48 protein-coding genes are annotated in these 50412 nt (G+C 59.4%); 30 read left to right on the top strand and 18 right to left on the bottom strand.

Translation table 11 applies throughout. From position 1 onward, the window contains the following. Positions 1–122 precede the first annotated feature (122 nt). The 6 genes from msrQ to ACP7BN_RS26495 all read right to left on the bottom strand — a co-directional run bounded on the left by msrQ (position 123) and on the right by ACP7BN_RS26495 (position 6110). A complete protein-coding gene (gene msrQ / locus ACP7BN_RS26520; RefSeq protein ID WP_426206745.1) occupies positions 123–746 on the bottom strand; it encodes a protein-methionine-sulfoxide reductase heme-binding subunit MsrQ in 624 nt (207 codons plus the stop codon). Next, positions 746–1759: a protein-methionine-sulfoxide reductase catalytic subunit MsrP gene (gene msrP, locus ACP7BN_RS26515; protein WP_426206744.1), complete on the bottom strand. Its 1014-nt coding sequence runs from the start codon at positions 1757–1759 to the stop codon at positions 746–748. The genes msrQ and msrP overlap by 1 nt, the downstream gene beginning before the upstream one ends. Positions 1760–1821: 62 nt before the next feature. Beyond that, positions 1822–2679, bottom strand: coding sequence for a CDP-diacylglycerol--serine O-phosphatidyltransferase (gene pssA, locus ACP7BN_RS26510; RefSeq protein WP_186546929.1), 858 nt, complete (start codon positions 2677–2679; stop codon positions 1822–1824). 147 nt (positions 2680–2826) lie between these two features. Continuing rightward, positions 2827–3843: a ketol-acid reductoisomerase gene (gene ilvC / locus ACP7BN_RS26505; RefSeq protein ID WP_007948647.1), complete on the bottom strand. Its 1017-nt coding sequence runs from the start codon at positions 3841–3843 to the stop codon at positions 2827–2829. A gap of 48 nt (positions 3844–3891) precedes the next feature. Beyond that, entirely contained in the window at positions 3892–4383 is a 492-nt protein-coding gene (gene ilvN / locus ACP7BN_RS26500) for an acetolactate synthase small subunit (protein WP_003176102.1), read from the bottom strand. 2 nt (positions 4384–4385) lie between these two features. Then, entirely contained in the window at positions 4386–6110 is a 1725-nt protein-coding gene (locus ACP7BN_RS26495) for an acetolactate synthase 3 large subunit (protein WP_426206742.1), read from the bottom strand. Between the two features lie 400 nt (positions 6111–6510). Between ACP7BN_RS26495 and ACP7BN_RS26490 the strand changes: the two genes are divergently transcribed. After that, entirely contained in the window at positions 6511–6927 is a 417-nt protein-coding gene (locus ACP7BN_RS26490; RefSeq protein WP_426206741.1) for a DUF4124 domain-containing protein, read from the top strand. Positions 6928–6945: 18 nt separating this feature from the next. On the opposite strand, the gene ACP7BN_RS26485 is transcribed toward ACP7BN_RS26490, so the two are convergent. The 3 genes from ACP7BN_RS26485 to mrcB are packed head-to-tail and all read right to left on the bottom strand — an operon-like array spanning position 6946 to position 10371. Next, on the bottom strand, positions 6946–7281 hold the full coding sequence (locus ACP7BN_RS26485) for a YqcC family protein (RefSeq protein WP_426206740.1): 336 nt from the start codon (positions 7279–7281) through the stop codon (positions 6946–6948). Next, positions 7281–8030, bottom strand: coding sequence for a hypothetical protein (locus ACP7BN_RS26480; RefSeq protein WP_426206738.1), 750 nt, complete (start codon positions 8028–8030; stop codon positions 7281–7283). The genes ACP7BN_RS26485 and ACP7BN_RS26480 overlap by 1 nt, the downstream gene beginning before the upstream one ends. A gap of 16 nt (positions 8031–8046) precedes the next feature. Further along, complete coding sequence (mrcB, locus tag ACP7BN_RS26475; protein WP_426206737.1) at positions 8047–10371, bottom strand: penicillin-binding protein 1B; 2325 nt, start codon at positions 10369–10371, stop codon at positions 8047–8049. Positions 10372–10489: 118 nt separating this feature from the next. On the opposite strand from mrcB, the gene ACP7BN_RS26470 reads away from it, so the two are divergent. The 4 genes from ACP7BN_RS26470 (at position 10490) to ACP7BN_RS26455 (ending at position 13769) form a co-directional block, all read left to right on the top strand. After that, entirely contained in the window at positions 10490–12046 is a 1557-nt protein-coding gene (locus ACP7BN_RS26470; protein ID WP_426206736.1) for an AAA family ATPase, read from the top strand. Positions 12047–12137: 91 nt separating this feature from the next. Further along, positions 12138–12482 carry a pentapeptide repeat-containing protein gene (locus ACP7BN_RS26465; protein WP_420648395.1) on the top strand — a complete coding sequence of 115 codons (345 nt, stop codon included), beginning with the start codon at positions 12138–12140 and terminating at the stop codon, positions 12480–12482. A gap of 222 nt (positions 12483–12704) precedes the next feature. Next, complete coding sequence (locus ACP7BN_RS26460; protein ID WP_053123870.1) at positions 12705–12977, top strand: TfoX/Sxy family protein; 273 nt, start codon at positions 12705–12707, stop codon at positions 12975–12977. A 15-nt stretch (positions 12978–12992) separates the two neighbouring features. Then, the gene (locus ACP7BN_RS26455) at positions 12993–13769 is read left to right on the top strand and encodes a Crp/Fnr family transcriptional regulator (RefSeq protein ID WP_426206735.1); all 777 of its coding nucleotides are present in this window, start codon (positions 12993–12995) and stop codon (positions 13767–13769) included. A gap of 227 nt (positions 13770–13996) precedes the next feature. On the opposite strand, the gene ACP7BN_RS26450 is transcribed toward ACP7BN_RS26455, so the two are convergent. From ACP7BN_RS26450 to ACP7BN_RS26435, 4 genes are read right to left on the bottom strand one after another with little or no spacing between them, the layout of a single operon-like run. Then, on the bottom strand, positions 13997–14845 hold the full coding sequence (locus ACP7BN_RS26450; RefSeq protein WP_426206734.1) for a ChaN family lipoprotein: 849 nt from the start codon (positions 14843–14845) through the stop codon (positions 13997–13999). Positions 14846–14866: 21 nt separating this feature from the next. Further along, a complete protein-coding gene (locus ACP7BN_RS26445) occupies positions 14867–15634 on the bottom strand; it encodes a heme ABC transporter ATP-binding protein (protein WP_426206733.1) in 768 nt (255 codons plus the stop codon). Next, a complete protein-coding gene (locus ACP7BN_RS26440) occupies positions 15634–16617 on the bottom strand; it encodes a FecCD family ABC transporter permease (RefSeq protein WP_426206747.1) in 984 nt (327 codons plus the stop codon). Before ACP7BN_RS26440 ends, ACP7BN_RS26445 begins: the two co-directional genes overlap by 1 nt. A 50-nt stretch (positions 16618–16667) precedes the next feature. After that, positions 16668–17540 carry a heme/hemin ABC transporter substrate-binding protein gene (locus ACP7BN_RS26435; protein ID WP_426206731.1) on the bottom strand — a complete coding sequence of 291 codons (873 nt, stop codon included), beginning with the start codon at positions 17538–17540 and terminating at the stop codon, positions 16668–16670. A 156-nt stretch (positions 17541–17696) separates the two neighbouring features. Between ACP7BN_RS26435 and ACP7BN_RS26430 the strand changes: the two genes are divergently transcribed. Beyond that, the gene (locus ACP7BN_RS26430) at positions 17697–18014 is read left to right on the top strand and encodes a Rieske (2Fe-2S) protein (RefSeq protein WP_426206730.1); all 318 of its coding nucleotides are present in this window, start codon (positions 17697–17699) and stop codon (positions 18012–18014) included. Here ACP7BN_RS26430 and sfsA read toward each other — a convergent pair. Further along, positions 18011–18724, bottom strand: a complete 714-nt coding sequence (gene sfsA, locus ACP7BN_RS26425; RefSeq protein ID WP_420648401.1) for a DNA/RNA nuclease SfsA — start codon at positions 18722–18724, stop codon at positions 18011–18013. The two genes, ACP7BN_RS26430 and sfsA, sit on opposite strands and share 4 nt — an antisense overlap. Further along, a complete protein-coding gene (locus ACP7BN_RS26420) occupies positions 18724–19896 on the bottom strand; it encodes a pyridoxal phosphate-dependent aminotransferase (protein WP_426206729.1) in 1173 nt (390 codons plus the stop codon). Before ACP7BN_RS26420 ends, sfsA begins: the two co-directional genes overlap by 1 nt. Before the next feature lie 335 nt (positions 19897–20231). Between ACP7BN_RS26420 and dksA the strand changes: the two genes are divergently transcribed. The 15 genes from dksA (at position 20232) to ACP7BN_RS26345 (ending at position 40488) form a co-directional block, all read left to right on the top strand. Continuing rightward, positions 20232–20675, top strand: a complete 444-nt coding sequence (gene dksA, locus ACP7BN_RS26415) for an RNA polymerase-binding protein DksA (protein ID WP_426206728.1) — start codon at positions 20232–20234, stop codon at positions 20673–20675. Between the two features lie 84 nt (positions 20676–20759). Then, the gene (gene gluQRS / locus ACP7BN_RS26410; RefSeq protein WP_426206727.1) at positions 20760–21656 is read left to right on the top strand and encodes a tRNA glutamyl-Q(34) synthetase GluQRS; all 897 of its coding nucleotides are present in this window, start codon (positions 20760–20762) and stop codon (positions 21654–21656) included. Between the two features lie 77 nt (positions 21657–21733). Then, positions 21734–21910, top strand: coding sequence for a hypothetical protein (locus ACP7BN_RS26405; protein ID WP_003176118.1), 177 nt, complete (start codon positions 21734–21736; stop codon positions 21908–21910). Next, a complete protein-coding gene (locus ACP7BN_RS26400; RefSeq protein ID WP_426206726.1) occupies positions 21894–24848 on the top strand; it encodes a sensor histidine kinase in 2955 nt (984 codons plus the stop codon). Before ACP7BN_RS26405 ends, ACP7BN_RS26400 begins: the two co-directional genes overlap by 17 nt. Before the next feature lie 22 nt (positions 24849–24870). Next, a complete protein-coding gene (locus tag ACP7BN_RS26395; protein WP_426206725.1) occupies positions 24871–26307 on the top strand; it encodes a sigma-54-dependent transcriptional regulator in 1437 nt (478 codons plus the stop codon). Between the two features lie 733 nt (positions 26308–27040). Then, positions 27041–28441, top strand: a complete 1401-nt coding sequence (locus ACP7BN_RS26390; RefSeq protein WP_420648407.1) for a polynucleotide adenylyltransferase PcnB — start codon at positions 27041–27043, stop codon at positions 28439–28441. 2 nt (positions 28442–28443) lie between these two features. Further along, positions 28444–28929 carry a 2-amino-4-hydroxy-6-hydroxymethyldihydropteridine diphosphokinase gene (gene folK, locus ACP7BN_RS26385; RefSeq protein WP_426206723.1) on the top strand — a complete coding sequence of 162 codons (486 nt, stop codon included), beginning with the start codon at positions 28444–28446 and terminating at the stop codon, positions 28927–28929. Positions 28930–29310: 381 nt separating this feature from the next. After that, positions 29311–30111, top strand: a complete 801-nt coding sequence (gene panB / locus ACP7BN_RS26380; RefSeq protein ID WP_426206721.1) for a 3-methyl-2-oxobutanoate hydroxymethyltransferase — start codon at positions 29311–29313, stop codon at positions 30109–30111. Beyond that, positions 30108–30968, top strand: a complete 861-nt coding sequence (panC, locus tag ACP7BN_RS26375; RefSeq protein ID WP_426206720.1) for a pantoate--beta-alanine ligase — start codon at positions 30108–30110, stop codon at positions 30966–30968. The genes panB and panC overlap by 4 nt, the downstream gene beginning before the upstream one ends. Before the next feature lie 205 nt (positions 30969–31173). Beyond that, positions 31174–32838, top strand: coding sequence for a glucose-6-phosphate isomerase (gene pgi / locus ACP7BN_RS26370; RefSeq protein ID WP_426206718.1), 1665 nt, complete (start codon positions 31174–31176; stop codon positions 32836–32838). A 363-nt stretch (positions 32839–33201) separates the two neighbouring features. Further along, positions 33202–35139 carry an acetate--CoA ligase gene (acs, locus tag ACP7BN_RS26365; protein ID WP_426206717.1) on the top strand — a complete coding sequence of 646 codons (1938 nt, stop codon included), beginning with the start codon at positions 33202–33204 and terminating at the stop codon, positions 35137–35139. A gap of 51 nt (positions 35140–35190) precedes the next feature. Then, entirely contained in the window at positions 35191–36060 is an 870-nt protein-coding gene (locus tag ACP7BN_RS26360; protein WP_426206715.1) for an oxygenase MpaB family protein, read from the top strand. 54 nt (positions 36061–36114) lie between these two features. After that, positions 36115–37131, top strand: coding sequence for a class I SAM-dependent rRNA methyltransferase (locus tag ACP7BN_RS26355; protein WP_426206714.1), 1017 nt, complete (start codon positions 36115–36117; stop codon positions 37129–37131). Positions 37132–37240: 109 nt separating this feature from the next. Next, positions 37241–40192: a DUF748 domain-containing protein gene (locus ACP7BN_RS26350; protein WP_426206713.1), complete on the top strand. Its 2952-nt coding sequence runs from the start codon at positions 37241–37243 to the stop codon at positions 40190–40192. Beyond that, the gene (locus ACP7BN_RS26345) at positions 40192–40488 is read left to right on the top strand and encodes a DUF2845 domain-containing protein (RefSeq protein WP_426206711.1); all 297 of its coding nucleotides are present in this window, start codon (positions 40192–40194) and stop codon (positions 40486–40488) included. The genes ACP7BN_RS26350 and ACP7BN_RS26345 overlap by 1 nt, the downstream gene beginning before the upstream one ends. A gap of 179 nt (positions 40489–40667) precedes the next feature. Here the strand turns inward: ACP7BN_RS26345 and ACP7BN_RS26340 are convergent, their stop codons facing one another. Beyond that, entirely contained in the window at positions 40668–41021 is a 354-nt protein-coding gene (locus ACP7BN_RS26340; RefSeq protein WP_420648417.1) for a BON domain-containing protein, read from the bottom strand. Between the two features lie 298 nt (positions 41022–41319). Further along, positions 41320–41760, bottom strand: coding sequence for a pilin (locus tag ACP7BN_RS26335; RefSeq protein WP_420648418.1), 441 nt, complete (start codon positions 41758–41760; stop codon positions 41320–41322). A 228-nt stretch (positions 41761–41988) separates the two neighbouring features. Between ACP7BN_RS26335 and pilB the strand changes: the two genes are divergently transcribed. The 5 genes from pilB to yacG are packed head-to-tail and all read left to right on the top strand — an operon-like array spanning position 41989 to position 46600. Next, positions 41989–43689: a type IV-A pilus assembly ATPase PilB gene (pilB, locus tag ACP7BN_RS26330; protein WP_426206710.1), complete on the top strand. Its 1701-nt coding sequence runs from the start codon at positions 41989–41991 to the stop codon at positions 43687–43689. A 2-nt stretch (positions 43690–43691) separates the two neighbouring features. Continuing rightward, the gene (locus tag ACP7BN_RS26325) at positions 43692–44909 is read left to right on the top strand and encodes a type II secretion system F family protein (protein WP_426206708.1); all 1218 of its coding nucleotides are present in this window, start codon (positions 43692–43694) and stop codon (positions 44907–44909) included. 1 nt (position 44910) lies between these two features. Beyond that, the gene (locus tag ACP7BN_RS26320; RefSeq protein ID WP_426206707.1) at positions 44911–45783 is read left to right on the top strand and encodes a prepilin peptidase; all 873 of its coding nucleotides are present in this window, start codon (positions 44911–44913) and stop codon (positions 45781–45783) included. Then, the gene (gene coaE / locus ACP7BN_RS26315) at positions 45780–46403 is read left to right on the top strand and encodes a dephospho-CoA kinase (RefSeq protein ID WP_426206706.1); all 624 of its coding nucleotides are present in this window, start codon (positions 45780–45782) and stop codon (positions 46401–46403) included. The genes ACP7BN_RS26320 and coaE overlap by 4 nt, the downstream gene beginning before the upstream one ends. Continuing rightward, positions 46400–46600 carry a DNA gyrase inhibitor YacG gene (gene yacG / locus ACP7BN_RS26310; protein WP_420648423.1) on the top strand — a complete coding sequence of 67 codons (201 nt, stop codon included), beginning with the start codon at positions 46400–46402 and terminating at the stop codon, positions 46598–46600. The genes coaE and yacG overlap by 4 nt, the downstream gene beginning before the upstream one ends. 7 nt (positions 46601–46607) lie before the next feature. On the opposite strand, the gene ACP7BN_RS26305 is transcribed toward yacG, so the two are convergent. Continuing rightward, complete coding sequence (locus tag ACP7BN_RS26305; protein WP_426206705.1) at positions 46608–47297, bottom strand: energy-coupling factor ABC transporter permease; 690 nt, start codon at positions 47295–47297, stop codon at positions 46608–46610. A 193-nt stretch (positions 47298–47490) separates the two neighbouring features. Here ACP7BN_RS26305 and ACP7BN_RS26300 point away from each other — a divergent pair, with 193 nt between their 5' ends. The 4 genes from ACP7BN_RS26300 to ACP7BN_RS26285 all read left to right on the top strand — a co-directional run bounded on the left by ACP7BN_RS26300 (position 47491) and on the right by ACP7BN_RS26285 (position 50228). Continuing rightward, a complete protein-coding gene (locus ACP7BN_RS26300) occupies positions 47491–48117 on the top strand; it encodes a DUF1780 domain-containing protein (protein ID WP_008078503.1) in 627 nt (208 codons plus the stop codon). Further along, positions 48114–48641 carry an MOSC domain-containing protein gene (locus ACP7BN_RS26295; protein ID WP_426206703.1) on the top strand — a complete coding sequence of 176 codons (528 nt, stop codon included), beginning with the start codon at positions 48114–48116 and terminating at the stop codon, positions 48639–48641. The genes ACP7BN_RS26300 and ACP7BN_RS26295 overlap by 4 nt, the downstream gene beginning before the upstream one ends. Positions 48642–48692: 51 nt before the next feature. Next, a complete protein-coding gene (locus tag ACP7BN_RS26290; protein ID WP_060543358.1) occupies positions 48693–48866 on the top strand; it encodes a DUF3094 domain-containing protein in 174 nt (57 codons plus the stop codon). Between the two features lie 63 nt (positions 48867–48929). Next, positions 48930–50228: an NAD(P)/FAD-dependent oxidoreductase gene (locus tag ACP7BN_RS26285; protein ID WP_426206702.1), complete on the top strand. Its 1299-nt coding sequence runs from the start codon at positions 48930–48932 to the stop codon at positions 50226–50228. Positions 50229–50412: the final 184 nt, after the last annotated feature.

The following is a 50412-nucleotide window of genomic DNA, read 5'->3' as shown; positions in this document are numbered from 1 at the left end:
TCGATAAACTGAAGCCCTGCACTGCCGAAACCTACATAACTCATTGAATCTCAAGGAGTTTTCCGTTTCGACTGCGCCGGAAGTGGGGCGAATTATAGACTTCCAGAATCTGCCGTCAATCACTAATTTCGCTTTTCTTGCAAAACAGGCTTTTTACCCAGCAAACGCGGGATTCGCCGAGTTACTGGAGGAATCCGCAGCACCAGAAGGACGACACCTATAAAGGCATAGACCGCCCACTCTTTAAGATCGGCACGCACGATCCACAACATATGCAGCAAACCCAACCCTAGAATCACGTAAACCAGCCGGTGCAGCTTCTTCCAGCGAACACCCAGCCGACGCTGACTGTAGCGGTTCGACGTCACGGCCAAAGCCAACAACCCAAGAAAACCCAGTGCCCCGACAATAATGTAGGGACGCTTGCGCAACTCGACACCCAGCTGCGACCAGTCAAATCCCAGAATGAACGCCATATAGCTGGATAGATGCACCACCACATAGGCAAAACACCACAAGCCCAATTGCCGACGCACAGCAACCCACCCTGCCCACCCAGTGAGTTTCTGCAAAGGCGTCATGCTCAAGGTGATCAGCAGTAGCACCAAAGTGCCCAGCCCAAGCCGATCAACCAGGACCTTGCCGGGATCAGGCCCAAGCAAATCCGCAAAGGCTTGATAGAACCACAACAGCGGCCAGATCGCCGCCGCAATGAAAACGCCTACACGCCAGAACGGATATCGCATCAGTAATTCTTCCGCAGATCGAGGCCTGTATATAAAGAAGCGACCTCCTCCGAGTAGCCGTTGAACATCTGCGTATCGCGCACATTCGGCTTGAACAGACTGTTCGGCAGACGCCGCTCGCGTGCCTGGGTCCAGCGCGGGTGATCAACTGTCGGATTCACGTTCGCATAAAAACCGTACTCGTCCGCTGCAATGCTCTGCCAGGTTGTCTTCGGCTGCTCACTGACCAGACTGATGCGCACAATCGACTTCACGCTCTTGAAGCCGTACTTCCACGGGACAACCAGACGCAACGGCGCACCATTCTGATTCGGCAGCTCACGGCCATACATGCCCACGGCGAGAATCGCCAAAGGATTCATCGCTTCGTCCAGCCGCAAGCCTTCAACATACGGCCACTCGATCAGGGCAAACCCGGAACGCTGGCCCGGCATGCTCTTCGGGTCTTGCAGGGTTTCGAAGCGAATGTATTTAGCCTTCGAGGTCGGCTCTACCTGCTTCAACAGCGCAGAGATGGGAAAGCCGATCCATGGAATCACCATCGACCATGCTTCTACACAACGCAGGCGATAGATGCGCTCCTCCAACTGATAAGGCTTCATGAAGTCTTCCAGCGCATATCGCCCGGGCTTACCCACCTCCCCGTCTACCACCACACTCCACGGTTCGGTTTTCAGCGACGCAGCATTGGCCGCCGGATCGCCCTTGTCGGTACCGAACTCGTAGAAGTTGTTGTAATGGGTCGCGTCCTTGAAAGGCGTGATCGCCTCATCCTTGACGTTCACTGCCCCCCATTTGGTAGAAGGCAGCTTTTCGTTGAACCAGGCAGGAGGTTTTCCAGGATCGACATCGGCATAGCGCGCAGCATCTTCGGCGCTGGCCCAACGCGGCAGGCCAGTCATTGCAAGACCGGCAGCAGTAGCCCCAAGCAATTGGCGACGAGACAGATAAATGGATTCAGACGTGACGTCCGACTCATGGCAGTCGGACGCTTTAGGGACTTTGATCAGCATGGCAACTCCGCAGTTTTGGAGGACAGATGCACCATTGACTGCGGAGTATGGAGGAAATTACATCACTCGGCGTTTTTGTGACGACGAAGACGCAACAAATACTGCACCGGGCCAGACGCTGCATAGGCAAGAAACACCAGCAACAGAATACGTGGCGGATCGCTGAATACAACGGCGAACACCAGCACCACAGCAAGGATGGCTACGAATGGCACACGCCCCTTCAGGTCCAGCTCCTTGAAGCTGTTGTACTTGATGTTGCTGACCATCAGCATGCCGGCAGCAGCCACCATCAACGCGACCAGGAACGACATTTTCGAACCCTGAATCCCGTAATCACTGAACGCCCAGACGATCCCCGCCACCACACCCGCGGCAGCCGGGCTGGCCAGTCCGATGAAGTAACGCTTGTCAGCGGTACCGACCTGCGTGTTGAAGCGTGCCAGACGCAATGCCGCGCCAGCCACATAGATGAAGGCGACCATCCAGCCGACCTTGCCCATGTCGCCCAATGCCCACCCGAATGCAAGCAGCGCGGGCGCGACACCGAAGGCGACCATGTCCGACAACGAGTCGTACTCGGCGCCGAACGCACTTTGGGTGTTGGTCATGCGCGCCACACGGCCATCGAGGCCGTCGAGCACCATGGCGACAAAAATCGCGATGGCGGCGAAGGCGAAATACTTGCTCGCGTTCGCACTATCCCCGGCGCTCAACGCAGCCTGGGCACTCATCGAGTTGATGATCGAATAGAACCCCGCGAACAGGTTCGCAGTGGTGAACAGATTCGGCAGCAGATAGATACCACGATGCCGGACTTTACGACCTTCTGCGTCATGCCCCTCTTCGATATGTTCATCGATGGGCAGCAGGCTTTCGGCGTCAGAAGCCTTGTTCGGCTCTTCGGGACGTTCGCTCATGGACATTACCTTGCAACGGGTTGGACAGTTTCGACAGGTGTCTGGGACGACGGTTCGGCCACAAACGCTGCTGCTTTATACCAGAACCATCGGCCCATACGAAAAAACGCGGCCGAGGCCGCGTTTTTTCATACAAGGGACGACGACTTAGTTTTTGGCTTTGTCGACGATCTTGTTGGCACCGATCCACGGCATCATGGAGCGCAGTTGCTCGCCGATGATTTCGATACCGTGAGCGGCGTTGTTACGACGCTTGGCGGTCATCGAAGGGTAGCCGGTTGCGCCTTCGCTGATGAACATTTTGGCGTATTCGCCGTCCTGAATACGTTTCAGGGCGTTGCGCATGGCCTGACGGGACTCGGCGTTGATCACTTCCGGGCCAGTCACGTACTCGCCGTATTCGGCGTTGTTGGAGATCGAGTAGTTCATGTTGGCGATACCGCCTTCGTACATGAGGTCAACGATCAGCTTCAGTTCGTGCAGGCACTCGAAGTAGGCCATTTCCGGCGCGTAGCCAGCTTCAACCAGCGTTTCGAAGCCGGCTTTAACCAGTTCAACGGTACCGCCGCACAGAACGGCTTGCTCGCCGAACAGGTCGGTTTCGGTCTCGTCCTTGAAGGTGGTTTCGATGATGCCGGTACGACCGCCACCAACGCCTGCAGCGTAGGACAGTGCAACGTTTTTGGCGTTGCCCGAAGCATCCTGGTAGATCGCGATCAGGTCAGGAATGCCGCCGCCCTTGACGAACTCGGAACGCACGGTGTGGCCTGGAGCTTTCGGCGCGATCATGATCACGTCGAGGTCGGCACGCGGCACAACCTGGTTGTAGTGGATCGCGAAGCCGTGGGAGAAGGCCAGGGTGGCGCCTTTCTTGATGTTCGGCTCGATTTCGTTCTTGTACAGAGCAGACTGGAACTCGTCCGGGGTCAGGATCATGACCAGATCGGCAGCAGCAACAGCGGAAGCAACGTCAGTCACTTTCAGGCCGTGAGCCTCGGCTTTGGCAACAGTGGCCGAACCTTTACGCAGACCAACAGTAACGTCAACGCCGGAGTCTTTCAGGTTGCACGCTTGAGCGTGGCCCTGGGAACCGTAACCGATGATGGCAACTTTCTTGCCCTGGATGATCGACAGGTCGCAGTCTTTTTCGTAATAAACTTTCATGAAATTCCCCTATATATCCAGGCCGTTCAGGCCATTCACTAAATTGGTTTAGATGCTGAGTACTTTGTCGCCGCGGGCAATACCGGTCACGCCGCTGCGGACGGTTTCCAGAATCGATGCGGTGCCGATGGACTGAATGAAGCTGTCGAGCTTGTCGCTGGTACCGGTCAGTTGAACGGTATACACGCTGGCGCTGACATCGACGATCTGTCCACGGTAAATATCGGTGGTGCGTTTGATCTCGGCGCGCTGGGCGCCAGTGGCCTTGACCTTGACCAGCATCAGTTCGCGCTCGATGTGAGCACTTTCCGACAGGTCGACCAGCTTGACCACTTCGATCAGCTTGTTGAGGTTTTTGGTGATCTGCTCGATGACTTCATCGTGGCCGACTGTGGTCAGCGTCAGACGCGACAGAGTCGGGTCTTCGGTTGGCGCCACGGTCAGGCTTTCGATGTTGTAGTTGCGCTGCGAGAACAGGCCGACAACGCGAGACAAAGCACCGGGTTCGTTTTCCAGAAGCAAGGAAATAATGTGCCGCATGATTAAGTACGCTCCGTCTTGCTCAGCCACATATCGCGCATGGAGCCGTCTTTGATCTGCATCGGGTAGACGTGCTCGCTGGTGTCGACCGAAATATCGATCACCACCAGGCGGTCCTTCATGGCGAACGCCTCTGCCATCTTCGACTTCAAATCTTTCGATTCGGTGATGCGTACGCCGACGTGACCATAGGCTTCAGCCAGTTTGACGAAGTCCGGCAACGATTCCATGTAGGAGTGCGAGTGACGGCTGCCGTAGCTCATGTCCTGCCACTGACGAACCATGCCCAGAACACCGTTGTTCAGAATGACGATCTTCACCGGCAAACCGTATTGCAGGCAGGTCGACAGTTCCTGGATGTTCATCTGGATGCTGCCTTCGCCGGTAACGCAGGCAACATCGGCGTCCGGGAAGCTCAACTTGATGCCCATGGCCGCCGGAAAACCGAAGCCCATGGTGCCCAGACCGCCAGAGTTGATCCAGCGGTTCGGCTTGTTGAACTTGTAGTACTGCGCCGCGAACATCTGGTGCTGGCCGACGTCGGAGGTCACAAAGGCGTCGCCCTTGGTCACTTCGCACAGGGTTTCGATCACGGTCTGCGGTTTGATGACGCTGCCGTCACCCTTGTCGTAAGGGAACAGGCCGCGATCACCGCGCCATTCATCAACCTGCTTCCACCAGCTGGCGACGGCTTCCTTGTTCGGGGTTTCGCCGATTTCCTTGAGGATCGCGACCATTTCGGTCAGGACGCTCTCCACCGGACCAACGATTGGCACGTCGGCCTTGATGGTCTTGGAAATCGAAGCCGGGTCGATGTCGATGTGAATAATCTTGGCGTTCGGGCAGAACTTCGCCGGGCCGTTGATCACACGGTCATCGAAACGCGCGCCGACCGCGAGGATCACGTCAGCATGGTGCATCGCCAGGTTGGCGGTGTAGCTGCCGTGCATGCCAAGCATGCCGATGAACTGCCGGTCGGTGCCAGGGTAAGCACCGAGGCCCATCAGAGTATTGGTCACTGGCAGGTTGAGCATCTGCGCGAGTTCGGTCAAAGGCTCCGAACCGTGGCCCAGAATCACACCGCCACCGGCGTACATAACCGGACGCTTGGCCGCCAGGAGCATTTCTGCGGCCTTGCGGATTTGCCCCGAGTGACCGCGCACGGCCGGGCTGTAGGAACGCAGCTTGGCTTTCTTCGGGAAGATGTATTCGAACTTCTCGGCCGGGTTGGTCATGTCTTTCGGGATATCGACCACGACCGGGCCCGGACGACCGGATTGCGCCAGGTAGAACGCTTTCTTCATGACTTCCGGGATTTCCGAGGCGTGCTTGATCATGAAGCTGTGCTTCACGATCGGCCGGGAGATACCGATCATGTCGGTTTCCTGGAACGCGTCGGTGCCGACCATGGTGCTTGGCACCTGACCGGATATGATCACCATCGGAATCGAGTCCATATAGGCGGTGGCAATACCGGTGATGGCGTTTGTGGCGCCAGGACCGGAAGTCACCAATACCACGCCGGCTTTACCGGTGGCACGGGCGTAGCCGTCAGCCATATGGGTTGCCGCTTGTTCGTGACGAACCAGGATGTGAGTCACTTCCGGTTCTTTGAACAGGGCATCGTAAACATGCAGGAGAGCACCACCCGGGTACCCGTAGATATATTTGACGCCTTCGTCACGCAAGAAGCGGACGAGCATCTCACCGCCAGATAAAAGCTCCACGTTGTTCACCTCTAAAACGCCAGAATACCGTCCACAAAAAAGCGAACGGGTCTTAATAGGTTTACTTCTCGGCAGAGCATGAGCGACGGTGGTCGCCGACTACGTCAGCACTGACTGAGCAAGTATTGGGATCGTCCCAAGTGTTGCGGGCCTTTCCCACCCAGCGCGAGGTAACGCGTTGCGGGTGTAACAGGTCGGCGCGGGTATGCGCCTCATGATCTACCGAGTGGGTCTGCTTCTGGCAGTCCCTCTACAGCGGACTTTGGATTCTTCTGTTTCGCCCTCTGCAAGTCAAGCCGTCAATGTGCTTAATTGTGGGTAAGCACATGAGAACGCAAGAAAAAACCCGGAAAGCGCTACTCTGTTAGCTTCAATTGCGCAGTTTTGCCAAGGAATCAGCATGCGAACGTTCCTCCTGACTCTGTTGATCGGCCTCAGCCCATGGTGCATGGCTGGTCAAATCTACAAATGGGTCGATGCTCAAGGCGTCACACATTTCGATGCGCAGCCGCCACAAGGCCAGCCGTCTACCTCCATGCAGACGCCCTCCCCGCCTGCAATCAAACCGCCGCCAATGCCAGGCAGCAGCACGATCGGCGATCAAAAAGCCATCGACAGCACTGTGAAGAAGCAGGTTGCCGAGCAGCAGGCGCAGCTGAAGACGTTTTGCGATCAGGCACGGACGAATCTCGCGCAATTGCAGAACAACCCGCGCTTGAGAGAAGAAGTCGGTGGAGAATTACGCCGATTGAGCGATACACAACGCCAGGAACGCGTGACGGAAGCGCAGAAGCAGATCGCGGAGAACTGCCAGTAGTGACTGGCAGTTTCCGATTCAGCGGGACGCGGTGATCAGCAGGTCGAACTCTTTGAGCAAGACCTGCAACTGGCGATCCTTGCCCTGCACATTGCGTGCGGCGAAGACCATTTCTGCCATTTCCTGAATGCCCGAGGCGTTCGGCAATGGCAGATCCTGCTCGAGAATCATCTTCATCCGTGGCAGGAAAATCCATTGCAGCCACTGTTCGAAATCCAGCGTATCGACCGAGAACGGTTCGACACTGCTCAAGGCTTCGGCAGATGGCTGCACTTCGTCCCACCAGCCCTGCGTGCGCAATTCACGCTCGATCAGCAACAGCTGATCGGCGATCTTCGGGAAGCGTGCATCCATTACAACGCTACCTTGGCCTTCTGACGGGCCAGTGTGGCGCCGGCGGAATCGCCTTGTTTCTCACGGGACTGCGCGATCAATTCCCACAGATTGGCCTGCAAGTCCGGACGACCGTTGGCCATGGTCAGCGCACGACGAGCGAATTGCTCGGCTTGCGGCGCATCGCCTTGGGCCATGCGTACTTGCGCCAGACGGTAAAGCACTTGCGGCTCACGCGGCGCGACACGCTGGGCGCGCTCCAGGCTGGAAGAGGCGCCGTTGAGGTCGCCACCGGCCTGTTGCTGTTGCGCGGTGGTCAGCAGTGCAAGCACCGGGCCGTCCAGTTGCTCATCGGCCGACAGACCGCCGCCGCTGCTCGCCGACGGAATGCCGCTCGGCGACGCAGGCATGCTGTAGCTACCGGAGTTGATCGGTGCCGACTCGACTGGCGACGGATTGTACGGCCCGGAAGTAATCCCGCCGGACGATGGGCCCGGCACGATTGGCGCAGAGCTGATCGGCGCCGATGTTGTCGCGCCGCCACCCGGCACCATCACCACAACGCCGGTATCGCCTTGCGGGATAGCTTGAGGCTGGGCCTGCGCAGGACGCTTGACGGTGGTCTGACGGAAACCGCCATTGGCCGAAATGCGTTCGCTGTTGGACACGGCGGTGCCGGAATCGACAACCGGAATCGAACCACGCTGTACGGTGGAGCAGCCACTGAGCAAAGCCACGGCAGTCACCGCTGGAATCAACCACTTGTTCACTTGAAACCCTCTTTGCTTAATTCATCCAGCCCTTGACCCAATCCATCACCGACTCGCCGGAAGCAGGCGTTTCGCTTGCACAGGCGGCGCCGGGAGGCGGTTCACTGCCGCGAATATACGGCATCTGCACCGCGCCCGGGCAGTTGGCATCGGAACCTTGTCCGGTACGCGAATCAACCCAGGCCTGCACCACGTTGTCCGGCTGCGGCATGTCCAGCGGCAACGGATCGGCCTTGCGCATGAAACTGGTCCACACCTGCAACGCACCGGTGGCACCGGTGAACGGCGTCTTGCCGTTGTCGTCGCGACCGAGCCAGACCACTGCCAGCAGATCCTGGCTGAAACCAGCAAACCAACTGTCGCGTGAATCGTTACTGGTACCGGTCTTGCCCGCCAGCGTCAGGGTTTTCGGCAATACGTTGTAGACCGAACTGCCAGTGCCTTCGCGCATCACGCGTTGCATGGCGTTCTGAATCAGATAGATCGAGGCCGGGTCGAAACGCTGTTCGATCTGGAACGGATAACGCTTGAGCGGCTCGCCCTCAGCGGTCAGTACGCTGCGAATCCCGCGCATCGGTGTGTTGAAACCACCGTTGGCCAAGGTCTGGTACATGGTCGCCACTTCAATCGGCGTCATGCCACCGGCACCCAGCAGCATTGACGGATATGCCGGAAACTCGCGAGTTACGCCCAGACGCGCCAAGGTCTTGAGAACATTCGGCACGCCGACTGCGAGCCCGAGACGCGAGGTCGACAGGTTGTAGGAATGCGCCAGCCCTTGATAAAGGAACACCGTGCCGTGGGAACGCCGGTCATAGTTCTGCGGTTTCCACACTTGGCCGTCCGCGCCTTTGACCGACAGCGGATCATCCGACAGCCAACTGGTCAGCGTGTACTGGCTTGGTTTCTCCAGCGCCGTCAGATACACCGCCGGTTTGATCAACGAGCCGATCGGCCGCACCGCATCCAGCGCGCGGTTGAAGCCGGCGAAACTCGCCTGACGGCTACCGATCATGGCCTGGACTTCGCCGGTTTCCGGGTTGGTCACGACCATCGCCGCTTCCACATCGTCGGAACCCTTGCGCCCGGACAGACGTTTAAAGGTGTCGTTGACCGAAGCCTCGGCCTTCATCTGCAGAATCGGATCAAAACTGGTGAAGATCCGCAGACCCTCTTCGGTCAAGTCTTCATCACGATAGTCTTCACGCAACTGGCGTTTGACCAGATCGATGAAGCCCGGGAACGAACTATCAGCCAGCTTGCCGCGAGTGGTCACACCCAGTGGCATTTGTTTCGCCGCAGCGACTTGTTCGGCAGTCGCAACGCCTTGCTGCTCGAGCACGTCGAGCACCAGATTGCGACGCTCCAGCGCGCGCTCAGGATTGCGCCGCGGGTTGTAATAGGACGGTCCCTTGACCATGCCTACAAGCAACGCGACCTGATGCAGCTTCAACTCGGACAATGGCTGAGCGAAGAAGAACTGGCTGGCCAGACCGAAACCGTGCACCGCACGCTGACCGTCCTGGCCGACAAACACTTCATTAAGGTAGGCCTCAAGAATGTCTTTCTTGTCGTAATGCACTTCCAGCAGCAACGCCATCATCGCTTCAGTAAGTTTGCGGGTCAGGCTGCGCTCGTTGGTCAGATAGAAGTTTTTGACCAACTGTTGCGTCAGGGTACTGCCGCCCTGGGTCATCTTGCCGCCAGAGGTGTTGACCCAGATAGCGCGGACAATCGACTTCGGCGACACGCCCCAGTGACTGTAGAAATCCCGGTCTTCAACGGCAACCAGGGTTTCCAGCAGATAGGGCGGCACCTGATCGAGTTTGATCAGAATCCGGTCTTCGAGGTTTTTCGGGTAGATCCCGCCGATCATCAGCGGCTCAAGGCGCACCACCGACAGTTTCGAACCGTTGCTCGCCGACAGCTCAGCTACGTAATCGCCGGAGAAGCGCACGCGTACCGGCTGGGGTTTTTCCAGGCCTTCATAGAACTGGAAGCCACGGGTATTCAGATCGACCGTGTTGCCACTGACAGCCGCAGCGCCAGGGCCATTGCTCACAGCTTCACGGCGATAGCCCAAGGCATCGAGTTCGGTGAGGAAATCGTCCTTGCTGAGCTTTTGTCCGACGAACAGCTCAAGCGGGCGCGCGTATACCTTGGCCGGGATGGTCCAGCGCTTGCCGGAGAACTTCTCCTGCACCACGGCATCGAGGTAAACGGCGAAGCCGGCCAGCACCACAAGGCCGACCAGACTGAGTTTAATAGCCCAGCTCAGCCAAGGGTTCATGCCCTTGGATGGTGGTTTTTTCTTGGTACGGGGAGATCGAGTTCGAGTCATGGCGGCGGATTATACGCACTTTATTCAGACTCGATAGAAGCGCTCCGAGGTTTGCGTCAGGCTGGCGAGCGGCCATAATGGCCGCCTCGAATTCCCCCCAGTCTCTGAAGGATCGCCCGTGAGCCAGTCTCTGATCGCTGCCCTGCAAAACCCGGCCCTCTACCCGCATCCCGTCGACGGGTTCCAGGTCATCGAAACCCACATCTCGTGGGTGCTGCTCACCGGTCCGTTCGCTTATAAAGTGAAGAAACCGGTTAATTTCGGTTTTCTCGACTTCACCGGCCTCGAAGCCCGCGCGCATTTTTGCGCTGAAGAGCTGCGTCTGAACCAGCGCCTGACCGATGATTTGTATCTTGAAGTGCTCCCAGTAACCGGCACTGCCGAGGCTCCGCAACTCGGCGGCGACGGTCCGGCCATCGAATACGTGCTGAAAATGCGCCAGTTCCCGCAATCCGGTCTGCTCAGCACCCTGCAAGCCAACGGCGAGCTGACCACCACGCATATCGACGAGATGGCTGAGCAGATTGCCAAGTTTCACCTCAGCGCGCCAAAAGTCCCGGCCGAACACGACGCCGGCACCCCGGACAGCGTGATGGCACCAGTGCGGCAGAACTTCGAACAGATCCTGCCGTTCCTCAGCGACAAGAACGATCTGCTGCAACTCGAAGCGCTGCAAGCCTGGGCTGAAAGCAGCTTCGAACGCCTCAAGCCGCTGTTCGCCCAGCGCAAGGCCGACGGTTTCACCCGCGAATGCCACGGTGACATCCACTTGGGCAACGCCACGCTGATCGACGGCAAAGTGGTGATCTTCGACTGCATCGAATTCAACGAGCCGTTCCGCTTCACCGACGTCTACGCCGACACCGGCTTCCTCGCGATGGACCTCGAAGACCGCGGCCTGAAATCCCTCGCCCGTCGCTTCATCAGCCAATACCTGGAACTGACCGGTGACTATCAAGGCCTGGAAGTGCTGAACTTCTATAAAGCCTACCGCGCGCTGGTTCGCGCCAAAGTCGCACTGTTCAGCATGCCGGCGGACGCCACCCCGGTGCAGCGCGCCACGACCCTGCGCCAGTACCGCAACTACGCCAACCTGGCGGAAAGCTACAGCACCATTCCTTCGCGTTTCATGGCGATCACCCACGGCGTTTCCGCTGTCGGCAAAAGCCACGTTGCCATGCGTCTGGTCGAAGCGCTGGGCGCGATTCGTCTGCGTTCCGATGTCGAGCGCAAGCGTCTGTTCGGTGAGCAAACTGTCGCCAATGATGTGCAGGCCGGGATCTACAGCGCCGATGCCAGCGCTGCCACCTATGCTCGCTTGCACGAGATTGCCGACGTCATCCTGCACGCCGGTTTCCCGGTGGTAATCGACGCCACTTACCTCAAGCGTGAGCAGCGCGACAACGCCGCCAAGGTTGCCGAAGCCACTGGCACGCCGTTCCTGATCCTCGACTGCAACGCACCGCAAGCAGTCGTCGAGAGCTGGCTGGCGACGCGTCAGGCAGATAAAAAAGATCCGTCCGACGCAACGCTGGCCGTGATCGAAGCGCAGCAAGCCAATCGCGAAGCGCTGAGCCCGGAAGAAATTCTGCGCAGCAAACGTGTACAGACCAACGAATCCGGGACTCTGGACACCGTTGTCGCGCAGATCCGTCAGCGCCTGCCAGGTCTGTAAGAAACTATTTCGGCCGTGACGCCCTCGCTGGCTTCACGGCCGCCAAATAGTGGCACTATACTGGCGTCATAAAACCAACAGGTGATGTGACATGAGCCAGCCGAAACTTCTCGACACCCCGCTGTATGCCTTGCTGCACAAAGACGACATAACCGGTTTCAACAACGAGCGCCCGCAAGACGGCCCGATCGATATGGTCGGTGGCGATTTTCGGGGGCTCGACCTGCGTGAACTGAACGCCGATGGCGTGGATTTCCGGGACGCCTACTTCCGTTCCGCCGATCTGCGTGGCATCGATTTCCGTCAAGCGGCGCTGGAAGGCGCGAGCCTGGCCCATGCGCAAATCTCCGGCGCCTACTTTCCGCCCGAGCTGAGTGCCGACGAGATTCTGATGTCGATGAATTTCGGCACCCGCCTGCGCTACCGCACGCGCTAACCCGCGAAACACCCTGAACCTGTCCAGCGCCCCCGCTTTGCGCTGGACTGCGTGACTTTAGAATTCCCCCTACACCCTTCCCGACTTCTATCCCACTGAAATATCAGACCGGGCTTAGAAGCGTTTGCGTCGAATCCGACCAAAGAACCACGCTTTTCCTACTGATGACTACACTCCTGAGAAGCTCGCCCACGCACCGTTCGGCCAACGCAAGGAGGCTTGATGAATGATGAACTGCAACACCTGAAGAATCTTGGCAAGACGTCGGCGCAATGGCTGCATGCCGTGGGCATCCACAGCGCCTCGGACTTGCGTCGCCTGGGGGCGGTGGACGCCTACCGAGCCGTGCGCACTCGCGGCTTCCGGGCGTCGAAGGTGTTGCTGTATGCAATCGAGGGCGCGTTGATGGATGTGCACTGGAACGACATTCCCGCCGAACGCAAAGATGCACTGAACAAACAGCTCGATGCCATTTCTGCTCGCCACAAGAACTGAATGGGTGCCTGAACCATGTACCTGCTCGGGGAGCAATCGGCGCAGACCGACACATTGATCAACCATTTGCAGAAACTGCCGGCGCAATGGCTTGAGGCAGTTGAGCCGTGCGGGCCGCTGCTGGAACTGGCAGGCGCCGAGGACCTGCTGACGGAGTTGCCTGAGGATCAACTGTTCCTGCTGGTCGAAGGGGTGATCACCGGCTATTTCGCCGGGCGGCCGCTGTTCTACTGGCAGGAAGGTGACCTGATCGGCTTGCAGCGCGGTACGCAATGGGCAGATTGCCGCTTGAGCGCGCAGAGCCCGCTGCGGTTACTGCCCTATCGCCGCAGCGATCTGTTTGCGCAGGTGCAATGCGAGCCGCTTCTGAACTACCTGCTCGGGCAAATGGCACTACTTGCCCACGCGGTTGCAGAACTCAAACCGCGTGAATTTCGCAGCACCAATGGTTTCAAACGGGTACCGGCCGGCGAAGTGTTGATTCACCAGGGCGATGAAGCGGATCACGTCTTCGTCATCATTGCGGGGCACGCCGAAGCGTTCGTCGATGGACACAAGGTCGGCGAAGTGCCCAAGGACGAGATCTTCGGAGCGATGGCGGTGTTCACCCGCGAGCCGCGCAATGCCACGGTCATCGCCAGCGAGCCAAGTACCGTAATGTTGCTCCCCGGCGAGCAGTTTCTAAGCCTGACCCGTACTAATCCAAAAATCGCCCACAGCTTGATCGAGAGCATGGCGCGGCGTATCGACCAGCTCAACAAGCAACTGACCGCCTCCAGAACTGCCACCTGACGCCCAGCGTTTGCAGGGCATTGCGGCCATTTCCAAGACAGATCAAAACAAATCAAAAAACAGCTGTTGACTTGGTAATGAGAATCGCTATGATTATCACAACTGGTCGCGAGATCAGTCGATATTCTGAAAAGCCCTTGGTTCGGACTCTCAGATTATCTCCTCATCAGGCTAATCACGGTTATTTGACCCGGTTTTTACCGGGTCTTTTTTTGCCCGCAACAAAGTCATTTGCCGAACTGTTTACGCATCTCGGCGCAGTAATCCTGCGGCGCTTTGGCCGGAGTGAACCAGACGTAGTCGGCCATAGCAGGCGTGATCTGACTGCCCTGCTCCGCGAGCATCAGCACGGTCGGCGCTTCAGGCGCCCCCAGGTCGAGCGCATGCAGCGGCACGCCGACATTTTTGCGCGCGTGAAATCCACCGGCCAATAAAAGTGCGGGGGCGGGCGCGTCTAATAAACGCGTTGCCATGCGCCGATCTCTTTGTTGCTGGACGGCGAGCATGGCCGGCATTTGCGATTGGGGGAGCAAGCCACAGTGGGAATCACTGATCTCACCCAGTAACTCGGATTTCACCGTCGCAGCATTACTGCGGGTGCCATCCAACACGGGTGGATTGCGATAAACAGCGCGAATTTCACTGTTATCAAGATTGGCGTCCAGTAGCAGATAAGGCTGCGTCAGGGCGAAACGAACAATCGGGCCATACAGATTCCAGTCCCAACCGTCCTGCCAGGCCAATGCCGCTGGAATATCGTTTGGTGGCGGCGATGCATGACGCACCTGATCAACCCGCACCTGCTGATCCGGCGTGAGCATTTCCAGCAACAAACTGCCTTGAGGCCGCGTTCGTCCAAGGTCCTGCAATAGCCACAACTCAACAGCATGGTGATCGGCATTGTCATGTTGTTCGCCAATGATCACCCGCGCCGGTTTGCTTAACTGCGCCAGCAGCTCCTGCGCGGTAATCACTTCGCCGTTGCGCAGATCGCGGATTTCGCCCGCAACCGGTGGCGGCGGCACGTGCTGACAGCCGCCGAGCAACAACACCACCAACAGCAAAATCCTGCGCATGCCTGCACCTCGATGACGTGATCAGCGGGCGATGATCAGCGGATGCCCGCGTTCCGGGTGCGGCTGCACCAGCACTTCAAGCCCGAACACTGCCTTTAGCGGCTCCGGACGCAGCACCACTTGCGGCGAATCCAGCGCCACCGGCCGCCCATCCTGCAGCAGCAACAAGCGATCACAATAGCGCGCCGCCAGATTCAGATCATGCAGGATCACCAGCACCGCCGCGCCGCGATCAGCAAACTCGCGCACCGCTTGCAGCGTGGTGTGCTGATGCAAAGGATCGAGCATCGAAGTCGGTTCATCCAGCAGCAACGTCTGCCCAACCTGCCCCGGCCAGAGCTGCGCCAGCACCCGCGCCAGATGCACGCGCTGACGTTCGCCGCCGGACAACGCCAGATAGCTGCGACCACTCAGATGAGCCGCGTCCGCCGCATCGAGTGCCGCCGCAATAATCTCGTCATCGCGCACCCGACCGCTTTGATACGGCAAACGGCCCATGCCTACGACTTCTTCCACGCGAAAGGCGAAGTCCAGGGTCGAAACCTGTGGCAACACCGCCAGACGCTGCGCGCGCTGCGGACCACTCCAATGACTCAATGCTTTACCGTCGAGCAGAACCTCGCCCTCACTAGCCGCAAGTTCACCGCACAGCGCCCCAAGCAACGTGCTTTTGCCAGCACCATTTGGCCCCAGCACTCCAAGCACTTCGCCCGGTTCAAGTTGCAGACTGACATCGGCCAGCACGGTTTTGCGGCCACGACGGATGTGCAGATTGTGCGCACTCAACATCAGGCACGCCCTCGCAGCAGCAAAAACAGAAAGAACGGCGCACCAATAAACGCCGTGACAATCCCGATCGGCAGCTCCGCCGGCGCCAGCGCCAGGCGCGCCACCAGATCGGCGAGTAGCAACAGACTCGCCCCCGCCAGCACCGAGGCTGGCAGCAATACCCGATGATCCGGCCCGGCAAGCAAGCGCAGCAGATGTGGCACCACCAACCCGACAAACCCGATCATCCCTGCCGCCGCCACAGCCGCGCCAACGCCCAGCGCGGTACAGAACACCAGTTCACGCTTGAGCCGTTCCACATCAATACCCAGATGCCCGGCTTCCGACTCACCCAAAAGCAGCGCATTCAAAGCCTTGGCCCGACGCGGCAACCACAGCGCCACACCGGCACTGATGATCAGCAGCGGCCACAAGCGCGCGTAACTGGCGCCGTTGAGGCTGCCGAGATTCCAGAACGTCAACGTACGCAGCGTCGCGTCATCGGCCAGATAAGTAAAAAGCCCCACCGCAGAACCGGCAAGCGCCGTCAGGGCGATCCCCGCCAGCAACATGGTCGCGACATTGGTCTGGCCATTGCGCCGACCGAGGCGATACACCAACGCCGTCACCCCAAGCCCACCGAGAAACGCACACGCCGACAACAGATACGGCCCAAACCATTCCGGCAAGCCACCGAAAAACGAGCCGCCAACAATCGCCACCGCCGCACCCAACGCCGCGCCACTGGAAACCCCGACCAAACCGGGATCGGCCAAAGGATTGCGAAACAAGCCCTGCATCGCCACCCCGGACAGCGCCAACACACCGCCCACCGCCAGCCCCAGCAGCGTTCGCGGCAGACGAATCTGCCCGAGAATCAGCTCAGCCTGCTCCAGCCCGTCCGGCGCCAGCGGCACGCCGATCATCCGCAGTGCAGCGCGCAAAGTGTCGAAAAGCGGCAGACTGACCGGCCCCAACGCCAGCGACAGCCAGATAGCCACCAGACACAACAGCGTCAGGCCGATGAATAGGGTACGGGGTTTGACCAGTGTGGTCATTGGCCGCTCTGGTTCGGGTAGAAAGCGTCAGACAGGCTTTTCAGCGCCGCCGGCAAACGTGGCCCGAGTCCACCCACCAGCAGCGTCGGATCCAGCTCCAACACGCGTCCGGACTTGGCTGCACGGCTGGAATTGAGAATCGGATTTTCCTTGAACAACGCCGCTTTCGCCGCATCACCAGTCAATGCACGATCGGACACCACCAGCACTTCAGGATCGAGGCTGGCCAATGATTCCACGGAAAACGGTTTATAGCCGGTATGAGTCGCGAGGTTATGGCCTCCGGCCTGTTGCAGCAGCCAGTCAGCGGCAGTGTCCTTGCCGGCGATCAGCGGCTTGCCACCAGCGTGTCCCAGCAACAAGAGAACACCCGGTGCTTTCGCTTTGACTTGGGCGGCAATGACTCGGGACGTCTGCGCGTCGAGTTGCTGCTGATAACTTTGCAGCAGTTGCGCGGCCTGCGGTTCAGCGCCGAGCAGTTGACCCAAGTGGGTAACATTCTTCTGCAGCGTTGGAAAATCAGGCTGCGCCGAGAACAATTCAACCCTCACCCCGGCAGCGCGCACTTGCGAGATGACTGGCGGTGGCCCCATCTCCTCGGTGCCGATCAAAATCTGCGGGCGCAAACTGAGAATGCCTTCAGCCGAAAGACTGCGCTGATAGCCAATACTCGGCAGCGCTTTCAAAGAATCGGGATGCTGGCTAGTAGTGTCGACGCCTACCAGTTTCGCCTCGCCGCCCAACGCGCTGACCCACTCTGACAACGCGCCGCCAGCGCTGACCCAACGTTGCGGCAGATCGGCGGCTGTAGCCTGCTGGCTGACGAAAAGTGCGGCACACAGCGCAGCAATGCGGGAACTCAGGCGCATACACGACTTCCTTGAAGGTTTTCCCGGGCAGCGAATTGGCGAGCCAAGTATCCTCGGCATCGGCCACCGCGCAGCGGGCGAAGGCGGCCATTTGATAATTGTTTGCATTTAAACGTCAAGCTCGGACATATCCCGACACGACACTTGAGGATAGCCATGAAGTTTCTATGCACGGGCGCCGATCTGGCCGAAGCTGCCAGCCGCGGTTTCGATATCGACGGTAATAAACTGTTTGCCGTGCGTCGTGCAGGCCAGGTCTACGTTTATCTCAACCGTTGCCCCCACCGTGGCGTCGGCCTTGAATGGCAGCCCGACCAGTTTCTCGACCCTAGCAACAGCCTGATCCAGTGCGCCACCCATGGCGCACTGTTTCTGATCGAGGACGGTGAGTGCGTGTCCGGGCCGTGCGCCGGGCAATCGCTGAGCGCCGTGCCTTGTCGCGAAGACGCGCAAGGCTTGTGGGTCGATGTTTAACCGTTGAGCAACACGTCCAGACGGCGGTCGATGACGATTTCCTCATGGGTCAGGCGCACGCCGTAGGCCAGCACTTCAACACCGCTGGCCACCGCTTCGCGCAGCGCATCGGCGTAGGCCGAATCGATTTCACTGGCCGGGCGCACCGCCTCAATCCCCGTGAGATTGACGCAATACAACTGGACCGCCCGAATGCCATCGCGGGCCAGGTGCGCCAATTCCCTTAAATGCTTGGCGCCACGCTGGGTCACCGCATCCGGAAACGCCGCTACCGCAGTGCCATCGAAGCCCAAGGTGACACTTTTCACTTCGACATAGGCCGGGCCGCTCGGGTAATCGAGACGGAAATCGATGCGGCTGTTTTCCTGCCCGTAAGCCACTTCGCGCTTCAAAGCGGTAAAGCCGTTCAGCTCGCTGATAACCCCGGCCTGCAAAGCTTCTTCGACCAGCGTATTGGCGCGGCCGGTATTCACGCAAAACAGCCGTCCCTGCGGGGTTTCGCCAATTTCCCAAGTGCCGGGCAATTTGCGCTTGGGGTCATTCGAGCGACTGAACCAGACCTGCCCGCCTTCGACCTGACAATTGAGCATCGAGCCGGTGTTCGGACAGTGAATGGTCAGCATCTCGCCGCTAACGGTCTCGATATCGGTGAGAAAACGCTTGTAACGTCGGATCAGCCGCGCTTGTTCGAGGGGAGGATGAAAGCGCATCAGCCTTGCCAACTTTTCAAGCCGCGCGCGATGCGCTCCACCGCTTCCTGAAGGCGCGGGAGGTTTTGCGTGTAGGCGAAACGCACATGGTGGCTGGCCTGATAGCGACCGAAATCCAGTCCCGGTGTGAACGCCACATGCTCGGTTTCGAGGAAATGTCGGCAGAACGCGAAGGCATCGCCGCCGAACTTGCTGATATCCGCGTACAGGTAGAACGCGCCCTCCGGCTCCACGGCGATGTTGAAACCCAGTTCGCGCAGCGCCGGCAGCAGGAAGTCGCGGCGACGGCCGAATTCGGCGCGGCGTTCTTCGAGGATGGCGATGGTCTGCGGCTCGAAACACGCCAGTGCCGCGTATTGCGCCATGCTTGGTGCGCTGATGTAGAGGTTCTGCGCCAGTTTTTCCAGTTCGCTGACCGCGGCGTCCGGCGCCACCAGCCAGCCGAGGCGCCAACCGGTCATGCCGAAATACTTGGAGAAACTGTTGAGCACGAAGGCGCTGTCATCGACTTCCAGCACGCTCGCGGCATCGGTGCCATAGGTCAGGCCGTGATAGATCTCGTCCACCACCAGATGACCATGATGCGCCTTGATGGCTGTGGATAACTTCGCCAACTCATCGCGAGTCAGGATCGTGCCGGTGGGGTTGGCCGGCGATGCGACCAGCGCGCCAACGCTGTCATTGTCCCAATGTCGGTCGATCAGATCCGGTGTCAGTTGATAACGCACGTCCGGACCGACAGGAACAAGTTGCGCCGCGCCTTCGACCAGACGCAGGAAGTGGCGGTTACACGGATAACCCGGATCAGCCAGCAACCAGTGCTTACCCGGATCAACCAGCAACGCGCTGGTCAGCAGCAATGCACCGGAACCACCGGGGGTGATCAGAATCCGCCGTGGATCGATATTCAGGCCATATCGCGTCTGGTAGAAACCGGCGATCGCCTCGCGCAGTTCAGGAATGCCACGGGCGGCGGTGTAGCGAGTTTTGCCCGCCGTCAGCGCCTCTTGCCCGGCGCGAATGATCGGCTCGGCGGTGGTGAAGTCCGGCTCGCCGATTTCCAGGTGGATCACGTCGTGCCCTTCGGCCTGCAATTCATTGGCCCGCGCCAGCAACGCCATGACATGGAACGGTTCGATCGCACGACTGCGCGCACTGTAGGGCTGAGCCATTGGCCTTCCTTCGACGGGGGTAAAAAAAACGATTCTAACCGTCTCCCGGAACGAGCGAGAACCCGCAGCGGTCACAGCCTCAAGAACGCTGGACTGTAACGATACGAACGTACGCTCCAGGATTGACTAAAATCAGTGATTGAACAGGTCTTCCACACCGTCAGACATAGCTTGCCCAACAATTGCAAGCGCCACCCGCCGGGGCTTCGACATCCGGGAGTAGCGCGGGCCGAATTGATCTGGTAAGTTCGCCCGCTTGCAGCCGCAGGGCCGGCAGGTGTCGGTGATGGAGCAATCCTGCGCAATGGATTACAAGAGTAGAGGCGGTCCATTTCATGCCCACCCAAGCAAAGCAACAGGCTAACCAATCGCTCAGCGGTTTCGAACCTTATGTTCCGAAAGCTGGCGAAGAGTACATGGGCGCCCCCATGCGCGCGCACTTCTCCAAGATCCTGACCAAGTGGAAACTCGACTTGATGCAGGAAGTCGACCGCACGGTTGATCACATGAAGGACGAAGCGGCCAACTTCCCTGACCCGGCCGACCGTGCGAGTCAGGAAGAAGAGTTCGCCCTTGAACTGCGCGCCCGCGACCGCGAGCGCAAGCTGATCAAGAAGATCGACAAGACCCTTCAGTTGATCGAAGACGGCGAGTATGGCTGGTGCGACTCTTGCGGCATCGAGATCGGCGTCAAGCGCCTCGAAGCCCGTCCTACCGCCGACATGTGCGTGGACTGCAAGAATCTGGCTGAAATCAAGGAAAAGCAGGTCGGCAAGTAATTCCGAACTGAACGAGAAACGGAGCGTGCGAACGCTCCGTTTTTGTTTCTGCTGTTTTTGACTCTCACAAATAACATCGCCGCCATGACTGCCAAAAATCCCCCCGCCTACATCGGACGCTTCGCCCCGACCCCCAGTGGACATCTGCACTTCGGTTCGCTGGTTGCCGCACTGGCTTCGTATCTTGACGCGCGCTCGGTCGGCGGCCGCTGGCTGGTGCGCATGGAAGATCTCGACCCTCCGCGCGAAGAACCCGGCGCGCAGGCGGCAATCCTCAAGGCGCTGGAAAGCTACGGTTTCGAGTGGGATGGCGAGATGGTGCGCCAGAGTGATCGGCACGACGCCTACGCCGAAGTACTCAATAGCCTGTTCAATCATGGCCTGGCGTACGCCTGCACCTGCTCGCGCAAACAACTCGAGCCGTATCACGGCATTTATCCGGGGTTGTGCCGCAATGCCGGCCACGGACAGGACGACGCCGCGATCCGCCTGCGCGTGCCGGAGCTGGAATACCACTTCATCGACCGCGTGCAGGGCGAATTTCGTCAGCACCTGGGCCGCGACGTCGGTGATTTCGTAATTCGCCGCCGCGACGGTCTCTACGCCTATCAACTGGCCGTGGTGCTGGATGATGCCTGGCAAGGTATCACCGACATTGTGCGCGGCGCCGATCTGCTCGACTCGACGCCACGTCAGCTGTATTTGCAGGAACTGTTGGGCTTGCGTCAGCCACGCTATCTGCACCTGCCGCTGATCACCCAGCCGGACGGCAACAAGCTCGGCAAGTCCTACCGTTCGCCGCCGCTGGAGGCCGATCAGGCCACGCCTTTGTTGCTGCGGGCGTTGCGCGCGCTCGGTCAAAACCCGGGCATGGAACTGGCCCACGCCACACCGCAGGAACTGCTGATCTGGGGCAGCGCTCACTGGGACGCGGCGAAGATCCCGCGCACGCTGACGCTACCTGAAGCACAACTGTCATGACGGCGCTTGCAGTGGCGCGCCCATCCGTTACCATCGCCGCACGTTTTCGGGCACGCACATAAAAAAGAGAGGCCGGGATGTACATCTATCGCTTGGTCCTGCTTCTGGTCGTGGGGATCTACCTGTTTTCTCCGGCCATCATGGATTGGTGGATCGACGCCACGGGCGCCTGGTATCGCCCGTATCTGCTGTGGCTGATTCTGATCGTCGTGACCTTCATCCTGCAGAGCCAAAAAGATGCCGATGAGCTTTAGTCTGACCCAGATGCTGCTGATCAGCGCCGCCTACCTGGCTGCACTGTTCGGCGTGGCCTGGATCAGTGAGCGTGGAATGATTCCACGGGCGATCATTCGCCATCCTCTGACTTACACCCTGTCGCTGGGCGTTTACGCCAGTGCCTGGGCGTTCTATGGCACGGTCGGTCTGGCCTATCAGTACGGCTACGGCTTTCTCTCGAGTTATCTCGGCGTCTCCGGCGCGTTTCTGCTGGCGCCGGTGTTGCTGTATCCGATCCTGAAAATCACCCGCACCTATCAACTGTCGTCGCTGGCCGATCTGTTTGCCTTTCGCTTTCGCAGCACCTGGGCCGGCGCTCTGACCACGATCTTCATGCTGATCGGCGTGTTGCCGTTGTTGGCGTTGCAGATTCAAGCGGTAGCCGACTCGATCGGCATCCTTACCGGCGAACCGGTGCAGAACCGTGTGGCGCTGGCGTTCTGTGCGCTGATTATTCTGTTCACGATCTTCTTCGGCTCGCGCCACATCGCCACCCGCGAAAAACACGAAGGGCTGGTGTTTGCGATTGCTTTCGAATCGGTGATCAAACTGATTGCCATCGGCGGCGTCGGCCTCTACGCCCTGTACGGCGTGTTCGACGGCCCGCAGCAACTTGAACTGTGGCTACTGCAGAACCAGACCGCCCTCGCCGCCCTGCACACGCCTTTGCAGGAAGGCCCGTGGCGCACGTTGTTGCTGGTGTTCTTCGCCTCGGCCATCGTGATGCCGCACATGTATCACATGACCTTCACTGAAAACCTCAACCCGCGCTCGCTGGTCAGTGCGAGCTGGGGTCTGCCGCTGTTCCTGCTGCTGATGAGTCTGGCCGTACCGCTGATTCTCTGGGCCGGGCTGAAACTCGGCGCCACGACCAATCCGGAATACTTCACCCTCGGTATTGGCATCGCCGCCAACAGCAAGTCGCTGGCGTTGCTGGCTTATGTCGGCGGCCTTTCGGCGGCCAGCGGTCTGATCATCGTTACCACGCTGGCGTTGTCCGGCATGGCGCTGAACCACTTGGTGCTGCCGCTGTATCAGCCACCGGCCGAGGGCAATATCTATCGCTGGTTGAAATGGACCCGCCGGGCGCTGATCGTTGCGATCATCATGGCCGGTTTCGGCTTCTATCTGATGCTCGGCGCCGAGCAGGATCTGGCCAACCTCGGCATCGTCGCGTTCGTCGCCACCCTGCAATTCCTGCCGGGCGTGCTGTCGGTGCTGTACTGGCCGACTGCCAACCGTCGCGGCTTTATCGCCGGTCTGCTCGCGGGGATTCTGGTGTGGGTGGTGACCATGCTGCTGCCGCTGGTCGGCAATCTGCAGGGTTTCTATATTCCGCTGTTGAACATGATCTACGTGCTCGACGACACCAGTTGGCACATGGCGGCGATTGCTTCGCTGGCTGCCAACGTGCTGATGTTCACGCTGATCTCGCTGTTCACCAACGCCAGCCCCGAAGAAGCCAGCGCGGCCGAGGCCTGCGCGGTGGATAACGTGCGCCGCCCGCAACGTCGCGAGCTGCACGCCGCATCGCCGCAGGAATTCGCCACGCAACTGGCCAAACCGTTGGGCGCCAAAGCAGCGCAGAAAGAAGTCGAACAAGCGCTGCGTGACCTTTATCTGCCGTTCGACGAGCGCCGGCCGTACGCCTTGCGTCGTCTGCGCGATCGCATTGAGGCCAACCTGTCCGGCCTGATGGGCCCGAGTGTTGCGCAGGACATGGTGGAAACCTTCCTGCCCTACAAGGCCGGCGGCGAAAACTACGTTACCGAAGACATTCACTTTATCGAGAGCAGGCTTGAGGATTACCACTCGCGCCTGACCGGCCTCGCCGCCGAACTCGACGCCCTGCGCCGCTACCACCGCCAGACCCTGCAGGAACTGCCGATGGGCGTCTGCTCGCTGGCCAAGGATCAAGAGATCCTGATGTGGAACAAAGCCATGGAAGAGCTGACCGGGATCGCCGCGCAACGCGTGGTCGGTTCGCGCCTGAGCACCATCGCCGATCCGTGGAAAGAATTGCTGCAAGGCTTCATCAATCTGCCGGACGAGCATTTGCACAAGCAACATCTGGCGCTCGACGGCCAGACCCGTTGGCTGAATCTGCACAAGGCCGCCATCGATGAGCCGTTGGCGCCGGGTAACAGTGGTCTGGTATTGCTGGTGGAAGACCTGACCGAAACGCAGATGCTCGAAGACAAACTCGTGCATTCGGAGCGGCTGGCCAGCATCGGCCGACTCGCGGCCGGTGTGGCTCACGAGATCGGCAACCCGATCACCGGCATCGCCTGTCTGGCGCAGAACCTGCGCGAAGAGCGCGAAGATGACAGCGAGCTGACTGAGATCAGCGGGCAGATTCTCGAGCAGACCAAACGCGTATCACGCATCGTGCAGTCGTTGATGAGCTTTGCCCACGCTGGCAGCCATCAGCACAGCGACGAGCCCGTCTGTCTGGCCGAAGTCGCGCAGGATGCAATCGGTCTGCTGGCGCTGAACCGACGTAATTTCGAAGTGCAGTTCTATAACCTGTGCGACCCGGATCACTGGGTCGAAGGCGACCCGCAGCGGCTCGCCCAGGTGTTGATCAATCTGCTCTCCAACGCTCGTGACGCCTCGCCTGCCGGCAGTGCGGTACGCGTGAAGAGCGAAGCCGGCGAACACACGGTCGATCTGATCGTCGAGGACGAAGGCAGCGGTATTCCGAAGAACATCATGGACAGATTGTTCGAACCCTTCTTCACCACCAAGGATCCTGGCGAAGGCACCGGTCTGGGCCTTGCACTGGTCTATTCCATCGTTGAAGAGCATTATGGACAAATCACCATCGACAGCCCGGCTGATGTCTTGAGCCAGCGCGGCACCCGAATCCGGGTGACATTGCCGCGTCATGTCGAAGCGACGTCCGCTGTGAACTGAGACCGTCGAGAGTATCGAATCAATGCCGCACATTTTGATCGTCGAAGACGAAACAATTATCCGCTCCGCCTTGCGCCGCCTGCTGGAACGTAACCAGTATCAGGTCAGCGAAGCCGGTTCAGTGCAGGAAGCACAAGAACGCTTCACCATTCCAACATTCGATCTGATCGTCAGCGATCTGCGCCTGCCAGGTGCGCCAGGCACCGAGTTGATCAAGCTTGGCCAGGGCACTCCGGTGCTGATCATGACCAGTTACGCCAGCCTGCGTTCAGCAGTCGATTCGATGAAAATGGGCGCGGTCGACTACATCGCCAAGCCTTTCGACCACGATGAAATGCTGCAAGCCGTCGCGCGCATCCTGCGCGATCGTCAATCGGCACCGGCGGCGGGTGAAAGTGTTACCGCCAAACCTGCCAATGGCAGCGGCAAATCCGCCGTCGATAATAGTAACGGCGAGATTGGCATCATCGGTTCGTGCCCGCCGATGCAGGATCTGTACAGCAAGATCCGCAAAGTCGCGCCAACCGATTCCAATGTATTGATCCAGGGCGAATCCGGCACCGGTAAAGAACTGGTGGCCCGCGCCCTGCACAACCTGTCGAAACGCGCCAAGGCACCGATGATTTCGGTGAACTGCGCGGCGATCCCGGAAAGCCTGATCGAGTCCGAATTGTTCGGCCACGAGAAAGGTGCGTTCACTGGCGCCAGCGCCGGTCGCGCCGGTCTGGTGGAAGCAGCGGATGGCGGCACGTTGTTCCTCGATGAAATCGGCGAACTGCCGCTCGAAGCTCAGGCACGCCTGCTGCGCGTGTTGCAGGAAGGCGAGATTCGCCGCGTCGGCTCGGTGCAATCACAGAAAGTCGATGTGCGTCTGATCGCCGCGACTCACCGTGACCTCAAGAGCCTGGCGAAAATCGGCCAGTTCCGCGAAGACTTGTATTACCGCTTGCACGTGATCGCGCTGAAATTGCCGGCCCTGCGCGAGCGTGGCGCCGACGTCAACGAAATCGCCACGGCGTTCCTTGCTCGTCAGAGCGCGCGCATCAACCGTACCGACCTGAAATTTGCTGCCGATGCCGAACAGGCGATCCGGCACTATTCCTGGCCAGGTAACGTGCGTGAGCTGGAAAACGCTGTCGAGCGCGCGGTGATCCTCAGCGAAAGCCCGGAAATTTCCGCCGAGCTACTGGGCATCGATATCGAGCTGAGCGATCTCGACGATGACGAGTTCATCGGTTTGCCGGCGCAAACCGGCGGTAACACCAGCAACAGTAGCCACGAGCCAACCGAAGATCTGTCGCTGGAAGACTACTTCCAGCACTTCGTGCTTGAGCATCAGGACCACATGACCGAGACCGAACTGGCGCGCAAATTGGGCGTCAGCCGCAAATGTCTGTGGGAACGCCGTCAGCGTCTGGGCATTCCACGGCGCAAGACCGGGGTCGCCAGCGAGAGCTGAATGTCACCTGTATCGTGTGCGAGTAACGCTTGAAGATGTGAAAAAACTGTTACCTCGGTTTTTCCACGTAACAGAAGCCGGGGTTATCGGTAACGAAACCCCGGCTTTTTTTCGCCCCGAGAAAACGGTTATATCGACCTAACCCTTTGTTTTGCTGGGTTTCGCAAAAGTTGGCACGCCCCCTGCTATATGTTTGGTACAAGAACAATAACAAGCAATGCACAAGACAATAAAAATAAGACGAATCGACTCACGCACAATAAAAACAAGACGGCGAGAGGCGCAGCTAACTGATTCTTTTGGAGAGGCGTTGTATTTGGGGCTTGCCCCACGACCAGGCCGAGAACAACAAAAACTGTCCTAAGACAGAGCCTGTACTGGTTGGATCGAGAGATCACTGCAATTCAGCGACCAAAGCAATCCGTTTGCTCTTGGCTCCCGATTGGGAGGGCCATGAAGCAAAAGCTTCATGGCAAGGGCACTCAACAAAAACAAGAAGCCCGAATCAATAATAAAAAGAGCACGCAACTACTTCTTGGGGAGCTTCGGCTCCCCTTGTAGTTTCTCCTCCGCGATAAAATCTCCCCTCCCAGACGACTCGACGCCTTTAGCCTGCGGCTTGCAGCTCGAATCAGCCATGCCCTACACCATCCCTCGACTAAATGCTAGAATCCCGGCCCATCATGCGGTCATTCTTTGGTCTGGCCGAACATTCCTTCAAACAGTGCATCCCATGCTGAAGAAGTTGTTCCAGTCATTCCGAACTCCCGTTCGTCGTACACAACACATCCGTAGCACGCCTGAAGTTCTCAACAGCGGGCAACACTCGCTGCAAAAGGGCCAGTTCAGCCGTTACGCGGTCAATATCGTCGAACGCCTGCAGGGCGCCGGCTACCAGGCGTATCTGGTTGGCGGTTGCGTGCGCGACATGCTTTTGGGTATCACACCCAAAGACTTCGACGTCGCCACCAGTGCCACCCCCGAGCAAGTGCGTGCCGAATTCCGCAATGCGCGGATCATCGGTCGGCGCTTCAAACTGGTGCACATTCATTTCGGTCGCGAAATCATTGAAGTCGCGACCTTCCGCGCAAATCACCCGGTCAACGATGACGACGAAGACAGCAATCAGTCTTCGCGTAACGAGAGCGGGCGGATTCTGCGCGACAACGTTTACGGCACTCTGGAAGAGGACGCGCAACGCCGCGACTTCACCATCAACGCCCTGTATTACGATCCGGTCAGTGAGCGCATCCTCGATTACGCCAACGGCGTACACGACATTCGCAATCACCTGATTCGTCTGATCGGCGACCCGAAGCAGCGTTACCAGGAAGACCCGGTACGCATGCTGCGCGCCGTGCGTTTCGCCGCCAAGCTCAACTTTGGCATCGAAAAACACACGGTGCAGCCGATCCGTGAACTGGCGCCAATGCTGCGTGAGATTCCGTCAGCGCGGCTGTTCGAGGAAGTGCTCAAACTGTTCCTCTCCGGCCACGCGGCGATCACCTTCGAAATGCTGGTCGATCTGCAACTGTTTGCGCCGTTGTTCCCGGCCAGTGCCGACGCGCTGGAACACAACCCGGAATACACCCACACGCTGATCAGCGAAGCGCTGTCCAACACCGACCTGCGGATCAAGCAGAACAAACCGGTGACTCCGGCGTTCCTGTTTGCCGCAATGCTCTGGCCTGCCCTGCCAGCGCGCGTGCTGCGTTTGCAGGAGCGCGGTATGCCGCCGATTCCGGCGATGCAGGAAGCGGCTCATGAGCTGATCGCCGAGCAGTGCCAACGGATTGCGATTCCGAAACGTTTCACCATGCCGATCCGCGAGATCTGGGACATGCAGGAACGTCTGCCGCGGCGCAGTGGCAAACGCGCCGATCTGTTGCTGGACAACCCGCGCTTCCGTGCCGGCTACGACTTCCTGCTGCTGCGCGAAAGCGCCGGCGAGCAGACCGATGGCTTGGGCGAATGGTGGACTGACTATCAGGATGCCAACGACAGCGAACGTCGCGACATGATCCGCGACCTCAGCGGCAAAGGCGATGATGCCAGCGGTGCGCCACGCAAACGTCGACGCAGCAGCGGTTCCAAGCGCAAACGCGCCGGCGCACCGAGCGCTACAGGCGAATAAGCATGGAACGCATCTACATCGGCATGGGCAGCAATCTGGCTGACCCCGCCGAACAATTGCGCAGCGCGCTCGACGCGCTGGAGCAATTGCCGGATACCGCGCTGATCGGTGTTTCGGCCTTCTATCAGAGCGACTCACTGCTGCCGGGCCAACCGCGTTACACCAACGCGGTCGCTGCGCTCGACAGCAGGCTCGCGCCGCTGGATCTGCTGGATGCCTTGCAAGCCATCGAAAACGATCAGGGCCGTGAACGCCTGGAGCGTTGGGGGCCGAGGACGCTGGATCTGGACATTCTGTTGTTCGGTGATCGATTGATCGACGAGCCGCGCTTGAAAGTGCCGCATTATCAGATTCAGGAGCGGGCGTTTGTGTTGTATCCGCTCGCTGAACTGGCTCCCGCCCATCTGCGCCTCGTCGATGGTCGTACCCTCTCCGACCTGCTGGCAGCCTGCCCGTTCGTCGGCCTCGAACGCATCCCCTCCGCCTGATACAACTCCCCTGTAGGAGCTGCCGAAGGCTGCGATCTTTTGATCCTGTTTTTTTAGAAACAAGAGCTAGATCAAAAGATCGCAGCGTGCCGCAGCTCCTACACGGACTGTCGGACAAAATTCGTGCAAATCAGCCCCGCCGCCCCGCTGAATCGCATCAGTAACGCCGGTAACACTCCCCTCGTAACAACGCGGTAACACACGCAATTGACTTCCTGATGTCTCCTCACGACTATAGGCGTCCCGCTGCCGCCAACCCGGCACACACGGGCGCAATCCAGGCCTTATAAGCACGACAAAAAGAGCGTGCGCCTGAGTTAATGAAGAATCACGCGCGTTACTCGCAGTAGTTTCCAGAGCGCCTGAACGAGGATTTTTTACATGCCAGCCATCACCCTGACCACGCTCCAGAGCCTCAAGCAGAAAGGTGAAAAGATCACCATGCTGACCTGCTATGACGCGACCTTCGCCCATGCCTGCAACGAGGCCGGTGTCGAAGTGCTGCTGGTGGGCGACTCCCTCGGCATGGTTCTGCAGGGTCACGACAGCACCCTGCCGGTGACCACTGCGGAAATGGCCTACCACGTTGCCAGCGTCAAACGTGGCAACAGCGATGCATTGATCCTGGCCGACCTGCCGTTCATGGCCAACGCCACCCTCGAACAAACCATGATCAACAGCGCCACGCTGATGCAGGCCGGCGCGCACATGGTCAAAGTCGAAGGCGCACTGTGGCTGGCCGAGTCGATCCGCTTGCTGGCCGAGCGCGGCATTCCTGTCTGCGCGCACATGGGCCTGACCCCACAAGCGGTGAACATTCTCGGCGGCTATAAAGTGCAGGGTCGCAACGAGAACCAGGCGCGGCAGATGCGCGCCGACGCGATCTCGCTGGAACAAGCCGGCGCGGCAATGCTCCTGCTTGAATGCGTGCCGAGTGAACTCGCGGCAGAGATCAGCCAGGCGGTGAAGATTCCGGTAATCGGCATTGGCGCCGGTAGCGCCACTGACGGCCAGGTATTGGTGCTGCACGACATGCTTGGCCTGTCGATCACTGGCCGCGTGCCGAAGTTCGTGAAGAACTTCATGCTCGAGCAGGACACCATTCAAGCCGCGCTGAAGGCTTACGTCAGCGAAGTCAAAAGCGTCACTTTCCCTGGGATCGAACACGGATTCTCTGCATGAACACCGTTAAAACCGTACGCGAACTGCGCGCCGCTGTAGCCCGCGCCCGCAGTGAAGGCAAGCGCATCGGCTTCGTGCCGACCATGGGCAACCTGCACAGCGGCCACGTCGCGCTCGTGACCAAAGCCACGCAACGCGTGGATTTCGTGGTTGCGAGCATTTTCGTCAACCCGCTGCAATTCGGCGCTGGCGAAGATCTCGACAAGTACCCCCGCACGCTCGCGGCGGACCAGGAAAAACTCCTCGAAGCCGGCTGCTCGCTGCTGTTCGCCCCCACCGTTGAGGAGATGTATCCCGACGGTATGGCCGGACAGACCCGCGTCAGCGTGCCGCAACTCTCCGAAGGCCTGTGCGGCGCCAGTCGTCCGGGGCATTTCGAAGGTGTCGCGACGGTGGTCAGCAAGCTGTTCAACATGGTCCAGCCGGATCTGGCGATCTTCGGCCAGAAGGATTTCCAGCAACTGGCGGTGATTCGCGCGCTGGTGCACGACCTGAACATGCCGATCCAGATCATCGGCGAGCCGACCGTGCGTGCTGCCGATGGCTTGGCGCTGTCGTCGCGCAACGGTTTCCTCAGCGAAGAACAACGCGCCGTGGCCCCGGTGGTGTATCGCACGTTGAGCGCCATTGCCGAGTCGATCAAGCAAGGCGAACGCGATTTCCCGGCGCTGATTCAGGCGCAACAGCAACAGCTGGAAGCGGCTGGCCTGCGTCCGGATTACCTGGAAATCCGCCATGCCCTGACCTTGCGTCCGGCGACGGCTGAGGATCGTGATCTGGTGATTCTGGTGGCGGCGTTCCTCGGCACCACACGGTTGATTGACAACCTGCATCTGAATCTCGACACGCCAGCCTGACCGTTTGTCGGTCCCTCGCAGCCACGATGTTAGAAAAGTACCGGAAACTGGTCAGAAGAAGTCAAGACAGATGGCAGCGCGAGGTTTACTGTATTCACCCTGCGCCATTTAATCGTGTCGACGCAGTTGGCGCCTCGCCCAAACATGGCGGGGCCGCCTGATCCGTGTATATAAGGCCGTTCAAGTAAAAAGGAAAATCGCAGCGATGGCGTACTACCGCACTCCTCACGACGTTACCGCTCTGCCCGCCTGGCAAGCGTTGAAAGATCACCGCCAAGCCATGCAGGATTTCAGCATGCGCGAAGCCTTCAACGCCGATCCGCAGCGCTTCAATCAATTCACCCTCAGCAGCTGCGGCCTGTTTCTCGATTATTCGAAGAATTTGATCAACGCCGAGACCCGCAACCTGCTGGTGGGTCTGGCCAATGAAGTCGATTTGAAAGGCGCGATCAAAGCGCTGTTCGACGGCGAAATCGTCAACTCCTCCGAAGGCCGCCCGGCACTGCACACCGCCCTGCGCCGTCCGGTAGGCGACAAGTTGTCGGTCAACGGCGTCAACGTGATGCCTGAAGTGCACAAGGTACTGAACCAGATCACCGATCTCGTGGGCCGCATCCACGATGGTCTGTGGCGCGGCTACACCGAGAAGCCGATCACCGACGTGGTCAACATCGGTATCGGTGGCTCGTTCCTCGGCCCTGAGCTGGTGTCCGAAGCGTTGCTGTCCTACGCGCAGAAAGGCGTGCGTTGCCATTATCTGGCGAACATCGACGGCAGCGAGTTCCACGAACTGACGCAGAAACTGCGCGCCGAAACCACGCTGTTCATCGTTTCGTCGAAGTCGTTCAACACCCTCGAAACCCTGAAAAACGCTCAGGCCGCGCGCGCGTGGTACTTGGCTCAGGGTGGTTCGGAAGCCGAGCTGTATCGTCACTTCATCGCCGTATCGAGCAACAACGCTGCGGCTGTGGCGTTCGGTATCCGCGAAGAAAACATCTTCCCGATGTGGGACTGGGTTGGCGGTCGTTACTCGCTGTGGTCAGCCATCGGTTTGCCGATTGCCTTGGCCATCGGCATGTCCAACTTCAAGGAACTGCTGTCCGGTGCCTACACCATGGACCAGCATTTCCAGAGCGCGCCGTTCGAACAGAACATGCCGGTGCTGCTGGCCCTGCTCGGCGTGTGGTACGGCAACTTCTGGGGCGCGCAGAGCCACGCGATCCTGCCGTACGACCACTACCTGCGCAACATCACCAAGCACTTGCAGCAGCTGGATATGGAATCCAACGGCAAGAGCGTACGTCAGGACGGCACCCCGGTGTCGACCGATACTGGCCCGGTGATCTGGGGCGGCGTCGGCTGCAACGGTCAGCACGCTTACCACCAGTTGCTGCACCAGGGTACCCAACTGATTCCGGCCGACTTCATCGTGCCAATCGTCAGCTTCAACCCGGTCTCCGATCACCATCAGTGGCTGTACGCCAACTGCCTGTCGCAGAGCCAGGCACTGATGCTCGGCAAGACTTTGGGCGAGGCTCAGACCGAGCTGCGCGACAAGGGCATGAGCGAAGAAGACGTGCAGCGAATCGCGCCGCAAAAGGTGATCCCGGGCAACCGTCCGAGCAACACCCTGGTGGTCGAACGCATCAGCCCGCGTCGTCTCGGCGCACTGGTAGCCATGTATGAACACAAAGTGTTCGTGCAAAGCGTGGTCTGGGGCATCAACGCCTTCGATCAATGGGGCGTGGAGCTGGGCAAGGAACTCGGCAAAGGCGTCTACAACCGCCTGGTCGGCAGCGAAGAATCGGTTGCTGAAGACCCGTCTACTCAAGGTCTGATCAACTATTTCCGCGGCCGTCATCGCGGTTGATTTGTTGCTGTGTGGCTGGCTTGAGTAAATGAATGATGAAGAGAGCCCCTGATATTCAGGGGCTTTTTTTGGTCTGAAGTTTGTGGTGACCGGGAGATCGTTTCCCCCTCACCCCAGCCCTCTCCCCCAAAGGGGGAGAGGGGAAAGGGAGCGGATCTCGGTTGTTTTCAGAGCCTGAGTTCGACTCAATATTGCAGGTCGGCGTATAACGCATGACACCTCGGTCAGTCCCCTCTCCCTCCGGGCGGTCCGACGTTTCGGGAGGGCTAGGGTGAGGGGCTCTTGGCTTTGCTGCAGCGCTTGAACCCTTTCCTTCATCGGCGCATCTTTGTCCTTGTCGCAAAACAAGAATAAGGAACCGTCATGTTCGATATCAGCACGTTCCCGCAAGCCGATGCCGTCCGCCGGGCTGCGCAGTTGAGTCAGGACGACTACCGGCGTCTGTACCGCCAATCGATCGAGCACCCCACTGAATTCTGGGCCGAGCAGGCCACGCGTTTTCTCGACTGGAGCAAACCGTGGAAAACCGTCCAGCGCTATGATCTGAAAACCGGTGAAGCCGCATGGTTTGCCGGGGGCAAGCTGAACGTCAGCTACAACTGCATCGACCGCCACCTCGAACAGCGCGGCGATCAGACTGCCTTCATCTGGGAAGGCGACGACCCCGCCGAATCGGCGCAGATCACTTACAAGAAATTGCATCACCACGTCTGCCGCCTGGCCAATGTGCTGAAAAGCCGTGGCGTGAAGAAAGGCGACCGGGTGTGCATCTACATGCCGATGATTCCCGAAGCCGCCTACGCCATGCTCGCCTGCGCGCGAATCGGGGCGATTCATTCGGTGGTGTTCGGGGGTTTCTCTCCGGACTCGTTGCGCGACCGCATCCTCGATGCCGACTGCCGCACCGTGATCACCGCTGACCAAGGCGTGCGCGGCGGCAAGTTCGTGCCACTGAAACAGAATGTCGACAAAGCGCTGCAAAGTTGCCCGGACGTCAGCACGGTGGTGGTAGTCGAGCGCACGCAAGGCGAGGTTGATTGGGTCGAGGGCCGCGACCTCTGGTATCACCAGGCCGTGCGCGATGTCAGCGACGATTGCCCGCCAGAACCGATGGACGCCGAAGACCCACTGTTCATCCTCTATACGTCCGGCAGCACCGGCAAACCCAAAGGCGTGCTGCACACCACCGGCGGCTACTTGCTGCAAGCGGCGATGACTTTCAAATACGTGCTCGATTACCGCGACGGTGAAGTGTTCTGGTGCACCGCCGACGTCGGCTGGGTCACCGGCCACAGTTATATTGTCTACGGCCCGCTGGCGAATGGCGCGACCACGCTGATGTTTGAGGGTGTGCCGAGCTATCCGAGTTCGTCGCGCTTCTGGGAGGTGATCGACAAACACAAGGTCAACATCTTCTACACGGCACCGACCGCCCTGCGCGCGCTGATGCGTGAGGGCGCCGGGCCGTTGCAGGAAACTTCGCGGCAGAGCCTCAGATTACTCGGCAGCGTCGGTGAGCCGATCAACCCGGAAGCGTGGGAATGGTATTTCAACGTGGTCGGCGAGCAGCGCTGCCCGATTGTCGATACGTGGTGGCAGACCGAAACCGGCGGCATCATGCTCAGCCCGCTGGTCAGCGCGCAACGGATCAAACCGGGCTGCGCGACTCAGCCGATGTTCGGCGTGCAACCGGTGTTGCTCGATGAACAGGGCAAGGAAATCAAAGGCGCCGGCAGCGGCGTACTGGCGATCAAGTCCAGTTGGCCGGCGCAGATCCGCAGCGTCTACGGTGATCCGCAGCGCATGGTCGATACCTATTTCAAACCCTACCCCGGCTACTACTTCACCGGTGACGGCGCACGCCGCGACGAGGACGGCGATTACTGGATCACCGGGCGCATCGACGACGTGATCAATGTCTCCGGCCACCGCATCGGGACCGCCGAAGTGGAAAGCGCGCTGGTGCTGCACGACAGCATCGCCGAGGCCGCCGTGGTCGGTTACCCGCACGACGTCAAAGGTCAGGGCATCTATGCCTTCGTTACACCCATGAACGGCGCCGAGCCGAATGACGCCTTGAAAAAACAACTGCTCGAACACGTCAGCAAGGAAATCGGCAGCTTCGCCAAACCGGATCTGATCCAGTGGGCGCCGGCCTTGCCGAAAACCCGTTCAGGCAAGATCATGCGCCGCATCCTGCGCAAGATTGCCTGCAATGAACTCGACAGCCTTGGCGACACTTCGACCCTGGCCGATCCGAGCGTGGTGCAAGGGCTGATCGACACGCGCCTCAACCAGTAAACTGCCCGGCGCGGTCATCCGGCCGCGCCCGCCCTTCACCAATGAGTGGTCATGGAATTCATCCGCAGCCGTATCGAAAACCAACTCATGAGCCTGACCGGTCTGTCCCTCGGTCAGCTCGACCTGGAAAACCCCAAGGGCGATCCGGGCCTGTTCGGTCCGGACTCGATCAGTTGGCAAGTGCACGGCGACTTCAGCAGCATGTTGATTGGCGGTATCAGTGCCTTGCTGCTGCAAGCCTTGCATCCGCTGGCATTGGCCGGGGTCTGGGATCACTCGAATTTCCGTCAGGACATGCTCGGGCGTTTGCGCCGCACCAGTCAGTTCGTATCCGGCACCACGTTCGGCTCGCGCCGCGACGCCGACTGGCTGATCGAGAAAGTGCGCACCATTCACCTGCAAGTGGTCGGCACTGCGCCAGACGGCCGCGCGTATGCGGCCAGCGATCCGGATCTGCTGACCTGGGTGCATGTGGCTGAAGTCAGCAACTTTCTCGCCGCTCATTTGCGCTATCGCAACCCGCAGTTGTCGCTGACGGATCAGGATCGCTATTACGCGGAGATTGCCGTCATCGCCGAACGCCTGGGCGCGCGCGATGTGCCGAAATCCCGCCAGGAAGTCGCCGACTATCTGCAACGCATGCGCCCGCAATTGCTGTGCGACGAACGCAGTCGCGAAGTGCTGCGGCTGTTGCTCGATGCGCCGGCGCCGAGCCGGATGGCGCGGCCGTTTGGCGACTTGATGATGAAGGCCGGCATCGACCTCTTGCCGGACTGGGCCAGCGACATGCTCGATGTGCGCCAGAACCCGTTGCAGCGGCAACTGATCCGCGCCAGCGTCAAGCGCAGTGCGCCAATGCTGCGCTGGGCGATGCGCAATGGCTCAGTGCAGCGGGCCAAGCGGCGGATGGGGCTGAGCTGAGGCGCAGTAACTGCTAAACTCCCGCGCCCCGATTCCCACCAGCAAGGCGCAAGCATGTCTTCCCTGAATCAGGCGCTGCGCGCCGCCCTCGACCAACGCCAGGAACTGCTCGCCGAGCTGCACAGTCAGGGCACTGACTGCTATCGGCTGTTCCATGGCAGCCAGGAAGGCGCCGGTGGCCTGACCATCGACCGCTACGGCCCGCAATTGCTGGTACAAAGTTTCCACCAGACGCTGGAGCTCGCCGACCTGCTGCAACTCCACGCGACGGTGAATGAGGTGTTGGGGCTGCAAACCCTGCTGGTGTACAACGACCGCTCGCGTGGCAACTCGCGCATCGACCGTGAAGACAGCGTCTACCGCGCCGAAGATGCCGCACTGGTGGATATGGTCGGGCACGAATGGGGCTTGAACTACCGCGTGCGCGGACGGCATGCCGGGCAGGATCCGTTGCTGTTCCTTGATCTGCGCAATACGCGCGGTTGGGTCAAGGACCACGCCAAAGGCAAAAGCGTACTCAACCTGTTTGCCTATACCTGCGGCGTTGGCCTGAGCGCTGCGGCCGGCGGCGCCAGCGAAGTGTGCAACCTGGATTTCGCCGAGGGCAATCTGGCGGTCGGCCGTGAGAACGGTCTGCTCAACCCGCAACTGCCGAGCATGCAATTCGTGCAGTCCGACTACTTCCCGGCGATTCGCCAACTGGCCGGCCTGCCGATCAGCCAGCGCCGCGGGCAGAAGCTGCCGAGCTATCCGCGCCTCGAACAGCGCCAATATGATCTGGTGCTGCTCGACCCACCGGCCTGGGCCAAGAGCGCGTTCGGCACCGTCGATTTGCTGCGCGACTATCAAAGCCTGCTCAAACCCGCCCTGCTGAGCACCGCCGACAACGGCGTGCTGATTTGCTGCAACAATCTGGCGAAAGTCAGCATGGACGATTGGCGCGATCAGGTGCTGCGCTGCGCGGAGAAGGCCGGGCGCCCGGTGCGTGAGTGCAGCGTGATGACGCCGGGTCGCGACTTCCCCTCGCTGGATCAGCAGCCGCCGCTGAAAACCCTGATCCTGCAGCTCTGAGGCAGATCCTGGAACTTTGCGACCGAACAATCTGAACAATCCTGTCTACCGTCGGGTACTTCGGAACCGGAATGGCGTGCCATACTCCAAGGCACTCCGATTCAGACAGATGAAGCCGCACATGCCCAAAGGATTGATTCGCGCGATTGGCGCACTGTTGACCGCTCTGGCCCTCTACAGCCTGCTGGGGTTTCTGATTTTGCCGGGCATTGCACTACGGGTGGCCAACCAGCAATTGGCCAACTACGCCACGGTGCCCGCGCACATCCAGCGCATCGAACTCAACCCGTTCAGCCTTGAGGTCACCCTCTGGGGGCTGGTCATCGGCGAGCCGGGCAAGGAACAGGTCGGCTTCGAACGCCTGTACGCCAACCTGCAACTCGACAGCCTGTGGACCAAAGCGCTGCACCTGTCCGATATCGAACTGGATAAACCCAAGACCGAAATTCTCTTCGCCAAGGACGGCAAGCTCAACCTGCTGGGGCTGTTCAAGATCCCGGCGAGCGAGCCGACGCCGGTTGATCCGAACGCCAAACCGTTCCCGCTGCGCATCGAGCGCATCAAGCTGGCCAGCGGCAACGTGCATTTCCAGGACGCGCGCCCGAGCGAACCGATCGAATTTCTCTACGACAAACTCGACTTCGAGTTGAAAAACCTCAGCACCCTGCCCGATGACAACGCCGACATGACGCTGGTCGCCGCCGGCCCCGCTGGCGGCCAGATCGACTGGACCGGCAATTTCAGCCTGATCCCGATCGCCTCCGAAGGTAAGTTGAAAATCACCGACGGCCAGATGAAAGTCTGGTGGCCGTACGTCCGCGACTCGCTGCCGCTGGTGCTGGAAAACGGCGTGCTGAACCTGAGTACCGACTACAAGCTCAACCTGTCGAAACAAACCGAACTGCTGCTGAGCAATGTCGCGGTCAGCGTCGCGCCGTTTGCGATTAAAGCCCCGGACGGTCGGCAGTTGGCGAAGCTTGAGCGCCTCGACATCAGTGAAACCTCGATCGATCTGGCCAAGCAGCAAGTGGTGGTCGGCAAGATCCGCAGCCAGAAACTCGAAACCTGGGCTGCGCTGGAGGCCGACGGCCAACTCGACTGGCAGAAACTGTTCGCCAGCCAGCCGTCGAAGCCTGCCGCCAAAGCCGCCGCCGAACCCAAGAGCACGCCAGCCGCCGCCGACTCGCCGAAGTCCGAGTCAACTGCACCGAGCAAACCGTGGCAAGTGCTGCTCAAGGACGTGCAACTGCGCAATTACCAAGTGCACCTCGCCGACCGCAAGGCACAGCCGCCGGTGGCGTTGGAAGTCGGTCCGCTGAACGTCGATCTGCAAAATTTCGACAGCCTCAATGGCTCGCCTTTCAACCTCAAGCTCGATACGGGCCTGGGCAAGCAAGGCAAGATCAGCGCCGACGGTGTGGTCAATCTGGCGCCAGTGACGGCTCAGCTCAATGTGAAAACCCAGGACATCGACCTGCGTGTCGCCCAGTCCTACATCAACCCGTTCATCAAACTCGAACTGCGCAGCGGCATGCTCGGCAGTGACTTGAAGGTCAATCTGAAAAGCACCGATCCGCTGGCACTCAGCGTCACTGGCCGCGCGCAGATCGATCAACTGCACACCCTCGACACCCTGAAGACCCGTGACTTCCTCAAATGGCAGCAAGTGGTGCTCGAAGGCTTGAATTATCAGCATGGCGACAGCCTGTCGATCGACAAGGTCAACCTGTTCCAGCCCTACGTGCGCTTCATGATCAACGACGACCGCACCACCAACGTCGACGATCTGCTGATCCCGCAGCCTGCGGATTCCGGAGCGAAACCGGCGGCAGCGAAAACCGCCAACAACGAAAAACCGCTGGGCATCCATATCGGTGGAGTCGCGATCAATGACGGCTCGGCCAACTTCGCCGACTTCAGCCTGACGCCGAATTTCGCCACTGCGGTTCAGCAGCTCAACGGCCAGATCGGCACCATCGACAGCCGCCAGGTGAAACCGGCCACTGTCGATATCAAAGGCAAGGTTGACCGTTATGCGCCGGTGACCATCAAAGGTGCGGTGAACCCGTTCGACCCGATGGCCAGCCTCGACATCACCACCAGTTTCAAACGGGTAGAGCTGACCACGTTGACGCCCTACTCCGGCAAATTCGCCGGGTATCGCATCCGCAAGGGCCGGCTCAATCTCGATCTGCATTACCTGATCACCAAGGGTCAGCTCAAGGCCGAAAACAAAGTGGTGGTCGAGCAACTGCAACTCGGTGAGAGAGTCGACAGCCCGGATGCCGTGAGCCTGCCGCTGAAACTTGCAGTGGCCTTGCTCAAGGACGTCGATGGCAAGATTTCCATCGAGCTGCCGGTCACGGGTGACCTGAACAACCCGCAGTTCAGCGTGATGCCGATTGTCTGGCAGACCCTGCGCAACCTGATCGTCAAAGCTGCCGCCGCACCGTTCAAGATGATTGGCGGGCTGGTCAGTGGTGGCGGTTCGCAAGATCTCGGGACCGTCTCGTTCGCAGCGGGTTCGAGCGACCTGAGCAAAGACGCCGAAGCAGCGCTGGTGAAGCTCTCGCAAGCGCTGAAGGAACGTCCGGCCCTGCGTCTGGAAATCGAAGGCACCGCAGCGAAAAGCAGCGATGGCCCCTTGCTCGCTGAACAGCGTCTGGAACGCGAATACCAGTACAACTATTACAAAATGCTCCAGCGCCGTGGCGACAAGGTACCGGCGCAGGCTTCGTTGATCGAGGTGCCGGACGGCGAGAAAGGTCCGCTGCTCGAAGGCATCTACCGCACTCGCCTGAAAACCCAGCCTCCGGCCGAATGGAAGGACCTGGGCAAGGAAGAACGTACTGCCAAAATGCGCGCCGGGATCATCGAGTTCTGGAGTTCCAGCGAAGTATTGCTGCGCCAACTCGGCCAGGATCGCGCCAGCAGCATCAAAGACTATCTGGTCGACAAAGGCCAGTTGGCGGACGATCGCGTGTACTTCATCGACACCACACTCGGCGAAGCTGAAAGCGACGGTCGGGTGGTCACGCAAATGCATCTGGATGCCGAGTGATGAATTGCAAATGGTTGGCTGCAGTGGCGCTGACACTGGCTACAGGCGAGGCGTCGGCGTCAGATACCTTGCGTTGCGGCAGTCAACTGGTCAGCCTCGGCGACCGCTCCAGTGAAGTGCTGCAGAAATGCGGGGAGCCGGTCAGCCGCGATCCGCTTGGCTACAAGCGCAGTGCCAATCGGCGTGAGGAATTTCAGGTCGAGGAATGGACCTACGGCCCGAACAACGGCATGTACCAATACTTGCGTTTCGAAGGTAATCGTCTGCGACAGATCAACAGCAAACGCGGAAACTGAAAAAAGCTCGCAGGCTGCGAGCTTTTTTGTTTCGCCAATAGAACAGGCCCCGACACAAGTGTCGGGGCCTGCAATGACCACATTCCATGTGGCCGTTCGCATGAACTCTAAAGGTGCGACAGACGTATTGCTCGGCCCGGCTGTCGCGTCTTCTCCCGGTTCAGGCGAGAAGTCTTGCCTTACTCGGCTTTCAGGCCGTCAGCGGCGACCGCTTTAACGCCTTTGATTTTCTTGGCGATAGCTACAGCCACGTCTTTCTGCGATTCAGTGACAGCAGTAGTCGAGGAGAGCGAAACAACGCCTTTGTTGGTTTCTACTTTGATATCGGTACCAGGAATGCCTTTTTCGGTAACCAAATCAGCTTTGACCTTGGTGGTGATCCAGGTGTCGGAGGTGTCCTGTTTCATTTCAGTAACTTCGCCAGCCGCGAGAGTCATTGGAGCCTGGGTGGCTTGAGTCTGGGCAAATGCACCGGAAGCCATGGTCAGGGTCAGCGCGGTAGCAGCAGCGGCAGTGATAGCGAACTTCTTCATACGAGTAACTCCTGTTTTTCTGGAAAGTCTGCTGCGTGTCTTGTCAGCAGGGTTACGGTAGATATTGCGAAGGCTGTGCCAACTTTTCAAAAGACAAAATATTCATATAAATCAATGTGTTAACAAAACAGTAAATTTTCGGAATCATGCAAATTGCATGAGGCTCGATAAAACGACATGCAAGTTGCAGGTTTTTGGAAAGTTCCTAAGACGCTGAAATTATTGAAGCTTTTGTTAAGTGCTGCACAAATCAAAATGCCCCGCAACGCGGGGCATTTGTTTTACCAGACCTGACGGATTACGCGCCGCTGGCAGTGCAGCCTTTAGGGGAGTATTCCGCGTTCACTGTCGTTGCACAGGTCCACACGCCTGATGTGGCCCCAGTGGCCGCGCCGGAGCGGCTGAGTGTGATCGTTTTACCCAGCACCGGACCGGGTGCGTTGAGCAATGTGCAAGTGATCGAGCCGGCCCCCGTAGAAGCTGTGCCGGTAGCCGCGAGTGTGCAGTTGGAGGTCGTCGCCGCAGCACCACCCGCTACCAGCGTCAGCGTCGGATCAGTGCCCTGATTGATGGTGTCTTCAAATGGCACTTTCAAAGCGCTGATCTCTGCCAGACCCGCCGTCACCTTGGAGCGCGCCTGATACTTGGAATACTGTGGCAGGGCGATGGTCGCCAGAATGCCGATGATCGCCACCACGATCAGCAACTCGATCAGCGTGAAACCTTTTTGGTTGTTCATAGACAGGCTCTCCATGCATGAGTCGAAGTCTCATGATCTGACAAGGACTCAGCACAGCCCATGCCAACCGCCGCAAGGCCCCGAACGCAGGGGACGAAGGCGCTGCAAGGCGCCGTCCTACAACCCGTAACCGCACTATCTGACGCTTTTTGTCACCTGCACCCACCGTGTTTTGTGCTGTCACTTGACTAGGCTATAAGTCATGAACTGCAAGCGCACGGAATCCCCATGAACGACATCGCTCTGAGCGGTCTGGCCAAACAACTGGTACAGGCCGAACTGCTCACGGAAAAAAGCGCCCAGCACGCCTGGCAACAGGCCCAGCGCAATCGACTGTCGCTGGTCAGCTATCTGGTGCAAAACAAACTGGTGAAGAGTTACCAGGTCGCCGAGATCGCCTCCGAGCACTTCGGCATGGCCTTCATGGACCTCAGCTGCCTGGACAAGGAAACCCAGCCCAAAGGCCTGGTCAGTGAAAAACTGGTGCGTCAACACCATGCCCTGCCCCTGTGGCGACGCGGTAACAAACTGTTTGTGGGGATTTCCGATCCGAGCAATTATCAGGCAATCAATGACATCCAGTTCAGCACCGGGCTGAGCACCGAAGCGATCCTGGTCGAGGACGACAAGCTCAGTGATGCCATCGAGAAATTCTTCGACACTCACACCAGCGGTCTGGAAGACATGGCCGATGTCGACCTCGACGGGCTGGACGTCGAATCCATTGATGAAAACAAGCAGGACGCCATCGGCGGGATGGACGCCGACGATGCGCCCGTGGTGCGCTTCGTGCACAAGATGCTGCTCGATGCGATCAAAAGCGGCTCTTCCGACCTGCACTTCGAACCCTACGAGAAATCCTACCGGGTTCGCGTGCGCACCGACGGCATCCTGCGCGAAGTGGCCAAGCCACCGATTCAACTGGCGGGACGGATCGCAGCGCGGCTGAAAGTCATGGCCAGCCTCGACATCTCGGAACGGCGCAAACCTCAGGACGGCCGGATCAAGCTGCGTCTGTCGAAATCCAAATCGATCGATTTCCGGGTCAATACTCTGCCGACGCTGTGGGGCGAAAAGGTCGTGATCCGGATCCTCGATCCGTCCAGCGCGCAGATGGGCATCGACGCCCTCGGCTACGAGCCGGAGCAAAAAGACTTGTACATGGCCGCCCTGAAGCAGCCACAGGGGATGATTCTGGTGACCGGCCCGACCGGTTCAGGCAAAACCGTTTCGCTGTATACCGGGATCAACATTCTCAACACCGTCGACATCAATATCTCCACCGCCGAAGACCCGGTGGAAATCAACATGGAAGGCGTCAATCAGGTCAACGTCAATCCGCGCCAAGGGCTGGATTTCGCCCAGGCGCTGCGCTCGTTCCTGCGTCAGGACCCGGACGTGATCATGGTCGGCGAGATTCGTGACCTCGAAACTGCAGAGATCGCCATCAAAGCGGCGCAGACCGGCCACCTTGTGTTGTCCACGCTGCACACCAACAGCGCTGCGGAAACCCTGACCCGTTTGCACAACATGGGCATTCCCGGCTTCAACATCGCCACCTCGGTCAGCTTGATCATCGCCCAGCGTCTGGCGCGCAAGCTGTGCAGCCACTGCAAGAAACCCATCGAAATTCCGCGCGAAACCCTGATCAAGGAAGGCTTCCCCGCGGAACGCATCGGCAGTTTTACCCTCTATGAGCCCGTCGGATGCGATCTCTGCAACAGCGGCTACAAGGGCCGCATCGGCATTTATGAAGTCGTGAAGAACACCCCCGAGCTGCAACGGCTGATCATGGCCTCGGGCAACTCGCTGGAAATCGACGCGCAGATGCGCCGCGACGGCTTCAACGATCTGCGCACCTCGGGCCTGATCAAAGCCATGCAAGGCATCACCAGCCTTGAAGAAATCAACCGGGTCACCAAGGACTGAACATGGCGGTCAAGGCAGCGAAAATCAGCGTCTATTCCTGGGAAGGCATGGACAAGAAAGGCAGTAAAGTCACCGGAGAGTTGAGCGGGCACAACCCCGCGCTGATCAAGGCACAGCTGCGCAAGCAAGGGATCAACCCCGGCAAAGTGCGCAAGAAATCCGCGTCCTGGCTAAGCCTGGGCAAACGCATCAAGGCGCAGGACATCGCGCTGTTCACCCGGCAGATGGCGACCATGATGAAGGCCGGCGTGCCACTGTTGCAGTCGTTCGACATCATCGGCGAAGGCTTCGATAACCCGGCCATGCGCAAACTGGTGGACGAGGTGAAACAGGAAGTCGCCGCGGGCAACAGCTTCGCCGCCGCGCTGCGCAAAAAGCCGCAATATTTCGATGAGCTGTATTGCAACCTGGTGGATGCCGGCGAGCAATCCGGCGCCCTCGACACCCTGTTGGAGCGGGTCGCCACCTACAAGGAAAAGACCGAACGGCTCAAGGCCAAAATCAAGAAAGCCATGACCTACCCCACTGCCGTAGTGCTGGTGGCAGCGGTGGTCACCGGAATTCTGTTGGTGAAAGTAGTGCCGCAGTTTCAGTCGGTTTTTTCCGGGTTTGGCGCGGAGCTACCGGCATTCACCGTGATGGTGATCAGCCTGTCGGAGTTCATGCAGCAATGGTGGTGGGCAATTCTGGGCGTACTGATCGCGGCGTTCTTCGGCACGCGTCATGCGCTGAAAACCTCGCAGACTTTTCGCGACAAGCGCGACACCTGGCTGTTGAAGCTGCCGCTGGTCGGCACACTGATGTACAAATCGGCGGTGGCGCGCTTTGCCCGCACTCTCTCGACCACTTTCGCCGCCGGGGTGCCGTTGGTGGAGGCGCTGGATTCGGTGGCCGGTGCCGCCGGTAACGTGGTGTTCAAGCGTGCGATATTGCGCGTTCGTCAGGACGTATCCACCGGCATGCAGCTGAATTTTTCGATGCGCAGCACCGGGGTGTTTCCGAACATGGCGGTGCAGATGACGGCCATCGGCGAGGAGTCCGGCGCGCTGGATGAAATGCTCGACAAGGTCGCCGGATTCTACGAGGAAGAAGTGGATAACATGGTCGACAATCTCACCAGCCTGATGGAGCCGTTCATCATGGTGGTGCTCGGGGTCATCGTCGGTGGTCTGGTAGTGGCGATGTATCTGCCGATCTTCCAGCTCGGTTCAGCGATCTGACATGCCCATCGACGAATTCCTCAGCCTGTATCCGCTGGCCTTCACCCTCACTGCACTGGTGCTGGGGCTGGTGGTCGGCAGCTTCCTCAACGTGGTGATCTGGCGCCTGCCGAAAATGCTTGAGCGCGAATGGCGCCAGCAGGCACAGGACGTACTCGGCTTGCCCGGCGAAACACCGCTGCCGACCTACAACCTGATGCTGCCGCATTCACAATGCCCGCACTGCGGCCACCGCATCCGCGCCTGGGAAAATATTCCTGTGCTCAGTTACGTGTTGTTGCGTGGACGCTGCTCAAGTTGCGCAGCACCGATCAGCAAGCGTTATCCACTGACCGAACTGGCTTGCGGCCTGCTCTCGGCCTTCATTGCCGGGCATTTGGGTTTTGGCTGGCCGGCCGGTTGGTTGATCGTGCTCACTTGGGGCTTGCTGGCGATGAGTCTGATCGACACCGAGCATCAGCTATTACCGGATGTGCTGGTGCTGCCGCTGCTGTGGCTGGGTTTGATCGTCAACAGCTTCGGGCTGTTCGCTTCGCTGCATGACGCGTTGTGGGGCGCGGTGGCCGGTTACATGGCGCTGTGGTCAGTGTTCTGGCTGTTCAAACTGATCACCGGCAAGGACGGCATCGGTCATGGCGATTTCAAGTTGCTGGCGTTGATTGGCGCTTGGGGTGGCTGGCAGATTCTGCCGCTGACCATCCTCCTGTCATCGCTGGTCGGCGCGGTGATCGGGGTGATTTTTCTGCGCCTGCGCGAGCAAAAAACCTCAACGCCGATCCCCTTCGGGCCGTTTCTGGCAATTGCCGGCTGGATCGCTTTGCTCTGGGGTGGTCAAATAACCGGCTTCTATTGGCAGTTTGTCGGTTTGCAATGAACACCTCTGTGAAACAACCCTGGATTCTCGGCCTGACCGGCGGCATCGGCAGCGGCAAAAGCGCGGCGGCCCAGCACTTCATCGACCTTGGCATCCATGTAGTGGATGCCGATCACGCGGCGCGCTGGGTGGTCGAACCGGGGCGCCCGGCTCTGGCGAAGATTGCCGAGCATTTCGGCCCAAGTGTGTTGCAGGCGGATGGCACGCTGGATCGAGCGGCTTTGCGCAAGCTGATCTTCGAAGTACCGGAAGAAAGGCGCTGGCTCGAAGCTTTGCTGCATCCGCTGATCGGTGAAGAGATCGCCCATCATCTGGCGCTGGCAAAATCGCCTTACGCGATTCTGGTGTCGCCGCTGCTGATCGAGTCCGGGCAATACAAAATGACCCAGCGCATCCTGGTGATCGACGCTCCGCAACAACTGCAGATCGAACGTACCTTGCAGCGCGACCAGACCAGCGAGCAGCAGGTTCAGGCAATCCTCAAGGCCCAATCCAGCCGCGAAGACCGAGTGAACCGTGCCGACGACGTGGTGGTCAACGACCGCGACCTCGCCTGGCTGCACAGCGAGGTCGAACGCCTGCATCACTTTTACCTGACTTTATCCGGAGGCCAAGCATGAGCCAGATCCCAACCGTAGAATGCCCGACCTGTGGCGCCCCCGTGGAATTCACTCCAGCGAACAAAGCCCGCCCGTTCTGCTCGGATCGCTGCAAGCTGATCGACCTCGGCGCCTGGGCGTCGGAAGAGCACAAGATCCCGGTCGCCCCGGATGCCGAAGATGAATTGTTTTCCGGCGATTTCGATCCGCGTCACTGAGCGCGGATCAAGACTTCGGATCGTCATCCTTCCACGGTGCCGACAGGTAGCGCGTGCGGTTGAAGGTTTCCAGCCATTCCGGGCTGAACACCACCAGCGCGCTGACCACCATGCCATTGATGAAGGCCTCGGGGAAAATGATCAGCCACAGGTAGCCGATGAAATCCTCCAGCCATTCCGGCATGGCGAAAATGCCGTCGTACCAGAGCAATGTCAGGCTGAGCAGCAAGCACAGCAGCGCCGATAGCGCGGCGGCGAGAAACCCCGAGCAGAAGATATACACAAACGGATTACGCGGCTGGGCGCGCTCGACGAGGATCGCCACGCACTCGGTGATCAGCACCGGCAGCAGAATAAACAACGCACCGTTGACCCCGAGCGCCGCCAGATCCTGACGCCCGAGCAGTACCAGACCGATTTGCGCAACCACGCCACCGACAATTGCCAGCGGCCAGTCCAACAGCAAGGTTACGGCGGTTATGCCGATGAAGTGATAAGACACACCGGTGTCGAAATCCCTGCGCACCAGCCATAGCAGAAACAGCGCGAATACTGTGCCGAAGAGCAGGTGTTGACGGCGACTGTCACTGAACAGCTCGACCCACGGCGCCCGAATAATCGCCCACAGCAGCACCGGCAGATAAACCAGCCAACCGAGCGTCAGACTCATCGTCGAAAGCAGTTCAGCCCCAATCATGACTCCCTCACTTCAATAACGACACATCCCCTGTAGGAGCTGCCGAAGGCTGCGATCTTTTGACTTTAAAAAGATCAAGATCAAAAGATCGCAGCCTTCGGCAGCTCCTACAAGAGCACGGTGACGTCCGGGGTTGTAAGTCAGCCCAAGCAAAGCTTTCTGCTTGTCGCATTTGAACGCTAAGCTTGGGCCTATGGATGACTCAGATTACCTACGCCTGCTGACCATCGCGGCCGAGCAAGCCAACGCGTTCCTGTCCAATGCCCGCAAATGGGAGCGTGAGCGTTGGGTCTGCCAGCGCCTGCTGCAAGGCTTGAACATTCCGTATCGCGCCGACGAATTCGCCCCCGCTGGCGAGCCACCGGACGTGTTGTTTCGCGACGCCAACTTCGAAGTGTTCTTCGTGCTCGACGAGGGCCGGCGGCTCAACGACGAATGGCGCGATGAACTGCAACGGCGGCGTAGCGCGTTCTCCCTGAGCCAACTGGTACGCCGCGAAGCCAAACCCAAACGTATTCCGGCCAACGAGTTCCTCATGCGACTGGCGCCGACCTTGCGCAAAAAAGCCCACAACTACAAGGAACGCGGGATGGATCTGGGCGAGTTGGACATCATTGCTTTCGCCAGCCTCAAACGCGAAGTGCTCGATTTGAACAGCCACTTTCCGCCGCCGACCGAATATCTGCGCCAAGGCTGGCGCTCGCTGTCGCTGGTCGGGCCGACCTTTGCCCGCGTACTGTTCGCGCACCCTGATGCACCGGATTTTCTGCGCAGCAACCTCGGACGCAGCATCGTGTTCGATGTCGGGATCAGCCTGTGACGCCACTTCAACAATTGATCGCTGATGTTCCACAGACTGGCCGGGTGCGCTGGATCGGCGTGCGTCCCGAATCGCGTGGGCCAATGATCGAACTCGATGCAGTCGAAGCTCGGCTGGAGGCAGGACTGACCGGTGACCACGCGCGCCCCGGCGTACGCAATGCGCGGCAGGTGACGTTGATTCAGTGGGAACACCTGGCAGTGATCAGCGCTTTGATGGGCCGCCCGAGCGAGCAACCCGTCAAACCTGAAGATCTGCGGCGCAATCTGGTCATAAGTGGCATTAACCTGTTCAGCCTCAAGGGCCGGCGCTTTCGCATTGGCCAGGCGATTTTCGAAACCACCGGCTGGTGCCAGCCCTGCGCACGCCTGCAAAACAACCTCGGCCCCGGCACCTTTCAAGCGGTGCGCGGGCATGGCGGAATCACCGCGCGAGTGTTACAAAGCGGGATCATTCGCCTTGACGATAGCGTGCTCGTCGAACCGCTGCCGGACAGCGGCTATGCTCCGTTCAACCCCGGTTGAAAACCGCTGTAGCTTCTGCACATTCAGCAACGTCTACCTGACGAGGCCTTTATGACCAGCCGCCTGAACCCCGATGACCAAAAGCATGTCGAAGAGTACCTGCATCTGTCCCAACACCGAGTCGAGCGCCGGCCTTTCCGGCCGTGGATGCTCCTGGTGCTGGTGCTGGCAGTGACCATTGGTCTGGGCTTGTTGAGCCGATTTATCAGTTACCTGACGCTATGAGCTGCCTGGCGCTCGCTTGGGTAACCGCACCGATTTCCTTTAAAAACCTTGCGAGTTATCCCTATGTCCCATCGTATTGTTATTGTCGGCGGCGGCGCCGGCGGTCTGGAGTTGGCTACCCGTCTGGGTAAGACTCTGGGCAAACGCGGCACGGCCAGCGTGATGCTGGTCGACGCGAACCTGACGCACATCTGGAAACCGCTGCTGCACGAAGTGGCCGCCGGATCGCTGAACTCTTCCGAAGATGAACTCAACTATGTCGCCCAGGCCAAATGGAACCACTTCGAGTTTCAGCTGGGGCGCATGAGCGGGCTTGATCGCGCCTCGAAGAAAATTCAGCTAGCGGCCACTTACGACGAAAACGGCGTCGAACTGGTGCCCGCGCGCGAAGTGGCCTACGACTCGCTGGTGATCGCAGTCGGCAGCACCACCAACGATTTCGGCACGCAGGGCACGGCGCAGCATTGCCTGTTCCTCGACACGCGCAAACAGGCCGAGCGTTTCCATCAGCAGTTGCTGAATCACTACCTGCGCGCGCATGCCGGGCAGACCGATACGGTCGAGCAGATCAGCGTGGCCATCGTCGGCGCTGGCGCCACGGGCGTCGAGCTGGCGGCCGAACTGCACAACGCTGCGCATGAACTGGCGGCGTACGGTCTGGACCGGATCAAACCGGAAAACATGCACATCACCCTGATCGAAGCCGGGCCACGGGTGCTGCCTGCCCTGCCGGAACGTATCGGCGGGCCAGTGCACAAAACCCTGGAGAAGCTGGGCGTCAACGTGATGACCAACGCTTCGGTCAGCGAAGTCACTGCCGACAGCCTGATCACCGCCGATGGCAACGAGATCAAGGCCAGCCTGAAAGTCTGGGCCGCCGGGATTCGTGCGCCGGGCTTCCTCAAGGACATCGATGGCCTGGAAACCAATCGCATCAATCAACTGCAAGTACTGCCGACTTTGCAGACTACCCGCGACGAAAACATCTTCGCCTTCGGTGACTGCGCCGCCTGCCCGCAACCGGGCACCGACCGTAACGTGCCGCCGCGCGCTCAGGCTGCGCACCAACAGGCGTCGTTGCTGGCCAAATCGCTGAAACTGCGCATCGAAGGCAAGACACTGCCGGAGTACAAGTACACCGACTACGGCTCGCTGATTTCGCTGTCGCGTTTTTCCGCTGTGGGTAACTTGATGGGCAACCTGACCGGCAGCGTGATGCTCGAGGGCTGGCTGGCGCGGATGTTTTACGTGTCGCTGTACCGCATGCACCAGGTGGCGCTGTATGGGCCGTTCCGCACGGCGATGCTGATGCTTGGCAGCAAGATCGGACGCGGCACCGAGCCACGTTTGAAACTGCATTGATGTAAAACCAGCTGTATGAAAAAGCCGCGCTTTCCTTTTGAAAAGCGCGGCTTTTTTCATGTCTGTGTCTCGTCCTGAATAAGGTTTACACCTTCTGACCTTTTATCAGGAGGGTGCAATGGATACGGGCTCGAAACGCAGTCAGCGCGATTACACGCTGACTTTTAAATTGGCAGTTGTCGAT

This window comes from Pseudomonas sp. TWP3-1, from assembly GCF_049896625.1.
In the GTDB taxonomy this organism is placed as follows: Bacteria; Pseudomonadota; Gammaproteobacteria; order Pseudomonadales; family Pseudomonadaceae; genus Aquipseudomonas.
Note: the sequence above shows the minus strand (reverse complement) of the source record. Positions and strands in the feature narration are given on the sequence as shown.

Bases quoted from the DNA above. Each gene is read 5' to 3' on its own strand.
- ilvC (WP_007948647.1), bottom strand. From the start codon at position 3,843: ATGAAAGTTTATTACGAAAAAGACTGCGACCTGTCGATCATCCAGGGC.
- ilvN (WP_003176102.1), bottom strand. From the start codon at position 4,383: ATGCGGCACATTATTTCCTTGCTTCTGGAAAACGAACCCGGTGCTTTG.
- ACP7BN_RS26340 (WP_420648417.1), bottom strand. From the start codon at position 41,021: ATGAAGAAGTTCGCTATCACTGCCGCTGCTGCTACCGCGCTGACCCTG.
- ACP7BN_RS26455 (WP_426206735.1), top strand. From the start codon at position 12,993: ATGTACCTGCTCGGGGAGCAATCGGCGCAGACCGACACATTGATCAAC.
- pssA (WP_186546929.1), bottom strand. From the start codon at position 2,679: ATGAGCGAACGTCCCGAAGAGCCGAACAAGGCTTCTGACGCCGAAAGC.
- coaE (WP_426206706.1), top strand. From the start codon at position 45,780: ATGAACACCTCTGTGAAACAACCCTGGATTCTCGGCCTGACCGGCGGC.
- msrP (WP_426206744.1), bottom strand. From the start codon at position 1,759: ATGCTGATCAAAGTCCCTAAAGCGTCCGACTGCCATGAGTCGGACGTC.
- sfsA (WP_420648401.1), bottom strand. From the start codon at position 18,724: ATGCGCTTTCATCCTCCCCTCGAACAAGCGCGGCTGATCCGACGTTAC.
- ACP7BN_RS26290 (WP_060543358.1), top strand. From the start codon at position 48,693: ATGACCAGCCGCCTGAACCCCGATGACCAAAAGCATGTCGAAGAGTAC.
- ACP7BN_RS26430 (WP_426206730.1), top strand. From the start codon at position 17,697: ATGAAGTTTCTATGCACGGGCGCCGATCTGGCCGAAGCTGCCAGCCGC.
- msrQ (WP_426206745.1), bottom strand. From the start codon at position 746: ATGCGATATCCGTTCTGGCGTGTAGGCGTTTTCATTGCGGCGGCGATC.
- ACP7BN_RS26400 (WP_426206726.1), top strand. From the start codon at position 21,894: ATGCCGATGAGCTTTAGTCTGACCCAGATGCTGCTGATCAGCGCCGCC.
- ACP7BN_RS26305 (WP_426206705.1), bottom strand. From the start codon at position 47,297: ATGATTGGGGCTGAACTGCTTTCGACGATGAGTCTGACGCTCGGTTGG.
- ACP7BN_RS26285 (WP_426206702.1), top strand. From the start codon at position 48,930: ATGTCCCATCGTATTGTTATTGTCGGCGGCGGCGCCGGCGGTCTGGAG.
- yacG (WP_420648423.1), top strand. From the start codon at position 46,400: ATGAGCCAGATCCCAACCGTAGAATGCCCGACCTGTGGCGCCCCCGTG.
- ACP7BN_RS26350 (WP_426206713.1), top strand. From the start codon at position 37,241: ATGAAGCCGCACATGCCCAAAGGATTGATTCGCGCGATTGGCGCACTG.
- ACP7BN_RS26325 (WP_426206708.1), top strand. From the start codon at position 43,692: ATGGCGGTCAAGGCAGCGAAAATCAGCGTCTATTCCTGGGAAGGCATG.
- ACP7BN_RS26465 (WP_420648395.1), top strand. From the start codon at position 12,138: ATGAGCCAGCCGAAACTTCTCGACACCCCGCTGTATGCCTTGCTGCAC.
- ACP7BN_RS26450 (WP_426206734.1), bottom strand. From the start codon at position 14,845: ATGCGCAGGATTTTGCTGTTGGTGGTGTTGTTGCTCGGCGGCTGTCAG.
- ACP7BN_RS26420 (WP_426206729.1), bottom strand. From the start codon at position 19,896: ATGGCTCAGCCCTACAGTGCGCGCAGTCGTGCGATCGAACCGTTCCAT.
- panC (WP_426206720.1), top strand. From the start codon at position 30,108: ATGAACACCGTTAAAACCGTACGCGAACTGCGCGCCGCTGTAGCCCGC.
- ACP7BN_RS26460 (WP_053123870.1), top strand. From the start codon at position 12,705: ATGAATGATGAACTGCAACACCTGAAGAATCTTGGCAAGACGTCGGCG.
- ACP7BN_RS26405 (WP_003176118.1), top strand. From the start codon at position 21,734: ATGTACATCTATCGCTTGGTCCTGCTTCTGGTCGTGGGGATCTACCTG.
- ACP7BN_RS26490 (WP_426206741.1), top strand. From the start codon at position 6,511: ATGCGAACGTTCCTCCTGACTCTGTTGATCGGCCTCAGCCCATGGTGC.
- ACP7BN_RS26355 (WP_426206714.1), top strand. From the start codon at position 36,115: ATGTCTTCCCTGAATCAGGCGCTGCGCGCCGCCCTCGACCAACGCCAG.
- ACP7BN_RS26335 (WP_420648418.1), bottom strand. From the start codon at position 41,760: ATGAACAACCAAAAAGGTTTCACGCTGATCGAGTTGCTGATCGTGGTG.
- pilB (WP_426206710.1), top strand. From the start codon at position 41,989: ATGAACGACATCGCTCTGAGCGGTCTGGCCAAACAACTGGTACAGGCC.
- ACP7BN_RS26395 (WP_426206725.1), top strand. From the start codon at position 24,871: ATGCCGCACATTTTGATCGTCGAAGACGAAACAATTATCCGCTCCGCC.
- acs (WP_426206717.1), top strand. From the start codon at position 33,202: ATGTTCGATATCAGCACGTTCCCGCAAGCCGATGCCGTCCGCCGGGCT.
- pgi (WP_426206718.1), top strand. From the start codon at position 31,174: ATGGCGTACTACCGCACTCCTCACGACGTTACCGCTCTGCCCGCCTGG.
- ACP7BN_RS26435 (WP_426206731.1), bottom strand. From the start codon at position 17,540: ATGCGCCTGAGTTCCCGCATTGCTGCGCTGTGTGCCGCACTTTTCGTC.
- ACP7BN_RS26360 (WP_426206715.1), top strand. From the start codon at position 35,191: ATGGAATTCATCCGCAGCCGTATCGAAAACCAACTCATGAGCCTGACC.
- panB (WP_426206721.1), top strand. From the start codon at position 29,311: ATGCCAGCCATCACCCTGACCACGCTCCAGAGCCTCAAGCAGAAAGGT.
- ACP7BN_RS26390 (WP_420648407.1), top strand. From the start codon at position 27,041: ATGCTGAAGAAGTTGTTCCAGTCATTCCGAACTCCCGTTCGTCGTACA.
- ACP7BN_RS26445 (WP_426206733.1), bottom strand. From the start codon at position 15,634: ATGTTGAGTGCGCACAATCTGCACATCCGTCGTGGCCGCAAAACCGTG.
- ACP7BN_RS26320 (WP_426206707.1), top strand. From the start codon at position 44,911: ATGCCCATCGACGAATTCCTCAGCCTGTATCCGCTGGCCTTCACCCTC.
- dksA (WP_426206728.1), top strand. From the start codon at position 20,232: ATGCCCACCCAAGCAAAGCAACAGGCTAACCAATCGCTCAGCGGTTTC.
- folK (WP_426206723.1), top strand. From the start codon at position 28,444: ATGGAACGCATCTACATCGGCATGGGCAGCAATCTGGCTGACCCCGCC.
- gluQRS (WP_426206727.1), top strand. From the start codon at position 20,760: ATGACTGCCAAAAATCCCCCCGCCTACATCGGACGCTTCGCCCCGACC.
- ACP7BN_RS26485 (WP_426206740.1), bottom strand. From the start codon at position 7,281: ATGGATGCACGCTTCCCGAAGATCGCCGATCAGCTGTTGCTGATCGAG.
- ACP7BN_RS26345 (WP_426206711.1), top strand. From the start codon at position 40,192: ATGAATTGCAAATGGTTGGCTGCAGTGGCGCTGACACTGGCTACAGGC.
- mrcB (WP_426206737.1), bottom strand. From the start codon at position 10,371: ATGACTCGAACTCGATCTCCCCGTACCAAGAAAAAACCACCATCCAAG.
- ACP7BN_RS26300 (WP_008078503.1), top strand. From the start codon at position 47,491: ATGGATGACTCAGATTACCTACGCCTGCTGACCATCGCGGCCGAGCAA.